46 protein-coding genes and 5 pseudogenes (1 of these 51 running past the window's edge) are annotated in these 57,671 nt (G+C 57.4%); 29 read left to right on the forward strand and 22 right to left on the reverse strand.

Annotation, left to right across the window (positions count from 1 at the left end; genetic code table 11):
- A partial coding sequence (locus BQ8482_RS38635; RefSeq protein ID WP_208867627.1) for a hypothetical protein occupies positions 1 to 269 on the forward strand: 269 nt, incomplete at its 5' end.
- Positions 266 to 682 carry a hypothetical protein gene (locus BQ8482_RS10875; protein WP_133254741.1) on the forward strand — a complete coding sequence of 139 codons (417 nt, stop codon included), beginning with the start codon at positions 266 to 268 and terminating at the stop codon, positions 680 to 682. The genes BQ8482_RS38635 and BQ8482_RS10875, both read left to right, overlap by 4 nt.
- 331 nt (positions 683 to 1,013) lie before the next feature.
- Here BQ8482_RS10875 and BQ8482_RS10885 read toward each other — a convergent pair whose 3' ends face one another.
- From BQ8482_RS10885 to BQ8482_RS40540, 9 genes and pseudogenes are all read right to left on the reverse strand, one after another.
- Positions 1,014 to 2,147 carry a serine hydrolase domain-containing protein gene (locus BQ8482_RS10885; protein ID WP_123147638.1) on the reverse strand — a complete coding sequence of 378 codons (1,134 nt, stop codon included), beginning with the start codon at positions 2,145 to 2,147 and terminating at the stop codon, positions 1,014 to 1,016.
- Positions 2,148 to 2,988: 841 nt separating this feature from the next.
- On the reverse strand, positions 2,989 to 3,987 hold the full coding sequence (locus BQ8482_RS10895; protein ID WP_123147639.1) for an alpha/beta fold hydrolase: 999 nt from the start codon (positions 3,985 to 3,987) through the stop codon (positions 2,989 to 2,991).
- A 298-nt stretch (positions 3,988 to 4,285) separates the two neighbouring features.
- Positions 4,286 to 5,287 carry an ABC transporter ATP-binding protein gene (locus BQ8482_RS10900; protein ID WP_123147640.1) on the reverse strand — a complete coding sequence of 334 codons (1,002 nt, stop codon included), beginning with the start codon at positions 5,285 to 5,287 and terminating at the stop codon, positions 4,286 to 4,288.
- Entirely contained in the window at positions 5,280 to 6,287 is a 1,008-nt protein-coding gene (locus tag BQ8482_RS10905; RefSeq protein ID WP_123147641.1) for an ABC transporter ATP-binding protein, read from the reverse strand. The genes BQ8482_RS10900 and BQ8482_RS10905 overlap by 8 nt, the downstream gene beginning before the upstream one ends.
- Positions 6,284 to 7,216 carry an ABC transporter permease gene (locus BQ8482_RS10910; protein WP_123147642.1) on the reverse strand — a complete coding sequence of 311 codons (933 nt, stop codon included), beginning with the start codon at positions 7,214 to 7,216 and terminating at the stop codon, positions 6,284 to 6,286. The genes BQ8482_RS10905 and BQ8482_RS10910 overlap by 4 nt, the downstream gene beginning before the upstream one ends.
- The gene (locus BQ8482_RS10915) at positions 7,213 to 8,214 is read right to left on the reverse strand and encodes an ABC transporter permease (RefSeq protein ID WP_208867629.1); all 1,002 of its coding nucleotides are present in this window, start codon (positions 8,212 to 8,214) and stop codon (positions 7,213 to 7,215) included. Before BQ8482_RS10915 ends, BQ8482_RS10910 begins: the two co-directional genes overlap by 4 nt.
- Entirely contained in the window at positions 8,214 to 9,872 is a 1,659-nt protein-coding gene (locus BQ8482_RS10920) for an ABC transporter substrate-binding protein (RefSeq protein WP_123147643.1), read from the reverse strand. Before BQ8482_RS10920 ends, BQ8482_RS10915 begins: the two co-directional genes overlap by 1 nt.
- A 304-nt stretch (positions 9,873 to 10,176) precedes the next feature.
- Positions 10,177 to 10,799 (reverse strand): annotated as a pseudogene (locus tag BQ8482_RS10925) (IS701 family transposase); the annotation flags it as partial.
- Between the two features lie 182 nt (positions 10,800 to 10,981).
- Complete coding sequence (locus BQ8482_RS40540) at positions 10,982 to 11,377, reverse strand: amidohydrolase family protein (RefSeq protein ID WP_123147644.1); 396 nt, start codon at positions 11,375 to 11,377, stop codon at positions 10,982 to 10,984.
- A gap of 311 nt (positions 11,378 to 11,688) precedes the next feature.
- Between BQ8482_RS40540 and BQ8482_RS10940 the strand changes: the two genes are divergently transcribed.
- From BQ8482_RS10940 to BQ8482_RS10965, 6 genes are all read left to right on the forward strand, one after another.
- Complete coding sequence (locus BQ8482_RS10940; protein ID WP_244602733.1) at positions 11,689 to 12,819, forward strand: quaternary amine ABC transporter ATP-binding protein; 1,131 nt, start codon at positions 11,689 to 11,691, stop codon at positions 12,817 to 12,819.
- A 1-nt stretch (position 12,820) separates the two neighbouring features.
- Positions 12,821 to 14,332, forward strand: coding sequence for an ABC transporter permease (locus BQ8482_RS10945; RefSeq protein ID WP_123147646.1), 1,512 nt, complete (start codon positions 12,821 to 12,823; stop codon positions 14,330 to 14,332).
- On the forward strand, positions 14,329 to 15,294 hold the full coding sequence (locus tag BQ8482_RS10950; protein ID WP_123147647.1) for a glycine betaine ABC transporter substrate-binding protein: 966 nt from the start codon (positions 14,329 to 14,331) through the stop codon (positions 15,292 to 15,294). Before BQ8482_RS10945 ends, BQ8482_RS10950 begins: the two co-directional genes overlap by 4 nt.
- A 29-nt stretch (positions 15,295 to 15,323) precedes the next feature.
- A complete protein-coding gene (locus BQ8482_RS10955; protein WP_123147648.1) occupies positions 15,324 to 16,505 on the forward strand; it encodes a M24 family metallopeptidase in 1,182 nt (393 codons plus the stop codon).
- A 236-nt stretch (positions 16,506 to 16,741) separates the two neighbouring features.
- Positions 16,742 to 17,212, forward strand: a complete 471-nt coding sequence (locus BQ8482_RS10960) for an Lrp/AsnC family transcriptional regulator (RefSeq protein ID WP_123147649.1) — start codon at positions 16,742 to 16,744, stop codon at positions 17,210 to 17,212.
- Positions 17,213 to 17,906: 694 nt separating this feature from the next.
- Positions 17,907 to 20,381 carry a GcvT family protein gene (locus tag BQ8482_RS10965; RefSeq protein ID WP_123147650.1) on the forward strand — a complete coding sequence of 825 codons (2,475 nt, stop codon included), beginning with the start codon at positions 17,907 to 17,909 and terminating at the stop codon, positions 20,379 to 20,381.
- Between the two features lie 614 nt (positions 20,382 to 20,995).
- Here BQ8482_RS10965 and BQ8482_RS10970 read toward each other — a convergent pair.
- Positions 20,996 to 22,177, reverse strand: coding sequence for a M20 family metallopeptidase (locus tag BQ8482_RS10970; RefSeq protein ID WP_123147651.1), 1,182 nt, complete (start codon positions 22,175 to 22,177; stop codon positions 20,996 to 20,998).
- A 263-nt stretch (positions 22,178 to 22,440) separates the two neighbouring features.
- Here BQ8482_RS10970 and eutB point away from each other — a divergent pair, with 263 nt between their 5' ends.
- Positions 22,441 to 23,427, forward strand: coding sequence for a hydroxyectoine utilization dehydratase EutB (eutB, locus tag BQ8482_RS10975; RefSeq protein ID WP_123147652.1), 987 nt, complete (start codon positions 22,441 to 22,443; stop codon positions 23,425 to 23,427).
- Complete coding sequence (eutC, locus tag BQ8482_RS10980) at positions 23,427 to 24,419, forward strand: ectoine utilization protein EutC (protein ID WP_123147653.1); 993 nt, start codon at positions 23,427 to 23,429, stop codon at positions 24,417 to 24,419. The genes eutB and eutC overlap by 1 nt, the downstream gene beginning before the upstream one ends.
- 489 nt (positions 24,420 to 24,908) lie before the next feature.
- Here eutC and BQ8482_RS10990 read toward each other — a convergent pair whose 3' ends face one another.
- On the reverse strand, positions 24,909 to 25,895 hold the full coding sequence (locus BQ8482_RS10990; RefSeq protein ID WP_123147655.1) for a GlxA family transcriptional regulator: 987 nt from the start codon (positions 25,893 to 25,895) through the stop codon (positions 24,909 to 24,911).
- Between the two features lie 246 nt (positions 25,896 to 26,141).
- Between BQ8482_RS10990 and BQ8482_RS10995 the strand changes: the two genes are divergently transcribed.
- From BQ8482_RS10995 to BQ8482_RS11035, 9 genes are all read left to right on the forward strand, one after another.
- Positions 26,142 to 27,005 carry a transporter substrate-binding domain-containing protein gene (locus BQ8482_RS10995; RefSeq protein ID WP_123147656.1) on the forward strand — a complete coding sequence of 288 codons (864 nt, stop codon included), beginning with the start codon at positions 26,142 to 26,144 and terminating at the stop codon, positions 27,003 to 27,005.
- A gap of 30 nt (positions 27,006 to 27,035) precedes the next feature.
- Complete coding sequence (doeB, locus tag BQ8482_RS11000) at positions 27,036 to 28,025, forward strand: N(2)-acetyl-L-2,4-diaminobutanoate deacetylase DoeB (RefSeq protein WP_123147657.1); 990 nt, start codon at positions 27,036 to 27,038, stop codon at positions 28,023 to 28,025.
- A gap of 36 nt (positions 28,026 to 28,061) precedes the next feature.
- A complete protein-coding gene (locus tag BQ8482_RS11005; RefSeq protein ID WP_244602734.1) occupies positions 28,062 to 28,841 on the forward strand; it encodes a maleate cis-trans isomerase family protein in 780 nt (259 codons plus the stop codon).
- Positions 28,842 to 28,878: 37 nt separating this feature from the next.
- Positions 28,879 to 30,060 carry a M24 family metallopeptidase gene (locus BQ8482_RS11010; protein ID WP_123147658.1) on the forward strand — a complete coding sequence of 394 codons (1,182 nt, stop codon included), beginning with the start codon at positions 28,879 to 28,881 and terminating at the stop codon, positions 30,058 to 30,060.
- Between the two features lie 16 nt (positions 30,061 to 30,076).
- Complete coding sequence (locus BQ8482_RS11015) at positions 30,077 to 31,168, forward strand: threonine aldolase family protein (RefSeq protein ID WP_123147659.1); 1,092 nt, start codon at positions 30,077 to 30,079, stop codon at positions 31,166 to 31,168.
- Complete coding sequence (gene ehuC, locus BQ8482_RS11020; RefSeq protein ID WP_123147660.1) at positions 31,165 to 31,830, forward strand: ectoine/hydroxyectoine ABC transporter permease subunit EhuC; 666 nt, start codon at positions 31,165 to 31,167, stop codon at positions 31,828 to 31,830. The genes BQ8482_RS11015 and ehuC overlap by 4 nt, the downstream gene beginning before the upstream one ends.
- Positions 31,831 to 32,499, forward strand: coding sequence for an ectoine/hydroxyectoine ABC transporter permease subunit EhuD (ehuD, locus tag BQ8482_RS11025; protein WP_123147661.1), 669 nt, complete (start codon positions 31,831 to 31,833; stop codon positions 32,497 to 32,499).
- Positions 32,500 to 33,318, forward strand: coding sequence for an ectoine/hydroxyectoine ABC transporter ATP-binding protein EhuA (gene ehuA / locus BQ8482_RS11030; RefSeq protein ID WP_280178814.1), 819 nt, complete (start codon positions 32,500 to 32,502; stop codon positions 33,316 to 33,318).
- Between the two features lie 113 nt (positions 33,319 to 33,431).
- Entirely contained in the window at positions 33,432 to 34,910 is a 1,479-nt protein-coding gene (locus BQ8482_RS11035; protein WP_123147662.1) for an aldehyde dehydrogenase, read from the forward strand.
- An 834-nt stretch (positions 34,911 to 35,744) separates the two neighbouring features.
- Here the strand turns inward: BQ8482_RS11035 and BQ8482_RS11045 are convergent.
- Positions 35,745 to 36,674: a LysR substrate-binding domain-containing protein gene (locus BQ8482_RS11045; protein ID WP_123147663.1), complete on the reverse strand. Its 930-nt coding sequence runs from the start codon at positions 36,672 to 36,674 to the stop codon at positions 35,745 to 35,747.
- Between the two features lie 159 nt (positions 36,675 to 36,833).
- On the opposite strand from BQ8482_RS11045, the gene phnA reads away from it, so the two are divergent.
- From phnA to BQ8482_RS11085, 8 genes are all read left to right on the forward strand, one after another.
- Complete coding sequence (gene phnA, locus BQ8482_RS11050; protein WP_244602735.1) at positions 36,834 to 38,108, forward strand: phosphonoacetate hydrolase; 1,275 nt, start codon at positions 36,834 to 36,836, stop codon at positions 38,106 to 38,108.
- Positions 38,109 to 39,377 (forward strand): alkaline phosphatase family protein, encoded by a 1,269-nt coding sequence (locus BQ8482_RS11055; protein ID WP_123147664.1) that lies wholly within the window; start codon positions 38,109 to 38,111, stop codon positions 39,375 to 39,377.
- 39 nt (positions 39,378 to 39,416) lie between these two features.
- Positions 39,417 to 41,009 carry an ABC transporter substrate-binding protein gene (locus tag BQ8482_RS11060; RefSeq protein WP_123147665.1) on the forward strand — a complete coding sequence of 531 codons (1,593 nt, stop codon included), beginning with the start codon at positions 39,417 to 39,419 and terminating at the stop codon, positions 41,007 to 41,009.
- A gap of 49 nt (positions 41,010 to 41,058) precedes the next feature.
- Positions 41,059 to 41,997: an ABC transporter permease gene (locus tag BQ8482_RS11065; protein WP_123147666.1), complete on the forward strand. Its 939-nt coding sequence runs from the start codon at positions 41,059 to 41,061 to the stop codon at positions 41,995 to 41,997.
- Positions 41,994 to 42,860, forward strand: coding sequence for an ABC transporter permease (locus tag BQ8482_RS11070; RefSeq protein ID WP_123147667.1), 867 nt, complete (start codon positions 41,994 to 41,996; stop codon positions 42,858 to 42,860). The genes BQ8482_RS11065 and BQ8482_RS11070 overlap by 4 nt, the downstream gene beginning before the upstream one ends.
- Positions 42,857 to 44,551, forward strand: a complete 1,695-nt coding sequence (locus BQ8482_RS11075) for an ABC transporter ATP-binding protein (RefSeq protein WP_123147668.1) — start codon at positions 42,857 to 42,859, stop codon at positions 44,549 to 44,551. The genes BQ8482_RS11070 and BQ8482_RS11075 overlap by 4 nt, the downstream gene beginning before the upstream one ends.
- Positions 44,532 to 45,305, forward strand: coding sequence for a class II aldolase/adducin family protein (locus BQ8482_RS11080; protein ID WP_123147669.1), 774 nt, complete (start codon positions 44,532 to 44,534; stop codon positions 45,303 to 45,305). The genes BQ8482_RS11075 and BQ8482_RS11080 overlap by 20 nt, the downstream gene beginning before the upstream one ends.
- A 145-nt stretch (positions 45,306 to 45,450) precedes the next feature.
- Positions 45,451 to 46,563 (forward strand): uroporphyrinogen decarboxylase/cobalamine-independent methonine synthase family protein, encoded by a 1,113-nt coding sequence (locus BQ8482_RS11085; RefSeq protein ID WP_123147670.1) that lies wholly within the window; start codon positions 45,451 to 45,453, stop codon positions 46,561 to 46,563.
- A 391-nt stretch (positions 46,564 to 46,954) separates the two neighbouring features.
- On the opposite strand, the gene BQ8482_RS11090 is transcribed toward BQ8482_RS11085, so the two are convergent.
- The 5 genes and pseudogenes from BQ8482_RS11090 to BQ8482_RS11115 form a co-directional block, all read right to left on the reverse strand.
- A complete protein-coding gene (locus BQ8482_RS11090; RefSeq protein WP_208867650.1) occupies positions 46,955 to 47,503 on the reverse strand; it encodes an alpha/beta fold hydrolase in 549 nt (182 codons plus the stop codon).
- A gap of 444 nt (positions 47,504 to 47,947) precedes the next feature.
- Positions 47,948 to 48,121: pseudogene (locus tag BQ8482_RS40310) on the reverse strand (helix-turn-helix domain-containing protein); the annotation flags it as partial.
- A gap of 106 nt (positions 48,122 to 48,227) precedes the next feature.
- Positions 48,228 to 48,932 (reverse strand): hypothetical protein, encoded by a 705-nt coding sequence (locus tag BQ8482_RS11100; RefSeq protein WP_244602737.1) that lies wholly within the window; start codon positions 48,930 to 48,932, stop codon positions 48,228 to 48,230.
- Positions 48,933 to 49,377: 445 nt separating this feature from the next.
- Positions 49,378 to 49,650, reverse strand: a complete 273-nt coding sequence (locus BQ8482_RS11110; protein ID WP_123147671.1) for a nitrate reductase — start codon at positions 49,648 to 49,650, stop codon at positions 49,378 to 49,380.
- An 83-nt stretch (positions 49,651 to 49,733) separates the two neighbouring features.
- A complete protein-coding gene (locus tag BQ8482_RS11115) occupies positions 49,734 to 50,732 on the reverse strand; it encodes a DUF4158 domain-containing protein (RefSeq protein WP_244602738.1) in 999 nt (332 codons plus the stop codon).
- Positions 50,733 to 51,038: 306 nt separating this feature from the next.
- Between BQ8482_RS11115 and BQ8482_RS11120 the strand changes: the two are divergent.
- Positions 51,039 to 51,422: pseudogene (locus tag BQ8482_RS11120) on the forward strand (transketolase C-terminal domain-containing protein); the annotation flags it as partial.
- A gap of 433 nt (positions 51,423 to 51,855) precedes the next feature.
- Here BQ8482_RS11120 and BQ8482_RS11125 read toward each other — a convergent pair.
- Positions 51,856 to 52,164 (reverse strand): hypothetical protein, encoded by a 309-nt coding sequence (locus BQ8482_RS11125; protein WP_165848513.1) that lies wholly within the window; start codon positions 52,162 to 52,164, stop codon positions 51,856 to 51,858.
- Positions 52,100 to 53,654 (reverse strand): annotated as a pseudogene (locus tag BQ8482_RS11130) (MFS transporter). The gene BQ8482_RS11125 and the pseudogene BQ8482_RS11130 overlap by 65 nt, the downstream one beginning before the upstream one ends.
- A gap of 425 nt (positions 53,655 to 54,079) precedes the next feature.
- On the opposite strand from BQ8482_RS11130, the gene BQ8482_RS11135 reads away from it, so the two are divergent.
- Positions 54,080 to 54,541 carry a Ros/MucR family transcriptional regulator gene (locus BQ8482_RS11135; protein ID WP_123147807.1) on the forward strand — a complete coding sequence of 154 codons (462 nt, stop codon included), beginning with the start codon at positions 54,080 to 54,082 and terminating at the stop codon, positions 54,539 to 54,541.
- 108 nt (positions 54,542 to 54,649) lie between these two features.
- Here the strand turns inward: BQ8482_RS11135 and BQ8482_RS39135 are convergent.
- The 3 genes and pseudogenes from BQ8482_RS39135 to BQ8482_RS11155 all read right to left on the reverse strand — a co-directional run.
- Positions 54,650 to 54,867: pseudogene (locus tag BQ8482_RS39135) on the reverse strand (DUF2285 domain-containing protein).
- Positions 54,868 to 55,725: 858 nt separating this feature from the next.
- A complete protein-coding gene (locus tag BQ8482_RS11150) occupies positions 55,726 to 56,898 on the reverse strand; it encodes an ATP-binding protein (RefSeq protein ID WP_123147674.1) in 1,173 nt (390 codons plus the stop codon).
- A 360-nt stretch (positions 56,899 to 57,258) separates the two neighbouring features.
- Positions 57,259 to 57,671, reverse strand: the 3' portion of a protein-coding gene (locus BQ8482_RS11155; protein ID WP_244602740.1) for a putative bifunctional diguanylate cyclase/phosphodiesterase. Its footprint extends 1,969 nt past the window's final position; the window shows 413 of its 2,382 coding nt (coding positions 1,970–2,382); its start codon lies beyond the right edge, outside the window; its stop codon occupies positions 57,259 to 57,261.

A 57,671-nucleotide genomic window follows, 5' to 3' on the forward strand; every position in this document is an offset into this window, starting at 1 on the left:
CCGGAATCATTGGAATACGCACCCAAACAGATGCAGCTTCCGGAGATCGGCGCAAAGAGTTGGTCATCAGCATCGATACGGCGCACGTTCGTAGCGCTGATCAACATTCGGCGCGAAATTTCGAGCTCGTCGTGGCCAGATGCGGACGCGGGGACGGGGCGAAAGGGGCGGTCGCTATTTCGTCACCGGCAGCACCGACCAGCAGGCAATCCGCGATCGTGCTCTTCACTCTCTCCAGGAAGTCGGATGTCGCGGCTTTGGGGATGTGACGGTGATCTCGGACGGGGCAGAAATCCTAAAGCGGCTGCCCCGTGCCATGCCGAAACCAACGACCCACATCATTGACTGGTTTCATATTGCCATGAAGATCCAGCCCATGCAGCAGATCGCCGATCACATCGTACGATCCCGATCAGGCCCCTTTGAAGCGCTTCCAACCATCGACAGGGACATCAGAGCCGTGAAGTGGCGTCTGTGGCATGGGCCGGTCGGTCTCGCGATCCGCGACCTGGAGCAACTTCTAGCAAGACTGAAGGAAGGCGCGTTCTCGATCGCACGGCTTCACGGCCTCGGGGAGCAGCTCCTGACCTATGTCCGTTCGAACCGCGGCGCGATCGTCAACTATGGAAAGCGCTCCGGGCCGGGCTTCGCGTCGCCACCACTCTCGCCGAGTCGGCGGTGAATTCAGTCGTTGGGAAACGTATGGTCAAGAAGCAGCAGATGCGCTGGTCGCTTCACGGTGCGCATATGCTCATGCAGGTCCGGGCGGCGGAGATCAATGGCGAACTTCGCAACCGGCTGCGGGCGGCGCCTTTCCGACACCCAGAACTGAACGCGCCTCCAATATTCAAGCCCAAACCGCCTCTTCTACGCGCCGCCTGACCCCAGAGAAATTACCGGTCTCACACCGGCAGCCTTAGCTGCCCGAAGGTTGGGCTAACGCGGGGAGGATGGCGTTATCCAGGGGAGAAAATTTCGTGAGTTGTGCCGAAGCGGGGGACGATACCAAATGATCATTTAGCAGCGAGATCGGCCATCATCTTCACCAGGGGGCCGCTGAAGTCGGGGTCGGAGGCGCTCTTGTTCTCCAGAACGCTGAAGTAGACGACGACGGTGCCGGTATCAGGGTTCGCGAGCATAAACTGCCCGCCGTAGCCGCCGTGGCCAAGCCAGGTGCCGTCAGTGAACGTTTGGCGGCTATAGCGCATCCAGTCACGCGGCTTCGGCCAGGCAGGTCCGGGATTGCGGCGCGTCTCTTCGATGAAGGCGGCATCGCCCACACGGCGCCCGTCGATGCCCTCGCCCTTGCGAGCGAACAGCAGGCCATAGCGCGCAAGGTCGCGGGCGGAGAGGCAGGCGCCGCCGCAGACCAGCGGCACACCCTCGCGGTCGCAGGTGATATGGAAGCATCCCTCGAGGCCCGCCGCCTCGACGATCTCGATCAGCCAGTCGCGCAACGCCAGGCCGCTGGCGCGCTCGATAATCCAGCCGAGCACATCGCTGTTAGGTGACTTATACAAGACCTCTCCGGTGCGATTCGCCAGGTCACCGCCGGTGATGCCGCAAATGAAGGAGCGGGTCGTCTCTTCTTTTTGACCCTCCCGCGGCAGCCGAAAGCCGGTGGCGGATTCCCAGTTGTAGATCGTCGCGTAGGGGTCGCTGAGATCCTCGCTGAAGTCGTTGGCGACATTCATGTCTGCGACCGCCTTGATGGTCGCCTCGGCGTAGCCCGTGCCGATCTCCGGCAGGTAAGTGCCTACTCGCTCGTCGAGATTGACTAGGCCCTCGGCCACCGCGCGGCCGAGCATCAGGTTGAGCGTCGTCTTGGTGATTGACATGATGGGATGCGGCCTGTCGGGCCCAAAGTCCGGCGCATAGGCTTCGTAAAGGATGCGATCATCGCGCACCACGACGAAGGCCGAGAAATGAGGCATGGCAAGATAGCGTGCGACCTCGGGCCGCTCGCCGATTGTCCAGTCGACCTCCTTCCTGAGCGGCAGGACTCTAGGGGCGCGCATCGAAAAGGCATAGCGCAGCGTGGTGTGGAGGTTGTGAAAGCCGTGGCGGCGGTGGTCAGGCAGGTTCCAGCGCGGCTTGTTATCGAACAAGATGACGAGGTCGGGATTGACGACAGAGGAGGGCGTCATATGCGGGCCTTTCCAAGTAGGGGTTGTTCATTTGACTCATGTAGAGTGTACGATGCATGTTCTTTCAGCGACCTGATAGCCGATCCAGCGCTGACGCCGAAATCTTGTAGGCTTCGGGCCGCAGAAAATTGCGGCCGTTTGAGGGCGTTTCAAGCAGACGGGCCGCAGTATGCTGCGTTGGTGGCGAATAGAACCCCAACATCAGAGCCTCTCCGCCGAGCGGCGCAGGCTGGCTCCCCTATCAGGCGTCGGTGGTCGCACTGCCACGCCCAGAAAGCTGAGGCGTGCCTCAACGGCAATCACAGTCGGAACGTCCATGCTCACGAGAATGAGAAGCGGCCGAAGACACTGGGCAGGACATGCACCGCGAGAATACGCGTCGTCCGCGCCCCCAAACTGCGCTCCGCGGCGACGTCCTCGCTGCTGCGCAGCGCCCCCTGGATGGCCAACCCTTTGTAAGTGGTCGAGAATACTATAAGATCTCCCACTACCACCTCAGCAAGCCCTCCAAAACGCTTGTTTCTATGGATCGGGCAAGGTCGTAGCTGCGGTTCTCTTGCTCGAGTGAATATGTCGTCACGTTATCTTCCTTGATACCAGGTGCGCAGTCGGAGAGCAGAATTGAGTTGCTGACACGACGGTCCCGCCATCTATTGGTTGGGCGCCAACGTAAGCTGAGCCGGCTTAGAAAAATGGCTTCGCGAACTCAGAGGGTGCAAAGCCTGTTATTTCGGGAGCACCAGAATACGCTCGGATGGCGCACAGGTTTCGGGAGATATGAAAGATAAGCAACCGTTCAATCCTTCATTGCAATGTAGCCGCTGAAGGCGAGCGTTATACTTTAAGCTCCTGGCCGAAAATGTGGGGTTGCGGGACGGGACTGAAGCTCCTCCTGCACCAGCCATGCAAAAATGTGGGGAATGAGTTGGCTCAAGTTGTGACCGAAGTGGGGAATGAGATCCAAAGTCGAATTCGGGATCTGAGCGTGCATCCATTCGACATCGCGCCGAGTCACCCAAAGATCCTCAAGACCATAAACGATTCGCGTAGGAACCGTTACAGAATCGACATCGAACCCCCATGGAGCTAACCACGATTGCATATCATCAACGTAAGCATCTTCCTCGGAATAGAGGGGTTCAGGCAACGCGAGTTGTTGAGCAATCTTGTCCCGGAATGGGGCGTGCAAGCGTGCGACACGGCGGTCGTTCTCAGTAAGAAATTGCTTCTCGATTTCCGGATCACGAAAATGGGGGTACCAACGCCTATAAAATGCACGCGACCCCTCGGGGCCTTTTCGCGCCTCAAGGATCTCCTGCCGCACAAGAGGCGAAAGCTTGTCCAGATGTTCGGACGCTCCCGAAACGAAGTCTGGTGCATTGGCGCCGCTACACAGAAGTCGCGAAATCCGCTTCGGCAGCAATGCCGCAGTGGCAAGCGCGTGCATTCCGCCCGCAGAATGGCCGTACACCGCTGCAGTATCGACTGATAGATGATCGAGGATGGCTTCCACAATCGGGACTATATCGCAAACCTTACGACCGGGCTGCGGGGTTGAGCCCCCGTAGCCTTGACGATCGAACGTAACGAGCCGGCAGAAGAGTGCGCCGTTGGCCACGTAGTTCGTAACGTGGCTAAGCCCCGTGCTAGGGGCCCCATGAATCGCAACGACGAGCGGACCGTCAGGCGGTCCAACCTCGTAGGCGCGGACGGTCCTGCCATGTTCCATTTGGACCTCGAAGACGCGTGGGGTCAGAAAGTTGTCGATGATCGATGGTTTCTCTGCTGCTTCTGCAGACTGTGATGCTCCGGATGCATCAGTATGATGTTGTTGGCTCATGATTGTTTCTACCTCTTGGTTGTTTAGAGCAGGCCGGCTATGCAGCTCAGAGATATCTGGCTACAGCCGGATGATGATAGTCTTGGAACGTTTCGGTGATATCGCATAGTTTTACTACGAACAGTGGTGGTCTTGGCCCAACAAATGACCAATTCTATGCTCACGCAGACGGGATTGACCTAGGCAGTTTGTTGGAGACTGAACGCATTCCGCAGCAGACGCGTCACCAGCAGAATGAAACTTTCTCCTAGCTGGAGATATACCTTTTGGCTGGCAGTCTAGCACCACTGGGCCGCGCTTATTTCGCCAGCCAGCAGGCTGACATGTGCCGCGGTCCCACTTCGATGGCCGGCGGCTCCTCTTGCTTACAGCGGTCGAAGGCGAGTGGACAACGTGGATGGAAACGACAGCCCTTCGGCACGCGTGCGGCGCTTGGAACCTCACCTTGCAGGGCCGGCAGCTCGGCGCGACCTACGTTGCCGCCAATTTGCGGGGTCGCGTTACGCAAGGCGACGGTATACGGATGGCGAGGGTTGAATGTGATCTCGTCGGCGCTACCGATCTCAACCAATTTTCCAAGATACAAGACCGCAATCCTGTCGGCGATCAACCAGGCGAGCGGCAGGTCGTGCGTGATGAACAGCAGCGCCATATTGTACTTGTCGCGTAGGTCAACCAGCACCTGAAGAATCTGTGCGCGTATCGAGACATCGAGCATCGACACAGGTTCGTCGGCAACGATGAGCTCCGGCCTGACGGCAAGTGCTCCGGCAATCACGACCCGCTGACGCTGCCCGCCAGACAGTTCATGCGGGAAGCGGGCGAAGAAATCGCCGGGAGGATTAAGCCCAGCGGACGCAAGTGCTTCGCTCACTCGCTGTGCGAGCTGTTTGCCATTCTCGACCAGCCGCAGGGAACGCAACGGCTCCGCCACGATATCGAACACGGTGTGTCGCGGGTTGAGTGCCTGGTACGCGTCCTGGAAGATCATCTGCACGCGATGCCGGTAAGGACGCAATGCCGAGGAGCCTCGCTCCGCGGTCATGTCGCGGCCTTCGAACAATAGCTTGCCGCCTGTCGGCTGGGCAAGCTTGGTGATGACGCGGCCCACCGTGGTCTTGCCGCTTCCCGATTCCCCGACCAGGGCGACGATCTCGCCCCGTCCGATGGTGAGGTCGATGCCGTCCACCGCGCGTACGGCGCCACCTGGTCGGCCCAAGGCACGGTCGAACAACCCGCCCTGGATAGGAAAATGGACCTGCAGGCTCTCAAGGCTCAGGATGTCGGTGGTGTCAGGCATGGACTGCAACCTTGTCTTCTTGCGAGGACCGGTGAAGGTGACAGGCGACCCGTCCCCGCCCGAACTTGTCGAGGCTGGGGACTTCGGTCGCACAAACCCCCATGGCCGACGGGCAACGTGGATGGAAGGCGCAGCCTGATGGCCGATTCACCAGGTTGGGCGGATCACCGGGAATGGGCCGGATCATCTTCTTGCCGCTCGCTGGGTTCGGGATCGAGTCGATCAGCAGGCGGGTGTAGGGATGTTTGGGCCGGGCGAAGATCTCAGCAACTGTTCCGTCCTCGACGATCCGGCCGGAATACATGATCATGACGCGGTCACAAGCCTCAGCCACCACGGAAAGATCGTGGGTGATCAAAATGAGGGCAAGGTTAAGTCGCGATCGCAACTCACCCAGCAGTTTGAGGATCTGAGCCTGGGTGATGACATCCAGTGCCGTGGTCGGCTCATCGCCAATGACGATCGACGGGCGACATGCCAGCGCCATGGCAATCATCACCCTTTGACGCATGCCCCCCGACAACTCGTGCGGATAGGCGGAACCGCGATCCGCCGGGATGCCGACGAGTTCGAGCAGTTCCCGTGCCCGCGCGGTCGCCTCGCCGCGCGACATGCCAAGCTTCAGCATACATGGCTCGGCGATCTGCTTGATGATGCGGTGAACAGGATTAAGCGCATTCATCGCGCCCTGGAAGACTACGGATGTTTCGCTCCAGCGATGTGGCCGCATCGCCGCATCGTCGTCGATCGGCAGTCGCTCTCCGCGATAGCGGACCTCGCCCTCGCTGACACGCGCGTTGGATGATAGCAGACCCGCAATCGCCATAGCAGTCGTGGTCTTGCCACTGCCCGATTCTCCGACGAGGCCAACGGCCTCTCCGGCCCGGAGCGCGAAGCTCACGCGGTCGATCGCACGCGATGAAACGCCCTTGAGCCCATAGTCAACAGAGAGCCCGCTAACTTCCAGAAGCGGACCCTTCTCCTGGGAGGAGTTTGTCATGGAATAACCCTCCGCCGTGGATTGAACGTGTCGTCGAGGGCATTGCCGATCAGGACGAAGCTAAGGGAAACTGTGAGCACGCAAAGACCGGGTGCGCCGAGATCCCACCAAGCTCCAGCACTGGCGGCTCCGGCGCGCTGCGCCAGCGAAAGCAAAGTGCCCCATGAAGGCTGCAACGGATCGCCAAGTCCGAGGAACGAGAGGGACGTTTCGACATAGATTGCGCCGGAGACGACGAGCGCACCATTGGCTGCGATTTGCGGCACGAGATTGGGGAGAATGTGCCGCACCATAATGCTGAAATTGCTGCTGCCCACAACACGTGCGCGATCAATGAATGTTCGCTCTTTAAGCGACAGGGTCTGACTGCGAACGATCCGCGCGACGAACGCCCAGCTTGTCATGCCGATAACGACAAGGATCACGAAAAGAGAAGGACGAAAGCCTAGAATGTCTCCACCGCGCCCCATCACCTCGAGAACCACGGGGGTGATGACCAGTGCCAGCACGAAGGACGGCATGACGAAAAAGAAATCCGTCAGGCGCATCAGCCAGACGTCAACCCTGCCACCGTAGTAGCCCGCGGTGATACCAACCGTAGTGCCGACGACGAGGCTGATGACGGTCGCCAGCAGCGCGATCGTGAGCGAGATCCGGGCACCATGCACGACCAGATTGAGCACGTCTCGCCCCACCTCATCGGTCCCCAGCAGATGCTCGCCTGACGGGGGTACGAGGAAATCGCCCGTTGCGTTGATTGCAGTCTGGAGCGGTCCCACCAGGGTATTTGGTACCGCAGCGAGCACAAGAAAGAAGACCAGGCATACGAGGCCCACCTGAGCCCCACCGTGGCCAAGAAATTGGCGCAGAAAGCCTTTTATCGCTCGCGCCCGGCGTCGCGGGGAATATTGAATGATACTTTCGCTCATTGTCTGACTCGCGGATCAAGAAGGCCGTAAGCAACATCTGCGGCCAGGTTTGCGACCACGACCGATGCACCTAGCAAGAGGAATATGCCCTGAAGGACTGGGTAGTCCCGCGCATTAAGCGCCTCCACCGTCAGTCCGCCGATCCCCGGCCAGGCGAATACGGCTTCGACGGTGATGGCACCCGCCACCATGTACCCAAGGTTGAGCGTCACAAGCGTCACGACCGGCAGCATGGCGTTTCGGAAGGCATGGCGCATCAGCATCTGGCGGCTGGTCAGCCCCTTGGCTCGGGCGGTCACCATGTAATCCTCGGTCACGACATCGCTCATGGCGGCACGAGCGACCACGACGTATTGGCCGATCAGGCCAAGCGCCAGCGCGGTGACCGGAAGCGCGAGATGCCGCAGGTAATCCAGCGACAAGTCAAGGGAACCGAGGGCAGCGCCAGCCGAATATGCACCATAGCCCGGAAACCAACCCAACTCCGTGCTGAAGATCACAACCAGGATCATGCCGAGCCAGAAAGCCGGCGTAGAATAGAGCGCTAGGGACGCGCCCGTGGCGATGTGGTCGACGGCTCCTCCTCTGCGCCAACCCGCATACAATCCAAGCATGACTCCGCACAGGATGGCAATGATCTGAGCTAGACCGACCAGGGCGATTGTGGCCGGCAAGCGCTCCAAAATCAGGTCAGCGACACGCCGGCCCCTAAACTTGAAGCTGTAGCCAAAATCGCCATGGAGAGTTGCCGACAAATAGTCGATCATCTGGTCCGGGAACAGCGGCCGGTCGAGGCCCCAGTTGTGGCGCTGCGCCTCCATCTGCTCGGCGGTCACGCTGATGCGCGCCCCGCCAAGCAGAAGCGATGCAGGGTCGCCAGGAATGACTCTAAACAGGATGAAGTTTAGCGTCGCCACCATCAGAAGCGTCATGGCCGCCCTGAAGAGGATGCGGCCGATGCGCCGACTCGCCCGGCCTGTGTCTATAGCGCTAGCCATCAGACCGGCTTCACCCGATCGAACGGATAGTAGGTCCACAGCGAGTTCTGCGTCCCCCAGCCCTCGAAGCAATCTTTGCGATGGGCGTCGAGCACGAAGGGGTAACACAGGATTATATAGGGCGCCTCGGTGTAAATGAGGCGCGCCGCCTGATCGACCAGCTCCTGGCTCTTCTTGAGGTCAGCGGTGACGTCGATTTCGGACAGGAGCTTCTCGAATTTGTCGTTCTTCCAGTACGCTCTGTTGTCCTGGCCGCTGCCACTACCCATGCTGAGCAAGTCGTGAGCCGAGGGAGATAGCCAACTCGCTTTTACAAGCAGATCCCAACCTCCGCCGCCCTTCGCCGGCGCTGCACTGCGGGCGCTGAGCGCGCCGGAATCGAACTGGGTCACCGATACGGGAATGCCAATTTGCCCGAGCCAGCCTTCGATGAATTGCACCTGCGCAATTGGCATCTCAAGGATACCCGAGGTAGATCCGGTAATCAGCTCTAGCTGGAAGCCCTTTCCTTCCTTGTCCTCCCGGATGCCGTCACCGTTAGTGTCCCTATAACCGGCTGCATCCAGCCGCCGCGCTGCCTCCTCCAGATCAAAGTGGCGCCTGATATCACTTAGGTCCGAGTAGTAGTCGGTCGCCGCCGGCATAACTATTCCCACGCCTAGGTCGGCGTGCCCTTGGTAGGCGCGATCGACGATGGCCTTCTGGTCTATCGCGTAGCCGATCGCATCGCGAAACGCCGGATCCTGCAGCGCCTTGGTGCTGCCTGCCCCCTCCCCGGATGCGGTGTTGAAGGCCAGATAATTCCGCTGCTCGACGCGCGCTTGATCGACCACAATTTCGGGATCCTTCGAGAGGTCGGCCCACTGGGCGGCCGTCAGGCTGACGCCATAATCGAGACTTCCGCTTTTTAGACCTTGAGCGATGGGATCGGCCGCTTGGAATAAGTTGAGGATCATGCCGGCCGTTGCCGGCTGCCCCGTGCGGAAGTGCTTGTTCGGAGTCATGCGCACGAACTGACCCTGCTGAAACTCGGAGATGATCATTGGCCCGGTGCCCACCAGAGGTGGATCGTTGCGGAAGGCGCTGCGTGCGTCAGCGTAACTGATATCCTTCCAGATGTGCTCGGGAACAATCATTGTCCAGTTGTCGAGTGGCCAGCGGGTGGGCTTCTTGGTCACGATTTGCAAAGTCTCATCGTCGAGGGCCGTGATCGACTCGACGTTTTGCAAGCCGTCGGTATTGTTCCAGCCGACGTTCAGCTCCTCGGGCTTTCCGATAGAGCCACGGAGATAGTTGTAGGTGAATGCGGCGTCTCTGGCCGTTGCAGGCTGGCCGTCCGACCACTTCAGGTTAGGCCATATCTTGAACGTCCAGGTAAGGTTGTCGTCTGCAACGGACCACTCTTTGGCAATCCCCTTCCGATCGGGATGACGTTGCGCGTCTACACCGACCAGAAAGTCATATGTGAAGACCGTCGGCAAGAACGAGCTCCAGGTTGCAAACGGGTTCATCGAGTCGGGGGCGAAGATTCCGCCGACGCGCACGATATGATCGTCGCACGATGAGGCCAACGCAGTTGAACTCATAATCCATGGCGCTGCCGATCCTAACAGCATCGCCTTGATGACCGCACGGCGGTTGAGTGACCCTTCGTCCATCTTGTATCTCCTCCCATTCTGATTTGCTTTCTCCGCATGCAGATGCGAAGCATTCCGGTACATCGCCTAAGCGATGACAGGGCCGTCCCCGATTTTCTTACTTTAAGGAATGTGTGGCGATCTCCGAATTGGCAAACATAGAATCTATATCGCGCCTATCTAGTTCTCTCTTACTGTCAGGTGAGTGCCTCGTGGTTGACTCTTGATCGGGCAACCCGTCAAGTACAGCCAGTTTAATGCCTGCAGGACGGCGATTTGTGCGTTGTCCACCCTTAATTCGATTAAAAAAAGCGTTATAAAGGTGCTATTTGCTTTTTTTCTCTGTTCTGCTGTTCGTCCGACGTTGAGTGCAACGGCTAAGTTCCTCCTTTGTCGTTACACCGACCCGTAGCCCCGCTGCTTTGAGGCGGCGGGGGAGGAAGGCGTAGGCGATCATGGTCATCAAGGCGTGTCGGTGTAATCCGGTCCAGAATCGACCTTCGAAGTGGCCGAGCTCCTCCTTGAGCTGCTGACGCGCCTGTTCACAGACCCATCTGGCTGCGATCGTGGCGGCAAGCATTTTGAGGCTGGCATCGGCTGGTAAGTTCGAAACATAGTATTTTTGCTCGCCAGTCGACCGGCGTTCGCCGACGAGCCAGACCTCGTCGCCCGGCATGCACTGCATACCGATTATCGAGCATGCGGTCCTTATGACCATCCGCAACGTGGACGCGGCGGGCTGCGAAGAGACATGTCAGCCGACCTTTGGTGCCGCACCGCCGCTGACCCTTTGCCATTTCCCTCTGGCCAACAACGCTTCAGCAGTGACCGGGGGCTGATTAGGGATGTGGTATTTGCGGGCTTTCCGGCCTTCGCGGCGGGGAAGATCAGGGCAACCCCCGCGGAATAGTCGTTCTGGCGTCGCGACAGCCCCACCGTCCATAGCAGATAGGCCCGCAAACCCGCCGCATAGGTGGTCATGAGAGAGACCCAGTTCCTCGTCCCCCCCCCCGGGTCTGCAGAAAGCCGAGCACCCTCATCGGCGCTCAGGACGCCCGTACGCGATCTGCTCTGGCAGATCGGGGCGAACCAGCGTCACGCCGTAAAAGAACGCAAGGCACACACCATCTCTATGACAGAGTGGGCATCCTGAATGGCGCAGCGGGGAGATAACGTCCCTCGCCGCGCGACCGCAGCACCTTGCCGTCTTGCATCGCCAGTTCGCCACGCACGAACGTCATCTGCGGCCAGCCCTGAACGGTCATCCCCTCGTAGGGGCTGTAGTCGTTCGCATGGTTGAAGTCGGAGTTCCGTACAACCCGGACCTCCCCGGGGTCCCAAACCACCAGATCGGCGTCGGCGCCGATGGCGATGCTGCCCTTGCGGGGCGCGAGGCCGAACAGGCGAGCGGGATTGCTGGCCGTGATGGCGACGAATTTCTCGAGGCTGATGCTACCTACGGGATGCAGACAGGGCCGTTCTGCGGGTCGGCCAGTGCCATCTTGGTGATGCGCCCGTCGCTGGATAGCGTCAAGATCTTCAGATCGATCGGGTCAAGTTTAGCAGCGGTTAACATCATCCACATCTCCTGACTCACAGGCCAGCGCCCACGGCTTCCAATTGGCGTTTGTGGCCCTAGTCCTGCTTGCTCGCTAGCGCCCCGTCGAGTACTTCAACGTCTAACCATTTCCCATATCCTCGCACCCAGACAGGCGAGGCCAAGCGGCGATTTTATGCGCCACCACGCGGGTTAGCAGCATAAATCTTGCGAAATACGCGCAAGAATGGCGCGCCTTGCTTAATATACTGACAACCAATAAGGGGAACAAAACGGAACATGAGTAATTCAGCTGATGCCATGGACAGCCGAAGACCCGCTTCGGCTTTTGAGAAAGGTCAGCTGCGAGTTGGCAACGAACCGGGCGTCGACCAGGGCGAGCCAGTGGTATCCTGTTCCAACGTGTGGAAGATTTTCGGCACCCGCGCGCCGGAGGCTATGGCGGCTATCTTGGATGAAGGCCTCGGTAAGGACGAGGTTCTCGCGCGCTTCGGGTGTGTCGTCGCGGTCAAAGACGTAAGTTTTTCGATCAAGAAGGGCGAAATCCTTGCAATCATGGGCCTCTCCGGCAGTGGCAAGTCGACGCTCGCCAGACATGTGAACCGTCTCATCGAAGCGACAACCGGGATAATTCGCCTCAATGGCGTTGACATTTCCAAGGTTACGAGTGCGGAGCTCCGCTCAATTCGCTCCAAGCAGGTCGGGATGGTCTTCCAGGATTTTGCCCTCCTGCCCCACCGGACAGTCAGGGACAACGTCGCCTTTGGCCTCGAACTGCAAGGCGTGTCAAAGCGTCAGCGCTGGGCAAACGCTCAGGCCGCAATCGAACAGATGGACCTCAAGGGGTGGGAAGACCGGGTTCCCTCCGAACTCTCTGGCGGTATGCGCCAGCGCGTGGGGATAGCGCGAGCTCTGGCTGCCGACCCATCAGTCTTGCTGATGGATGAGCCGTTTGGAGCACTTGATCCGCTGATCCGCCGGGACCTGCAGGACCAATTCCTGGCGCTCTCACGCGACCTCGGAAAAACCACTCTGTTCATCACGCACGACCTCGAGGAAGCCTTCCATCTGGGTGACCGTATCGCGATTATGAAAGACGGTGCGATCGTCCAACTCGGAACGGCGGCAGACATCATTACCTCGCCGGCTGATGCCTATGTTGCGGACTTTGTCCGCGGCATCTCGCGCGTTCCCATCCTTACCGCACGCCACGTGATGACCCCGGCAAATCCTACTCAGCCCCCCCACGCTGCAAACGCACCCGTCGCCGCACTGGAAACGCCTCTGGCGGAGTTGATCGCCACAGGCGCAAGAACCCACTCCGACATTGCAATCGTGGATCAATCCGGACGCACGGTCGGAATGGTGACAATAGAGACGATGCTGTCCGCAATGAAGGAAGTCCGCTGACATGACAAGGTCATACAGGGACCAGGACTGGTCGAGTTCAATCGCCGAATTCACGGGCGTCAATAGCGGCTACTACCAAGATAAATTTGCGGACATCTTTGAGGGAGGCCGCGCCAGACTCAGACCCAATTGGGCAGCCGCAATTATAGGTCCATTGTGGGCTGCCTCACGTGGTTTGTTCGGGGCGTTCCTCGTCGCAGGGCTGGTCGAGATTGCCTTGGTCATAGGCATTGTCTTCCTGAGCACCGGTGGCCTCAGCGTCGACAACATGGCGCGTGCACAGTCCCTTGAAAAACTGAGTGAAGCGCGCCTCGTCCAGGCGAATGACGAGCGCCAGAAGGGGCACGAGGCAGTGGCGAACCAGATGCAGGAGCTTTCGAAGTCGCTCGCTCAGTCAGCGACGAACGAAAGAGCAGTTGCCAACGACAAGGCTCGGGCCGCCACGATGCTAGTCGTCTCAACTATCGCAGGCTTGCTGGGTTTGCGGGCGATTTTTGCCGTGACAGGAGATTGGCTCTATTCGCGCCAGTACATGCGCTGGCGGCGGGACCGAGCCACGCCGTCAAGACGCAGCTATCAGCGTGTCATGGCCTGTGGGCTCTTGTTAGTCATTATCTACGTCGTCGCACTTTTCGGCGCCAAAGTACCACAACTCGCCAGTACGCTGGCAATCCAGTCGAACACCTCAGAGCTTGCAGGTATTACAGCAACTGCGCTCGACCAATTTTTTACCTCGATAACACAATCGGGCCGGTCGATCTTTGACGCGATCACAGGAAGCATCTCGGCACTAGTCGCCTCGGTGGAAAGCCTTCTCCAAGGACTTCCGTGGATTTGTACGGTCCTGGTCGTTGTCTTTGCTGCATGGCTGCTTGCGGGCTCTGGAACCGCCGCGTTCACCGCGGCAGGATTGGTTTACCTGGCTCTTTTCGGTTTTTGGCAGAAGAGCATGGTTACGATCGCGCTTTTGGGAACGGCGGCTGTGTTGGCGCTCAGCATAGGCATTCCATTGGGAATTCTCTGCGGCAAGAGCCCAAGGGCGTACCGCATATTCCGGCCTGTCCTCGACCTCATGCAGACGATGCCTGCATTCATCTATCTGGTGCCCATCATCGCGTTCTTTGGCATCGGTAAGACCCCGGGGGTCTTGGCCACGATTATCTTTGGAATGCCGCCGGTAGCGCGCCTCACAGCTCTGGGTCTTCAGCAGGTACCGCTTAGCATCAGGGAAGCGGCGGTCGCGTTCGGCGCGACCCCTTGGCAGAGTCTGGTGAAGGTCGAGTTGCCGCTCGCCATGCCGTCGATCATGGCAGGGATCAACCAGACGATCTTGATGTGTTTATCGATGGTCGTGATTGCTTCGCTCATTGGCGCCGGCGGCCTGGGCGAGGATGTTCTGCAGGCACTGCAATTCGCGTCCGTCGGACAAGGTTTCTTGGTGGGGGCGGCAGTACTGATCTGCGCCATCATCTTGGATAGGCTCATACAGGGGAAAAGGAGTAATAACCAATGAAGATCAAGCTTTCGATACTCGCGCTTGCCGTCGCAATGGGGTTGGCCGCGCCGGCAGCTGCCCAGGAGCAAATCAAGATCGCATCCTCCAACTGGCCGTCGCTTCAGGCGATGTCCAGTGTGCTGAAGGAAATAACCGAAAAATACTTCGGCGCGTCTGCCGAGGTGGTCAACAGTACTCTGCCCATCATCATGGCATCGATGGATAAAGGGGAAATCGATATTCTCCCAGAAATCTGGTCGCCGAACCACGACAGTCTGATCAACACTTATGTCAAGGAAAAGCAAACCGTCAAACTGGGCAGTATGACGTTCAAATCAATTTCCGGGATGTGCACCACCCGTCACACGCAGGAGAAATTCGGCGTGAAGTCGATCTATGATCTGTCACGTCCCGAGATCGCAGACGTATTCAAGTCGGCTGCAGGCGGCAAGCCCAAACTTTGGGTCGGTCCTGCCGGCTGGAGCTCTTCAAAAACCGAGCTTATCCGTGCCAGAGACTACGGATACGCCGACCTCTTTGAACTGACGACCGTCGAGGAAAGCCTTGCGATTGTCGACTTGGAACAGGCGATAAGAGCCGGCACGCCATGGATAGGCATCTGCTACACCCCTCACCCGACCTTCTCCCGCAAGGAGGTAGTGATGCTCGACGAGCCGCCGCATGACCCGGCGAAGTGGAAGGTTGTGCAGCCCGACCAGAACCCGAACTGGCTTGCGATGTCATCGTCGACGACCGCCTGGGCTCCCATCTCGGTCAACATCGCGTATGCCAAGGAGCTGGAAGCAAAGGATCCGAAACTGGTCGCACTCCTCAACAACATCACGCTTGATCCGGCTGAAATCGCTCAGTGGATCGATGCGGTTGGCACCAAGAAGATCGATCCCGACACCTTCGCGAAGGACTGGGTCTCAAAAAACGATGCAAAGATTCTCGGCTGGATGGCAGGCAAAGCCCAATAGGCACTAGAGTCAGAAAGTTGAGGAGTCACATGTCATATGTAATCCCATTCGACGCGGATGAGTACGAGGCGCGCCTTCTAAAGGTCAAGGAAAGGATGGAAGGTGCTGGAATAGACCTTCTACTCTGTACCGACCCCGCGAACATTAATTACCTAACGGGTCTTGATGCGCTCTCGTTCTATGTGCCCCAGGTCCTCCTGGTGCACAAAGACGAAGTTGCACCGCTCTGGTTCGGTCGCATGATGGACACATCGTCCCTCAAGGTTACCACCCGACTGCCCGAGAAGAATTTGTTGCCGTACCCAGAAACTATGCTGCATCAGCAGCACGTCCATCCCTTCCAGTTGCTAAGCCAGCACATCCAAACTCGCGGGTGGGCCAACCAAACAATAGGGGTCGAAATGGACGTCGACTACTACACTGCCCGATGCCATCAGACTCTTGTGGCGGGGTTGCCCAACGCCAAGGTCGTCGACAACCGTCGTCTCGTAAACTGGGTTCGGCTGGCTAAATCGCCAGCAGAACTCCGTTACATGCGGGAGGCCGGGAAAATCACCACCGTCGCCATGCAGGATGCTATCGACAACCTGCTGGCCGGAAAAAAGAGCTATGAGGTAGCAGCTGACATCCTCCATACATCGGTCATGGGGACCGATGGGCTCTACGGGGACTCTCCTGCGGCATTTCCATTTGTGATGGTTGGTGAGAATGCCCACGCCTGCCATCTGTACTGGACTGATCGGGACATGCCCGAGAACGAAATGGTGGTTGTGGAACTGGCGGGCGTCCGCAAACGGTATCACAGCCCGCTTGCTCGAACGATCCTTCTGGGTAAATTGACTGACGAGCCGCACCGACTTGCCGATATCATCATCGAAGGTGTCGATCGGGCACTTGAGGCTGCGAAACCGGGTGTGACGTGTGGCGAGGTCGAGAACATCTGGCAGGATGTCCTGCGAAAGAACAATCTTACAAAGGACAGCCGTGTTGGCTATCCAGTTGGGATTGCCTACCCGCCGGACTGGGGTGAGAAGACAGCCAACATCCAGAATGGTGATAAGACTGTCCTGGAAGCGGGGATGTGCTTCCACTTCCAGTCAGGCCTTTGGCTAGAAAAGCAGGGTATTGCGCTCTCGGAGACGTTTGCAGTCGCCGAAAACGGAGGTGAACGCCTGGCCCAAGTCCCACATCGCCTGTTTTATCAACATTGAAAATGCCGGCCGCACCGTCGTGCGCTTTACAACGGTGCGCCCCCAGTCCAGACGTGAGATTTGCATGGTTTCCAAGCCCCCGCCGGAACGTCTAGGTGTGGAAATCGGCAGTGGGCATCAGACAACCCCCAGGCGACGAATGCGGTGGTCCGCTATTATCTGGAGGTGTTGGCAGACAGTACAGGCTCCGGTTAAAACTGGCCGGGTTCACTGTTCAGTTTCGTCGGAGGCAACCTGTGAGCACTGAAGACATCGACGATTACGACAGGAAGATCCTCGAGATCATCCAGGTCGACGCCGAACTCCCGGCCTCGACGATCGCCGAAGTGGTGAACCTGTCGGCGTCGGCGGTCCAGCGCCGAATCAAACGTCTGAAAGACTTAGGGGTTATCGTCGCAACCGTCGCTGTGGTTGACGGCAAAAAGGTCGGCCGCCCACTGGTATTCCTGGCCGCCGTAGAGGTTGAGCGAGAGCGCAAGGACCTTCTTAACCAGCTTAAGAAATGGCTGCTGGGCGAGAGCTATGTACAGCAGGCGTTCTACACAACGGGTGCTTCCGACCTCACCGTGATCATTACGGCGAAAGATGTCGAGGAATATGATCACATCACCCAGATGATGGTGGAGATGAACCCGAACATAAAACGCATAAACACGAGCGTCTGTCTGCAGATTTACAAACGCGGAAGCGTTATCCCAACTGACTGAGTGAAGCCTGCGCCCTTAGCCGGCAAGCACAAATCCGAGTCGCCCATTGCACACTACCAATCTCCTGGGGCAAATTCGCTCGCACTGATCCTGATCGCAATTTGTATGCAACCATGCGGGCTACCTGCTTGTCTTGGTTGGCCGTGTCGACAAACGGCTTGAACCCCAGCGCCGCCGGCCATTTCGCGCGAAACCGGAGGTGAAAAACGTTCCCTTGGGGCCGATGAGGTATTCAGAACCGTCGGGATCATCCTAGGTTCTGGATCCCGCTGATCCAAACGATTTTCGCTTGTGGTGTCCTCGGAAGGCTGATGATGCCGTGCTTGTACCTGCCGATGCGCATGGCATCGACACGGCAAACCGATGAGATCATTACCCCTTCTGGGTCGATTTCCGCAGCGTACAACGGGTCAGGGAATCTCGATCTTGCCAACACTCGTCGCAAGGATTTCAAGTTAACCCACCACGCGATCTAGCCCCCTACCCAGTCTTTAGAACATCTTCTTACATAGTGAGACGGCATCTTAGGGATCGAACACGCCTATTAGCCGCAAAAGTTGGGGACCACTCGCGGCGAAATCGGGCATTCGATGGAAAAAACGCAGAATATGCACGCCGAACACAGATAACTTTGACTAAGTATTGCAGAGAGCGCGGCGGCTTAACACGCCCCTTCCTTTATCGATAGGGTTTCATGACACATTCCCCATTCGTGCGCCCACGCGCTTTGGCAGCCCGTCATCACGAGATAGTCATTCTGGGAGGCGGCATAGCGGGCACCAGCGTTGCGTATCATCTTGCGAAGTTGGGCAAGAAGGATGTCGCGCTCTTGGAGCGGAACACTCTCACTTCGGGCACGACTTGGCATGCGGCCGGCTTGATCATGCAGACACGTGGCACACATTCATTGACCGAAATCGCAAAATACAATGCCGAGCTTTACGATGCCCTTGAGGCCGAAACAGGCCAAGCCACCGGTTTCAAACGCAACGGCACGCTCGGCGTTGCACGGACGAAGGATCGTCTCCACGAAACCGCCCGCAACGCGTCGGTCGCTAAGAGCTTTGGACTTGAAGCCCATATGATCTCCCCGGCGGAGGCGAAGGCGCTTTATCCTGCAATCGACGCTTCGATCATCGAGGGCGCAGTGTTCATCCCCCGGGATGGGCAGACAAACCCCATCGACACCTGCATGGCATTGGCAGCAGGTGCAAAGCAGAATGGGGTCCGCATTTTCGAGAACCAAGAGGTAAGAGACCTTTGGCGGACGCCGAAAGGTCTCTACCAGCTCCAGACCGACCATGGGGTCATAGAGGCGGAAACGCTGGTACTAGCCTGCGGGCTCTGGACGCGTGATTTGGCAGCACGGTTAGGTGCACGCGTCCCGTTGTACGCCGCCGAGCATTTCTACGTGGTCACGGAACCTATGGACTTCATCCGTCCTACGCTCCCGGTCCTGCGGGACACTGATGGTCACGTATACTTAAAGGAGGACGCAGGAAAGCTCCTTATCGGCGCCTTCGAGCCTTGGGGAAAGCCCCTCGCGATGGAGAGCCTGCCCAAGGAGACGGCTTTCATCGAACTTTTGGAAGATTGGGACCATTTCGAACTGCCCATGACCAAGGCTATTGAAATAGTTCCCGGGCTTGCCGATGCGGGAATAGCTAAGTTCTTCAATGGCCCGGAAAGCTTTACTCCAGACCTGCTATTCATGATCGGCGAGGTCCCGGGACTGAACAACCTTTTTGTGTCTGCCGGTTACAACTCCGAAGGCATCGAGTATGGGGCGGGCGCCGGCCGCGCCCTGGCTGAATGGATCGTTGCCAAGTCCCCGCAGATGGACATCAGCTTCGTGGATGTGGCCCGCTTCCACCCCTTCCAGATCAACAAGCGTTACCTGCACGATCGCACGGCAGAAGTACTCGGCTTGCATTACAAGATGCACTGGCCGAGCCATCAACCAGAAACTTCGCGCGGGGTTCGCAAAAGCGCTCTCCATGATCGCTGGGCGAAACTTGGCGCGAGCTTTGGCGAGGGCATGGGCTGGGAGCGTCCAATGTGGTTCGCCGGAGAAGGCCAGCCAACAGATAACGTTTACTCGTACGACGAACCAAACTGGTTCAGACATACTGCCGAGGAGTGCCGCGCTGCACGTGCTGACGCGGTGTTGTTCGACCAAAGTTCCTTCGGCAAGCACCTCATCCAGGGACGGGACGCGTGCCGGTTTCTCCAGTGGCTGTGCGCGGGCAATGTCGACGTCCCGGTCGGCAAACTCGTCTATACGCACATGCTCAACAAGAACGGTGGTATCGAGACCGACATTACCGTCAACCGGCTTTCGGAAACTGAATACCTCATCATATCCTCGGCCACTGTGCATCCGCGCGACACAGCTTGGATCCGCAAGCATATCGACGCGGAGTGGAACGTTACGCTGACGGATGTGACTTCAGCCTATGCGGTGCTATCCCTGCAGGGCCCAAAATCCCGTGACATCCTCTCCAAGGTGACCGACGCCGATCTCTCCAACGAATCGTTCCCTTTTGCCACCAGCCAAGTAATCGATGTCGGCTACGCGCGGGTCATCGCCAACCGCCTGACATATATCGGAGAGCTTGGCTGGGAACTTCATGTTCCTACGGAAATGGCTCAACACGTTTTCGATATCTTATGGGAAGCCGGGGGTGAGAATGGTCTGCGTCCAGCCGGCTACCATGCCTTGGAGCATCTTCGCTCAGAACGAGCTTATCGTGAGTATGAGCTTGACCTCACGCCAGTCGACACCCTGCTCGAAGCCGGACTCGGATTCACAATTGATTGGTCGAAGCCGTGCGGCTTCCAGGGCAAGGACGTCTTGGACGCACAGAAGGCGGCCGGCACACCATGCAAGCGGCTGCTTTCATTTAAGCTGACGGATCCCAGCCCCGTGCTCTTCCGCGAAGAGCTTATCCGACGCAACGGCGATATCGTCGGCTACGTTTCGTCCGGCGTAAAGAGTTTCACGCTCGGGTCTTCGATAGGACTTGGCTATGTCAAACACGCTGACGGTGTAAGCCGAGAATGGATCGACGCGGGAAACTGGCAGATCGAAATCGCTGGCAAGCTGTATGACGCGGACGCTTCGCTCCAGGCCTTTTTCGACCCTAAGGGCTTGAGAACAAAAGTCTGAACAGGCTTTCACGCCCCTTCCATCACGTGAATTTCGCACAGATGCTAGATTTAAGCAGGACTGACGCGTGAAAAGCAAAAACTTGGAATTTTACGGGACCGTTTAGCATTATTGCCGGCATGCACCGCTCGCTCCCGCCGCAAATAAATATAAAGCTGCGCTCGGTTCGGCTTTGCACTATTTAAATTTCCAATCTGAACTAAATCAATTCGCCAAGCCGGTCGCATCAGAAAGCCTAACTCGTGACAGTCCGCATGTCTGTGGCACGCCACCTAGGATGAATTTAACTGTAGCAATAGCTTATTGCCTGCCGACATGTGGTGACTGATCCGCAAGGCCAATGCGATTCGAGATTTGAAAGTTCATTCGCTGAACCGGATCCAATCACTCACGATGCTGATGCCCTCTTGGCGTGGGCGATTCCAAGAGGGGTCGTAGAGAACGCCAAAAAGCTCAAATTTTTGAGTTGGATGCACAGCGTTTGAACTTGGGTATTGATCTCGAACGCGGCAGTCGCGCCATAGACGGCCAGGCTTGTGCACGAAATCTGGGCGGCTATACAACAGAGCGGGTCGGTTAACGTCGAAGCCCTCGAGAGCGGCGAGATCGATAGATCATTTGCGGAGCAACAGCTGACAGTATCGAATAGCCAGTTCAGTTGTCGGTATGAGCAAGTCGTCGGAAGCTCCGAAGGTTGGCGTGTGAAGGCCCGTTTCATAACCGGGTTCCTGACTGCCGAACCAAAAGTATATGGATGGAACGCGGCTGGAATAGTAGCCGAAATCGTCGCTTCCTGAGAGAGCTGGTGGCTCGACGAATTTGGACTCTCCAACCGTTTCAAGAACAAGATCTCGGAACAGCGCGACCATGCCGGCGTCGTTGATAACGGGCGGATCGCCAAGATGGGAGGTAAACACCGCCTCACCTCGATGTGTTGCCGCAATGCCCTCGGCGACCTCGCGAACGCGACGCACGAGATGGGCACGCCGCACCAGGCTAGTGGTGCGTATCGTTCCTGTGAGCAGAACAGACGAACAGATGATATTGCGAGCCTCGCCTCCGTGAACGGTCCCGATGGTAACAATGACCCCGTCATCGCCGGGAAACTCGCGCGATGCCACTTTTTGAACCTCGTTGATGAACGCGGCCGCTATGGCGATGGCATCCACTCCCTCATGAGGCATGGCCCCATGAGCCATCAACCCCTTGAAAGTGACGTCAAACTGGTCAGCTGATTTCGTGGCCGCACCTGGCCGTGCGCCGTAGACACCCGAGGGAATGCTCGGCATGATGTGCATTCCGACGGCCGCATCGAAACCATCGAGGAGCTTTTCCTTTAATACCGACAGACCACCTACCGGTTCCATTTCTTCTGCAGGTTGGAAGAAAACTCGCACTCTGCCGGAAAAATCTGTCCGCATCCGATGGAGAGCAAGCGCTGCTCCCAATGCGATCGAAGTATGCATGTCATGCCCACAGGCATGCATTCTACCAGGGAGCACTGACTGGTACGACAAATCATCACGTTGCTCCTGGATTGGCAGCGCATCAATGTCCCCACGCAATGCCACAGAACGGCAAGGGCCCTCAGCCAATCCTTCAATGTCGATATAGAGGCCGGTTTGATGAAATGCCTTGGACCCCGTTAGACCAAACGCCTCCAAGGCGTCGCGAATTCTCGCTTGGGTCTTCCACTCATTGTTCGAGAGTTCGGGCTCCCGGTGCATCGCGTGACGCATTTCGATCACCGCGTGGCGCTCTTCGGATGAGAGCAGGTTGTTGGTCAAAGCTGTCATTCCATTGGCCTCTGCGCGTAAACGGCATCATTCCGGTCCTATGTTTAGACAAATGGGACACTGTAAGGCCGCATGATCGCCGAACTTTACGCGCGATCTCGGCGTCAAACCCTAGCTTCTCAGTGAAATCCATCGTTGCAGGGTGATATGATACCTGTCGGTCGTATGGGCCAGTCGAGACTGTCCAGCTCGCAGGCAAGTACACCAGTTCACCACCAGCCGCGCTCCAACAGGTCCTTTGCAACGTAAGGAGTATCATACCCTTGATACAACTGCCCGACATAAACGAGGCGCGCCGGCGCATCAGCGATGTGATTGTGAACACCCCCCTGGTTCGCTCCCCAGGGCTTTCCAGCGGGACAGGGGTCGAAGTCTTCCTGAAAATGGAGCACCGACAGAAGACAGGAAGCTTCAAGCTCCGCGGTGCGACGAACGCCATCAGCCACCTTACCGAAGCTGAAAAGATACGCGGCGTCGTGACGGCTTCGACGGGGAATCATGGACGCGCAGTATCGTATGCTGCCACTGCTGCGAAGGTGCGTGCGACGATATGCGTGTCAAGCCTCGTTCATGAAAACAAGATCGCAGAGATTCGAAGGCTAGGCGCAGATCTGCGTATCATAGGCAACTCCTACGACCAAGCCGAACAAGAGGCCGAGCGTCTCGCGGAACACGATCGCATGGTGATGATTCATGCATCAGACAACCCGAGGATTATTGCGGGTCAAGGCACAATCGGTCTCGAGCTTCTCGAAGCATTGCCTAATGTTGCGACGGTTCTCGTGGCCCTCGGTAGCGGAGGGCTCTCCGCTGGCGTCGGGCTTGCAATCTCGAGCTTACGTCCAAGTGCCCGGATACTTGGTGTATCAATGGATCGCGGCGCCGCCATGAAGGCAAGCCTTGAGGCGGGCCATCCGGTTGAGGTTGAGGAATTGCCAAGTTTGGCAGACGCCCTCTGTGGCGGAATAGGCTTGCAAAACAAACTAACCTTCAAGGCATGCCAGAGCCTGCTTGATGACGTTATCCTTGTCAGTGAGGCAGAAATCGCCGCAGGCATCCGATATGCCTACGATCATGAGCATGAAGTGGTCGAGGGTGCGGGAGCCGTAGGCATTTCTGCTCTTCTTGCCGGCAAGGTCACCGCACTAAAGGGCCCCGTCGCGATCATCATCTCAGGCGGCAATATCGATATGCCCCTTCATCGCCGGGTCATGGCCGGCGATCCCACCATTTTCCAGCAGGTCGGCTAATGCAAGAAGTCACGATCCTTACAGAGCAAGTCTTGAGAGGCCTCGTGCCACTGGACCAAAACGCTGTGCAATGCATCGAAGATGCCTTTCACGCGCTTGCCACTAAGCGGGTGGTTATGCCGCCAATCTTGCGACTGGACATACCTGAACATCATGGCGAGGTCGACGTCAAAACGGCTTATGTGAGCGGCCTTGAAAGCTTCGCAGTGAAGATCGGACCTGGCTTTTTTGATAACCCTCGTATCGGACTGCCCAGCACAAGCGGGCTGATGGTGGTTCTTTCCAGCACGACGGGCCTGGTGCAGGCAGTGTTGCTTGACAATGGATACCTGACGGATATCCGGACCGCAGCAGCCGGAGCCGTGGCCGCAAAGCACCTCGCTCGCGACGATGCCTCCATTGCTGCAATTCTTGGAGCCGGCGTCCAGGCGAAACTCCAGTTGCAGGCGCTCGCTCTCGTTCGGCCTATTCGAGAAGCCCGACTGTGGGCGCGCAATATCACAAAGGCAGCAAGCGTCGCAGCAGAGCTTTCGAGTCGGTTAGGTTTCCCTGTTACTGCATATGACGACCCTCGGGTCGCCATTGCCGGATCCGACGTCATCGTGACAACGACTCCGGCGACTCAACCAATCCTGCTTGCCGAGTGGCTCGAACCCGGGCAGCATCTCACTGCCATGGGATCCGATGCAGAACATAAGAATGAAATTGCTCCTGGGGCAATCGCACGCGCCGATGTGTACGTGGCAGACAGCCTGGCACAAACTCGGAAGTTGGGCGAACTCCGTTGCGCGCTTGTAGACAATGTTGTCCCAAAAGGTCAACGCCATGTGGAACTTGGGCAACTCATAGCGCGGTCAGAGGTTGGAAGGACCACAAAAGCTCAGATTACGGTCGCGGATCTGACCGGCACGGGCATTCAAGATACCGCAATTGCAACGCTCGCCTTTCACAGAGCGAAAGCTATAGGTGCGGGTATGGCCCTGTGGAACTGACGCTTTCCGGTCAGCATGGGAAGTGAATGCGAGCCGTTTAACACGCCTCGTAGGTGGCATGTGGCATCCAGTTTGGCGGCATTCGTGGTGGCGTTCTGGGGTGGCTTCACATGTTCGGAAAGCGCTTGCGCAGGTCGATCCACGATCTCGCATTGAAGTGCTTCAGGTAGTTCCTTGAGCCCGCGGCGCGAACCTTCCAATGCTGGCCTGCTTGATTCCGCCGAAGGGTGCCGCTCGCGATGACACGCGTCCCGTGTTGATGCCCACGATGCCACCAGGCCGTACATGCCCAGGACCAACTGCAAGGCTAAACGCTTCATTCAAACGAGCTTGCGCGGATGGCCTACGAGCTACAACAGCTGTCAAGAACGCACCGCCGACCTGCTTCATTGGCCTCACTGATACAATTGCCCTCACAGCAGCTTAGGATCAAAAAACGCCCATCAGTCGCCTCGGATTGGAGAGAGGCAACCTATTGAGGCTCCACATCTACCTGGTTGAAATTGGTTCGCGAAGAGTCCCGGGCGTGACCCCGAAATTCTCTCGAAAAGCTCTTGTGAAATGAGATGCGTTTTCAAATCCAACCTCTATAGCAATATCCAGCAGTGGCGTGTGAGTAGCGATTATGAGTTGCTTTGCCCTCTCGAGCCGCAGCCGTTTGTAGACCAACGCCGGAGAACTTTTGATCGTGTTTGTGAACAGGCGCTCCAGCTGTCTCCGCGATAAACCGACCTCGGCCGCGAGTTCGGAAATGGAAAGCGTTCTATCTATATTGCCATCCATCACAATTAAAGCCGCCTGGACCCGTGGATCGCTGCTTCCAATAGACTCCGGTCTTCGCGGCTGTACATGAATTGCCGGACGTGCTTTGTCGATCTGGAGAACCTCCAAGGCGTTCCGTTCAGCCCTGTGACTAATGTGCCGCCTGACTATCGAGGCAGCCATGTCGGCAGCGCTGCTGCCACCGGCACAGGATCCTCTGGTACGGTCGAGATTGAATATGCGATCCGATCGGACTTGGTGATCCGGAAAACGCTGACGGAATTCTTTGAAGTGCAGCCAACTCACGCAAGTTCGGTGATGCCGCATCAGCCCTGCTTCAGCTAAAATGAACGTGCCCGTGCAGACGCCAATTAGAGGAACCTTCTTGCTCGCAGCATGCTTGAGATAATTAACTGTCACGCTATCGATTGGGGACTCATGCCTTAATAGACCTCCAATCACGACAATATAGTCGAAATTGCTGGGGTCCGTGAAATCCGACGTAGGGGTTACCCGAATACCGCAGCTTGAATCGATCGTATTCCGACAACTCGCCAAGACCTGCCAATCCGCCAACACTCGACCCGATTTGTCGCCGTCGTCGCTAGCCAAACGTAAAGTGTCAACGAACAAAGCAAAAGCGGTAAGCGTGAACGAGCGTGCGAGTATGAAGCCCACCCTCAGCGGTCTGGCTTTTGCGGTTTCTACCAACACCTGGTTTAGCCTCCTCTAGATATGATTGTGTCTGGCTGCGGGTCCGCGCAAACTGAGAATGGGTAAGCTTGCCTCGCGATCAACCTCGGACAGGCCGTTGAACAGAGAAAAAAAGCAAGTAGCACCTTTCGTGCGCGCTTTTTCATCGCATTGAAGGCGGAAAACGCACGATCGCCGCTCTTCAGCCCGTTAAACTGATTGTGCTTGACGGGTTATCCGATCAAGACTCAACCACGAGGCACTCACATGACAGCAACAGGGAAGTTGGGAGTAAAGCATTTCGCACTCGCAGTCGTTCTGACAGCAATCACGCTTGGTGCTACGGGACTAGCTGTTGCCGATGATCTGCTTACGCGTACGCGCGCTGGCGCGCCTCTTAGAATTGGCTTTTCAAATGAACGACCTTGGGCATTTCCTGATGAAAGCGGTAAAGCCGCAGGCCTGATGAATGTCGTCGCAATCAACACTCTCAAGGCAATGGGCATCACGAATATCGAGCCGGTTATTGTAGAGTGGAATTCCTTAATTCCCGGCTTGCAGGCAGGGCGATATGACATGATCACCGGAGGGATGTACGTCCTGAAGACCCGCTGCGATAGCATCGTCTTCTCGGACCCAGTCATAAGGATGGGCGATGTCTTTGGTGTCCCCAAGGGTAACCCAAAGAAGATCGAGACATTCGAAGACATCAAGAATCAAAACTCCGTCTTGGTCACCACCGCAGGTAACAACACCGTCGAAGTTGCCAAAAAGGTTGGGATCTCAGACGATAAAATAATGCAAGTGCCCGGCCCCACAGAAATGCTAGCCGCTGTGCTAAGTAACCGGGCGGACGCGGCTGGAACAAATTATTTCAGCATAAAGGCGCTCGTCGACCAGAGTGATGGAAAGCTCGAAATCACAGATCTCAACAAAATGCCTGAGTGGACCTTGAATTGGGCTGCAATGGGCTTTCGCGAAGAGGACAAAAGTTTTATCGAGGAATACAATAAATTTCAAAAGAAATATATAGGATCTGCCGAAATGATTAGTTCGGTCGCTGAATACGGTTACACCAAGGACAATCTCCCGGGTAATGTATCGACGGATTGGTTGTGCAAGAACCGGTGAAGTAACCAATCTATTGTGGGTCTACCGACGATGGCGAAGAATCCAATTACCTCAACGGTTGATTTCCAGAAGGATGGAGTTCAGCATGGATTCCTGAATTTGCCTTACTCGTGTGACCAGTCCGCCTGGGGATCGATTAGAATTCCAGTGACTGTAGCCAAAAATGGAGAGGGCCCGACGGTCCTCTTCACGGGTGCGAACCACGGGGACGAATACGAGGGCCCTATTGCCCTTTTCGATCTGGCACGCAACATAAAAGCAGCCGAGCTTTACGGTCGCGTCATCATTGTACCGGGAATGAATTATCCGGCATTCCGAAACGGCACAAGAACGTCACCCATCGATGGTGGGAACTTGAACCGAATGTTTCCCGGCGATCCGTCGGGCTCGGTGACGTCGAAGATAGCGGACTATTTTTATCGTACACTTCTGCCACTTGCGGACTTCGTAGTGGACTTCCACTCCGGCGGTAAGACGTTGGAGTTTATTCCGTTCTGTTGCGCTCACGTTCTGGACAACAAAGAACAGGAAGAAAAATGTGTCGCCGCCATGCGAGCCTTCAACGCGCCATATTCGGTCATGCTGATGGAAATTGACCCGGAGAATATGTACGACACAGCCGCGGAACGAATGGGAAAGGTAGTCATCGGGACGGAGCTATCTGGCGGGGGAACGTCGACGGTCTACACAAATGAGATCGCGAAAAGGGGCATTAGAAATATCCTGAAGCACGCCGGAATAGTAAAGGGCGACCTGGAGCAGGCGTCCTCGACGGAGCTTAACGTGCCAGACCCGAGCTGTTTCCTATTTTGCGAGAATTCTGGTCTTTTGGAACCGTGTGTCGACCTGGGTGACGTCGTTGTTGCAGGTCAGATTGTTGCCCGAGTTCACCCAATCGGCCGCACAGGTGCCCAACCGGAGGAATACCATGCCGCGATTGGCGGAGTATTTTCCGGCCGACATTTCCCCGGCCTAATTTCGGCAGGAGATTTTCTAGGGTTGGTAACGGTTCCTCTGTGAACCGTACTTGGTCAACGTAGACAGAAGGCATTTCTTATGGCTGAAAAACATGAAACCGTGCGACGGTTCGGTCGTTCGAATGCTGCCACATTCGATGACGGGCCGGGGAAGTACAGAATAGGACTTGTCGCGTTGTCCAACGACTATGTGACTGAACGAGATTTCATGAATATGCGACCCGATGACGACGTCGTCATCTACACGAGTCGGCTTGCGAATGCTCCTGACTGCTCTTTGACGTCGTTGCGCGAAATGGCGCCACGCATCACCGAAGCCACTTCGCTTCTTGTTCCGGAAGGCCGCCTCGATGTCGTTGCTTATTCCTGCACCTCGGGAACGGCCGTTATGGGCTACGAGAGGGTTCAGGAACTTGTTCATGCTGGTCGTCCGGACGTAGCCTTCAGCACTCCGCTTACTGCGTCACTAGCAGGGCTCGGTCGCTTTTCGGTACGACGTGTCGCCGTTCTTACTCCTTATACCGACGAAGTGAATGACGTGATCGCCAGCAATATTGAGGCGTCCGGAATCGAAATAGCGGAGTTCAACAGCTTCAATCTGTCCGACAACGAGTTGATGGCGAGAATTACCCCGGATAGTATCGTTCGGTCTGCGTTGGAGCTTGATACATCGACCGCCGATGCCTTGTTCATTTCTTGCACTGCGATCAGGGCGGTTGAGGTAATAGAGATTATCGAAGCAAAAATAAAGAAACCGGTGATCACGGCGGTGCAAGCGCTGTTTTGGCAATCCTTGCGACTTGCAGGTTATGACAAGCCTGTTCCAGGATACGGGAGATTATTGAGACTATCCCAGTAACTGGATATCGAGTTCCTTTAAATAGTGTGGAATTAACATGTTTTACGACAAGCCGTTCAGCCCAGCTGAGTATGAGAGCCGAATATCAAAAGTGAAGCGGCGCATGGAAGCGGGCGGTTTCGACCTCCTCATCTGTCAAGACCCTGCAAGCATGAACTGGCTCTCCGGTTTTGATGGATGGTCCTTCTACACGCCACAGGCTGTTCTGATATGTTTAAGCGAAACCGCCCCAATTTGGTTCGGTCGCGCCCAGGATGCTAAATCGGCGCAGATTACCACGGACATTCCAACTTGCAACATCATCGGCTATTCTGAACCGTTAGTCCATCACGCGTCGAAGCACCCATTCGACGAACTCTGCGGCCTCATCCAGACGCGAGGCTGGGCATCCGCACGCATTGGCGTCGAGATGGACGCCCACTATTATACAGCCAGGGCTCATCAGCACTTGGTAGCCGGCCTTCCAAATGCACGATTTGCGGATAGCAAGGAGTTGGTCAATTGGGCAAGGCTGGTGAAGTCCGAGGCCGAATTGGTGTACATGCGGGAAGCTGGGCGGAACGTCTCGAGCACGATGAAGAAGGCCATTGCCAATGTCAAACCTGGCAGGAAGCAATATGAAATCGTCGCCGACGTGTATCACTCTCAGATCACCGGCCTCGATGGCAAGTACGGGGACTACACAAGCATTTGTCCGCTTATGCAGGTTGGCGAGGGCACGAGTACTCCCCATTTGACCTGGAGTGGCGAGGCTCTCCCAACCTCAGGCCTGGTTGTGATGGAGCTAGCGGCAGCGCGCCGACACTATCACACGCCTTTGACCCGCACGCTCCATCTTGGCGCTCCCCCCAGCCACATGGCCCGGCTCGCGGCCACGATCGTCGAGGGAGGCGACGCCGCACTTAGCGCGGCGAGACCTGGGGTAACTTGCGGCGAAGTTGAGAGAGTTTGGCAGGCCGTCCTCCGACGGGATGGCTTTGAGAAATTAAGCCGCGTTGGATATTCGATTGGGCTGAACTATCCCCCCGATTGGGGTGAGCGAACCGCAAGCCTGCGCGATGGTGACACGACGGTCCTTGAAGAGGGCATGTGTTTTCATTTTCAATCAGGCGTGTGGCTGGCAGAATATGGTGTCGCGGTATCGGAGCCTTTTGTTGTGACAGACAGGGGCGGAGAACAGCTGTCTAATGTCGATCGTGAATTGATTGTAATCGACTAAAGGTAACATAGCTCAAATGCGTCTATTTGCATCCGACAACGTGACCGGCGCCTGCCCAGCGGTCGTAGAAGCGGTCCTCTCCGCCAACGCCGGCATCGCGGCCTCCTACGGAGAAGACCACTGGTCGACTGCTTTGAAGGCTAAATTCTCTGAGGTTTTTGAGAGAGAGGTCGAAGTATTCCCGGTCCTTTCCGGAACAGCCTCAAATGCACTCGCCCTGGCAGCCCTTACGCCGGTTTACGGCAAAGTTTACTGCCATGAGTTATCTCATATCAATACTGATGAATGTGGGGCGCCTGAGCTACTCACCGGCGGTGCAAAACTCATTCCACTGCGTGGCGCCAATGGTCGGATCGTGCCGGATGACCTTGCCCAGGCAATTCGCGGACGTGGAAATGTTCACGTTCCTCAACCCGCCGTCGTCAGCATCACGCAGGCATGCGAAACCGGCACAGTTTACCGGCCCAGTGAAATTCTCGAAATTGCGGCGATCGCCCGTGATCACCACCTAAAGGTTCACATGGATGGCGCACGCTTTGCAAATGCACTTTCAACCTTGGGTGTCACTCCTGCGAAAATGACATGGCAGGCCGGCGTCGATGTTCTGTCATTTGGCGGGACAAAAAATGGGTGCTTCGTTGCCGAGGCCGTAATCTTCTTCAATCCTGAGATGGCTGAACACTTTGAGTTTTTACGCAAGAGGTCAGGACAGTTAATTTCAAAGATGCGTTTCGTTTCGTCACAACTACTGGCTTATATTGCCGATGACCTTTGGCTTCAAAATGCAATGGTTGCAAATGAAACGGCTCAAAAACTGAGCCGCGGAATGGCGGCTCTCCCCGAAATTGAACTGGCCTATCCTACGGAGTCTAACGAGGTCTTCGTGCGGTTACCAGATTACCTCATTGGCGGCCTAAGGGCAAAGCACCGTTACATCAACGAAGACGAGCTTGATGGGAAAGCCGTTCGCTTTGTAACATCATGGGTCACTACAGACGAGGAAGTTCAGAGCCTTCTCGACGATATCAGTCAATGCATCCTGGAAGCCAAGTGTGAGAGTCAGAGCACAAACACACTAAGTTCTCAACAGGGCGCCCCCCCGCGATGACATTTGTGGAATTCATCATAACCTATTATCCGCGCTTCCTCAGCGGTACAATAGTTACGATCGAGCAGTTCGTTTTGGCGTCAGCGTTGTGCATTGTCTTAGCGCTTTTTGCTGGACTGATGAAGCTCTCACCTAGAACGTCGGTGCGCGCCTGCGCAACCGTGTATATTGAAATATTCCGGGGAACGTCGCTATTAGTGCAATTATACTGGATTTTCTTCGTGTTACCACTATTTGGCATAACGCTTGACAAGTTTACGGCAGGAGTTGTGGCCGTCGGTCTTAATGTGGGAGCCTATGGCGCAGAACTCGTTCGTGGTGGTGTGCTTTCCGTCCCAACAGGACAATGGGAGGCGGCGGTTTCTATTAATATGTCGCCTGGAAAACGGATGTCTCGAATCATACTTCCTCAGGCTTTGGTAAACATGTTGCCAGCATGGGGTAACTTGCTGATTGAACTGCTCAAAGGAACGGCTCTGGTGGCCACTATTGCTGTGGCCGATCTGACGTTTGAAGCGCGTCAGATCAATTATTCGACGTTTATGTCGGCCCAAAGTTTTGGTTCCGCGTTGATAATTTATTACATCTTGGCAAGATGTCTTTTGACTCCTCTTATGCGGCGGCTAGAGAAGATTATGGCGCGTCAGATAGGAAGGGAATAAATGACCAACTGGCGCTGGGATTTTGTATGGGAAATCCTCCCGAGATTAATCTCGGCAACCGGAAACACTCTGCTCGCCGCTGGCGGAGGCTACGCCATAGCGCTTGTACTCGGGCTGGCATTGGCAGTTGCACAGAGGTCGCGGCACAATCTATTTAAAAACATCCTGCGCGAATTGATCGAATTTGTCCGTTCGACGCCTCTCGTGCTCCAAATATTCTTTATTTTCTATGTCGGCCCCCAATTTGGGGTGTGGCTGTCACCATGGACGGCGGGGATGGTCGCGATTGGCCTCCACTACGCGGCGTACCTGTCCGAAGTGTATCGTGGAGGCATTGAGAGCGTACCCAAGGGCCAGTGGGAGGCGGCCACTGCGATAAACCTGACTACGACTCAAACGTACTGGCGGATCGTCCTTCCTCAGGCATTACCTCCGTCCCTGGCAGGTATGGGGAACTACCTCGTCGGGATATTCAAAGACACGCCCATGCTTTCAGTCATTGGCGTTGGTGAATTGATGCATACAGCGAACGCGATCGGATCCGAAAGTTACCGCTTTTTGGAACCCTACACCCTGGTCGGCGTGATCTTCCTTGCCATATCGCTACCCACCGCGGCCCTGATCCGTTTACTGGAGGGTTGGGTGCGTCGCACATTAGGGATGAGTTGAATGAGTGAGGACATGACGGCATTTCCACTGCGGCTTGAAGGCGAAAACGCGCCAATGGTCCGATTTATGAACGTGTCCAAGAGCTACGGCGAACTCACTGTGCTCGACCAGCTAAATTTGGACGTTGAGCCGGGTGAGATGATGACGATCATCGGCCCTTCCGGTTCAGGAAAAACGACCGTTCTGCGAATGTTAATGACGCTTGAGACTATCAATAAAGGCGTCATTTATGTCGATGGGGAACCCCTCACGCACATGGTGAAGAATGGCGTTCTTGTTCCCGCAAACAAAGTGCACTTTCGAAGGATGCGCGCCAAGATTGGCATGTGTTTTCAGCACTTCAATCTGTTCCCTCATATGACAGCGCTACAGAACTGCATGGAAGGGCCAGTGCAGGTCCTCGGACTCACAAAGGAAAGCGCGCGTCAGCGAGCCGAGGAATTGCTGGAAATGGTAGGCATGTCGGACAAGCGAGATCATCATCCGTCCCGCCTTTCTGGCGGTCAGCAGCAGCGTGTCGCAATTGCTCGAGCCCTTGCCATGCGGCCAAAGGTGATGCTGTTCGATGAGGTAACGTCAGCACTTGATCCAGAAGTCATAAACGAAGTTACTGGCGTTATCCGCAAGCTCGTAGGAGAGCATCATCTAACGATGATGATGGTAACGCACCAAATGGGATTCGCTAGGGACATATCTGACAGGGTATGCTTCTTCTACGGTGGGAAGATTGAAGAACAAGGTGCACCTACCGATCTCTTTGGCAGCCCAAAGAAGCAGAGAACTAAGCAGTTTCTGAGCGCGGTCAAAGAAGCAGTATGACAGCTTGCTGAGGCGTCGTTTCGACAGAGCTCATGTGCTGACAATCACAATTGGAAGGTAGAAGTGATGCATTATGTTCTACAGGTATGCACTAATGTATCTGGTGCGAAGTCATGAGTAACTGTCTGACTGTGGAGGAATACAGAGCAATAGCGGGATCAATTCAGCTACCAACGCAAGTTTTCATAGACGGAACGTTTCGACCGGCTATCTCGGGAAAGACCTTCGAATCCATAAACCCAGCGACGGGCAAGGTGCTTGCTAATATTGCCGCTTGTGACAAGAATGATGTGGATCTCGCAGTGGCTAAGGCTCGCGAGGCCTTCAAGGATGGCCGCTGGTGCAAGATGCTGCCTGCAGACCGTAAGGCTGTGCTGCTGCGTTTGGTTGAGCTTTTGGGGCGCAATGCGCGCGAACTGGCTGTGATGGAGTCAATCGACAGCGGTAAGACGATCTACGATTGCGAGACCGTTGACCTTCCCGAAGCCATTAACTGCATAAAATGGCATGCCGAGGCGATAGACAAGATTTACGATCAGGTGTCACCCGCATCAGATGGTCACATTGCGATGATCGTGCGTGAGCCCATCGGCGTCGTCGGCCTTGTCTTGCCCTGGAACTTCCCACTGCTAATGCTGGCGTGGAAAATTGGGCCGGCGCTGGCGGCGGGCTGTTCCGTTGTCGTCAAACCCGCGGAGGACACATCGCTTACAACCCTTCGTGTCGCCGAGCTGGCGCATGAAGCAGGGGTTCCTAAAGGAGTGCTAAATGTCGTTACGGGCTCCGGATCTGATGTTGGCCAGCCGCTAGGCCTGCACGCGGACGTCGATATGGTGTCCTTTACCGGTTCTACCGAAACGGGCCGACGGTTCTTACGCTATGCCGCCGACAGCAATCTCAAGGAAATTGTTCTGGAAATGGGCGGCAAAAACCCCTGTATAGTGATGGATGATGCCGAGAACTTGGAAAGCGTTGCTGCCCATGTGGTGAACGGTGCTTTTTGGAACATGGGAGAGAACTGTTCTGCTATATCCCGGCTCATAGTTCACAAAGACGTAAAAGCCCCCTTGCTGGAGCGCATCGTGGCATGTGCTCGCGAATGGCCGCTAGGCGACCCGCTTGACCCGGAGAACCGTATTGGTGCCCTCGTCTCGAAAGCGCATTTCGACAAGGTTTGTTCCTATCTTGATGGGGGCGAGAAGTTGTACATCGGCGGTTCGACCGTCGACGGCATATATGTAGAACCCACCGTAATGGATGTGTCCAGCAATCAGGCAAGAGCCGCCCGCGACGAGATTTTCGGACCGATCCTATCAGTCATAACTGTCGAAAGCCTTGATGAAGCGATCCAAATCGCCAACGATACTGATTATGGTCTAGCAGCGTCAATCTTCACCGGAAATGCAAAAAGAGCGCTCCATGGTGCACGAAGTTTAAAGGCTGGGACCGTGACCGTTAACAGCTTCGGAGAAGGAGACGCCTCTACTCCATTCGGGGGATACAAGCAATCTGGCTTTGGAGGACGCGACAAATCGATCCATGCACACGATCAATATACTCAGCTCAAAACCATTTGGTTGGATTTGTCGTGAGGGGTTGATGCATTGAGGCGGCAGCCCGCTGATGCCGCCGGATGATGACCATCGGCTGGAGGAGTGTCTCGTCCTTCCCAATACGTTCAACGCTGGTAAGCCAGCAAGGTCGTCATACCCGATCTCTACAAGGGAGGTTGGCATTTCCGGCGTTATCCAACATCCGCCGGCTTGAGGGATGCGAAGGTCATTGTCGCTATCAACAAGGACGAGGAGGCACGGACTTCCAAGTTGCGACACAGCCTGATCGGCGCTCTTTCCGTCAAAGTCCGGCCGGATGGCTCTCCGCTTCTTATCTGAGCGGGGTGGCCGATGGATGAAGGTGTGCTGGGCTCAAACCGTCGACCCTCGTTCAAAATTCTAAATGAATCTCCAACTGTTTGACCATCTTCGCCGCGCTAATATCTTTTAGCCGATTATGCCAGTTATGCCGGGTTGGCAAGAGCACGATGCTCGCAGCAGCGCGCGAGGCATGGGGGCGCCAAGGCTACACGGTTTACGGCGCGGCCTTGTCGGGCAGACGGCCGAGGGGTTGCCCGCGAAACCAGTCCCGTTCGATACCGCCGACCTGAACGTCATCAACCCTTGGGACATCTCGCAATGATGGTCGGGGCGAATCGGCCGACCATCTCTCCACCAAACTCGGCATGCTAACGCCGTTCTCAGGAGTGCCATCCACACACGCACCCCTCTACGCAGCGCTCAAAGCTAGAAAAATCAGCCGAAGCCAACCCCAGGGCCGGATTGTGAGGTTCTGTATCCGTTCGCAAATGCCGGATAATCAGAGCACTTTCGTGTCGTGAGGCCGCGGCCGAAGACCTACGAACGAGGTCGTTAGAGAGCGTTGATGTGTGATGGCGTAGAAGGAGAAATGACCGGCGGTGTTTTTGGTGGCATGGACGCGAGCCAAGAAACGAAAAATGATTTCGGCGAACCAGTTGAAGCGCTTTCCTCATAAAGAGCCATGTAGTCAGCGCCCCTTACCCGCACGTTCGGTTCTAATTCCACGAGATCGCCGCGCAATAGAAGATCTTCGATGACAAGCAGTGGAGCTACAATCGCGCCCTGGCCGGCAAGAGCGGCCTCCAGGGCGATATAAAAGTGTGGGAAAGATGCGGCGCCTGAGGCGAGCCTCAACGGCGCGGAAGCCGCAAGCAGCCATGTCTCCAATTCTCCCGGCCGGGTGTCAGCCTTCAAGAGAGGTATTTCCTCAATGGCTAAGAACCCGGGCGCGCGGCCACCTGCAAGTCGTGGATGACAAACAAGCGTCAGTTCTTCGCGAAGAAAAACAACCGACTTTAGGGAAGGCGGCACAGGCCCGCCGCGCCTTATGGCCACGTCGAAGGGAATATCGTGCCAGTTCTCCGGCGTATGTGTTTGACGCACTCGGACCCCCGTCGTCTTATGCGCGGAATGAAACTCCGGGAGCCGCGGAATAAGCCACCGCATCGAGAACGTGGCGGGAGCGATCACACGCAGCTGCGCCTCACTTGTTTCCTCAAACAGTGTGCTGAGAGACTGCGAAATCAGATTGATCGCCATCCCGACGCTGTCCGACAGTCGCACTGCCGCTGGCAAGGGAGCCATATGGCGCCTGTTTTCGGCAAAGAGCGCCTCTCCGACCCATGTCTCAAGTGCCTTGATGTGCTTGCTGACCGCACTGTGCGTGACGAACAGTTCCTTCGCCGCCGCTGTGACACTTCCAGTTCGAACAACGGATTCAAGCGCTATTAATGATTTCAAAGGCGGAAGGCGTTGCTGCATTCTGTTCCTTTTTCTCACACGATGACAGAAGTAAAATCGATTTACTTGCTTACGTTCATCGGAATATATACCCAACAAAGCACTGATGTTATTCGATTCATGAAAATAAGATATAATAATAGCTATGAATCATGACAGTTTTATAACAGGAGTCCGATTTTGCTGCGCAAAAATACTTCGGGTGAATACGATCAAGCATCAACTCTGATCAACGGCCGAGATTATTGCTGGCCGCGGCGGCCAACCGTGGTGGTGTGTTTCGACGGTTGCGATCCCGCCTATGTTGAAGCTGCGAGTGCAGCCGGAGCCATTCCAACCCTGGACGCGATGCGCCGTAATGGTTTCGCCACGGTCGCGCTCGCGGCGATGCCCACCTTTACCAATCCCAACAATATCTCGATCGTGTGCGGTGCCCCCCCATCGGTTCATGGCGTGTCTGGAAACTACTATCTCGACCGAGAAACCGGCCGTGAAGTCATGATGGTGGACGCGACCCCGATGCGTGCCGATACAATTCTCGGACGCTTTTCCGAGGAGGGAGCCAACGTCGTAGCGATCACTGCCAAAGACAAGCTGCGCAAGGCGCTCGCGCGCAACCTCAAGGGAATCGCCTTTTCGGCCGAAAAGGCCGCTGAATGCACGATGGCCGAGAACGGCATTGAAGACGTGCCTGGCCTGGTCGGACGAAAGGCCCCCGAGCAATATTCCGCCGATCTGTCGCTTTATGTTCTCGATGCCGGCATCAAGCTGATCGCCGAACAGAAACCCGATCTTATCTATCTGTCCCTATCTGATTATGTGCAGCATAAGCATGCGCCAGCGACACCGCAGGCCGACGCTTTCATGGCGGCGGTGGATCAGCGTCTTTCAGTTCTTTTCGATCTGGGTGCTGTTGTTGGCATCGTCGCCGATCACGGCATGAACGACATGTCCTCACCCTCAGGTGGACCGAACGTTCTCTATCTCGGCGATAAGTTGGAGGAGGAATTTGGTGAAGGCAGTGCCAAGGTCATCTGCCCGATTACCGATCCCTTCGTTCGTCATCACGGCGCACTGGGTGGTTTTGTACGCATTCATCTGAGGAAGCCAGATTTGGAGCCCGAGCGGGTCGCTGCCTTGCTCCGGACCCTTCCCGGCATCGAAGATGCGCTCACGCGCGAGGACGCATGCGCCCGCTTTGAATTGCCGGCGGACAAAGAAGGTGATGTCGCGGTGATCGCCTGCAAAGGTGTAGCGCTTGGTGCGCGCGCTGTGGATCATGATCTGTCGGCCCTTGAGGGTGAAAACCTGCGTTCTCATGGCGGGCTCGCCGAACAAAGGGTACCATTCATCCTATCTCATCCGCTGCGGTCCGAATATGCGGCGCGCGCAAGAAGCTCGACGTTGCGCAACTTCGACATCTTCGAGTTTGCACTCAACGGCGTGGAGGCGTGAATGCGACGCGTTGCTGCTGTCATTCTCGACGGATTGAGGCGCGACTTCGTTCGTCCTGAGGCAACCCCTAACCTTGCGCGACTGAAAGAACGTTCCACCTGGTTTACCGCGCACCGCAGTGCCGTGCCATCGGTCACGCGAGTATGCTCATCAAGCTTCGCGACCGGTAGCTACCCGGCCCGGCATGGCCTTGAAGGCAATTCTCTGGCGCTGCTGGAGAATGATCGTTTGGTTATCCACGATGCAGGTCATCCCGATTTCTTGCAACACCGCCGGCGAGTGACCGGAAAATCATTGATCGTGCCTACATTGGCCGAGCGTATCGCGGAATTCGGCGGCGCGGTAACATTCTCCAACGTCTCGCCTGGCGCGGCTTACGCCCATGATCCGGATGGTCATGGCTTCGTCTATCATCGCACCGGCTCCTATGGGCCGGGACGCGATCCAGTTCCGGAGGACGCCGCCCTCAACATCGGCATCGACGTTGCCGGAGATCGCGCCATGACTCAGCGCTTCATCAAGGAGGCACTGACGGATCGGCGCCCGGCGCTTTCACTGTTGTGGCTTGGTCATCCCGACACCACGCAGCATGAGGTACCGCTCGGCTCCCCGGAGCATCTTCAGGTACTTCGAGACGCCGATGACCATGTTGGGCTTATCATTGATCGCGTCAATCTGCTCCGGGCTGACAAGGAAGATGTGCTTCTGATCGTCGGCTCGGATCACGGCCATCAGACGGTACATGCGGTGGTCGATGTCGAGGACGAGGTCGCCAGGCTTGGTTTCGCCGATCCGCTCGCGGCTGGCGATTTGGTCGTCGTGCCGAACGGCACCGCCGTGCTGATCTATGCCAGTCCGGCCGGCCGGCGCCACGTTCCGGCCCTTGCCGAACGCCTCCGGGACCAGACATGGGCCGGCCCGGTGTTTGCGGGCGAAGCACTGGGCGACATCGGCCAAAGCGATGCGCGCGGTCTGGCGGTCTTCGTGTCCATGGCCTCCGACGACCAGCCGAACGAATTCGGCGTTCCCGGGCGCAGCTTCGCCGCCAAGCCACTGGCCGGTAAGCCCGACAGGCTGGGCTGCGGCCAGCATGGCGGCCTGGGTGCCTATGAGCAATCCCCCTTTCTGATGATCGACGGCGTAGGCTTTGCTCCGGGCGCGGTCCGTTCCAGCTCCTGCTCGCTCGTCGACATCGCCCCGACCATCCTCGCTCATCTCGCCCTCCCAACTGAGGGCTGCGATGGCCTGCCGCTTCAGACAACCACTTGATTATCCACTTATTTTGAAACCGATTCACGAGGGACGACAATGACCACTGACAACCTGCTTGCGAAAACTCCGGCCGCCGCGGCGCTGTCGCGCCGCCATGTCCTCCAACTCGGTGCCGGCCTTGGTATCGGAGCGGCCAGCGGTCTGCTGCTCGGGCCCAAAGGCGCCCTGGCTCAATCGCCGCACAAAGGCGGCGTCGCCCGCATCGCCACAGAGATCAGCGATGCGACAGCCAGCCTCGACCCGATCAAGATCCTGACCAATACGGACATTGCCCGGGCCTTCCAGATCTATAATACGCTGGTGCGTATCGACGAGAAGCTCCAGGTTCAGCCAGCGCTCGCAGAATCCTTCGAAATGGCCAAGCCGGACGCCACCGAGTGGGTGTTCAAGCTGCGTCGCGACGTTACCTTCCACAACGGCAAGACCTTCACGTCTTCCGATGTCGTCTGGAACATCAACCGGCACATCGACAAGAAAAGCGAGTCGCGCGCGAAATCTCTGCTCTCGGGCGTCAGGGAAGTGAAGGCTGACGGGCCCGAGACCGTCCGCTTCGTTCTCAATGCGCCGAACGTCGATTTTCCCGTGGTCCTCGGCATGCCCTTTGTGGTGATGGCGCCGGAAGGCCAGACGGACTTTTCCATGCCGATCGGCACCGGCCCCTTCCAGATGAAGGAATATACGCCGGGCGGCACATCCTCGGCCGTTCGCTACGACGGCTACTGGAACGCCGACGCAGTCTTCCTGGACGGCATTGAGGTCGTGGCCATTGCCGAACCGGCTAACCGCCTGAACGCCGTTCTCGCTGGTGACCTCGATTTCATCATGAGCACGGACGTCGCTTCGCTGCCCTTGCTCGACCGTTCCACTGTTGCGGAAAAGGTATTCGTCCGTGCCGGTCAGATCGTCGCGATCGCCATGATGTGCAAGCAGGCCCCCACCAACAACAACGATCTTCGGCTTGCGCTCAAATATCTGCAGGATCGCGAGCGCGTGCGCACCAGCGTGTACAAGGGTTTCGCTCAGATCGCCAACGATCATCCGGTTTCGCCGATCGATCCGGTCTATTTCGCCGATCTGCCGATCCGGCCCTATGACGTCGATAAGGCGAGATTCCATCTCAAGAAGGCGGGAATGGAAAACGCTTCACTCGAAGTCTATGTCGCGCCAGGCGTCGGCCCGGGTCTGATCGACCAGATGCTGCTTTTCCAGCAGACCGCAGCTCCCGCGGGTCTCAAGATCAAGGTCAATCAGGTGCCGGGAGCAGGCTATTGGGGCAGCGTCGCCGGGAAGCATCCGCTGACCAGCACCCATTCCAACATGCGCCCCCGTGCCGATCTTTTCTGGACACCCTACATGTCATCGAAGGCGGGCGCGGCAAGCGATACCGGCTTTGTCGACAGCCGTATCGATAACCTGCTCGACGCGGCGCGTGCGGAAGTCGACGTTGCCAAACGCAAGCAGCATTGGTGCGATCTGCAGACGATCATCCACGAAGAAGGCGGCTACATGGAAGCGGCCTTCCCCGACTATCTGCACGCCAAATCCCGGCGGCTGCAGGGTGTCGTCGCGCATCCCATGGGCGGGCTCAGCAATTTCCTGAGCGGTGAAGGATGGTGGTTCAACGACTGAGCCTGACCCTCGGGTTCCAGTCCATCGAGGAGTAGCGGTTTTGCTGCAAATGATCGTAAGACGCATCATCTTTGGTGCTTTGACGCTGTTGTTGGTCGCGACGATAATATTTGTCGCGACCGAGCTCCTGCCGGGCGATGCCGCGTTGCACATTCTGGGAAGAGACGCCACAGCGGAAAACCTCGCCGCCATGCGCGAACGGCTGGGGCTCGGACAGCCGTCTTATCTGCGCTACCTCGATTGGCTCGGCCACCTCGTCATCGGCGATCTCGGGACCTCGTTTGGCACCAACATGCCGGTCGCACCGCTCGTCGCCGATCGCCTTTGGAACACAATGCGGCTCGCCGCATTCGCCGCCCTTCTCTGCATGCCGCTGGGTTTCCTGCTGGGCGTTCGCTCGGCAATTCATGCCGGATCGGTGTTCGATCGATCGACGGGGATTGTCGCGCTCGTCGTTGCATCCTTGCCGGAATTCTTTCTCGGTCTGAGCTTAGTGTTCCTGTTCGCCGTGCAATTAGGCCTATTTCCCGCTATCGCCGTCGTGCGCCCGGGGCAGGATGCCGTTGCCTTCCTGCGCTCCGCCTTCCTCCCCGCACTGACGCTGGCTCTTTCCATGATCCCGCATCTCGTGCGCATGACGCGCGCGGCAATCATGGCCGAACTGACCAGCAGCTATGTCGAGACCAGCGTTCTGAAGGGCGTTTCGCGCTCGGCGATCATCTGGGGGCATGTGCTCCCCAACGTACTCGGATCGCTGATCTCCACGTCCGCGCTGATCCTTGCCTATCTCATCGCCGGCGTCGTCGTGGTCGAAACCGCCTTCGCATTTCCTGGCATCGGCCGCCTGATGGTCGACGCCGTTGCCAACAAGGACATGCCGCTCATTCAAGCCAGCGCGCTGGTGATGTCGGCGGTCTATGTCGTGACCAACTTGCTGGCCGACCTGTTTGCAGTGCTCGCCAGCCCCCGGATCGCGGAGGCCCGATGACCGATATCCGTCTCAATCTCCCGCTCGAAAGGCCCTTTACCGCAGCCATTCCGGTGCGATCCTGGGTCGGCATCGGCATCCTGGCCGTTCTGGCGCTACTCGTCTGCGCCGCACCGCTTCTGACATCGTTCGGCGAAGGTCAGATCATATCCGACGAGAGTTTTGCCTTTCCCGCCAATGCCGGCTGGCTCGGAACCGACCATCTGGGCCGGGACCTGTGGTCGCGGCTCCTCTACGGCGGCCGCTTTACGCTTCTGATCGCATTGGTGACGACGGTCATCACCTTCCTCGCCGGCGCCGGCATCGGCTTCTTCTCGGGGCTGGCGGGTGGTCTCGTGGATGACATCATAGGCCGCACCGTCGACGCGGTGCTTTCCATCCCCTCGATCATCCTGGCGCTTCTGGTGATCAACGCGCTCGGCACGTCGATCCCTACCGTCGTCGGCATCGTGGCGCTCATCGAAGCCTGCCGCGTCTTCCGGCTGGCGCGGGCGCTCGCGCTACAGATCGGCGCGCTGGACTATGTCGACGCCGCGCGGGCGCGGGGCGAGAGCCTCCTCTGGCTGGCGGTCCGGGAAGTTCTGCCGAATGCGACCGGCATGCTGGCGGCCGAGTTCGGCCTGCGCTTCACCTACATCATCCTGTTCATCTCCGCCCTTTCCTTCATCGGCCTTGGCGTTCAGCCGCCCACGGCCGACTGGGGCGTCATGGTGCGGGAAAATTCACAGGGCCTGCTCTATGGCTCGCCGGCCGCCCTGCTGCCGGCCGCCGCGATCGCCGTCGTGACCATCAGCATCAATCTCATCATCGATGGTTTCGTCGAGCGAGATCAGGGCAACCGCACGCCGGAGATGCTACCATGACCGCACTGATCGAAGTTCACGGCCTCAAGGTCGAGGTCGGGCGCGCGGAGGGGACCACGGTTCCGGTTCTTTCCGGCATCGACCTGGCGATCGCATCCGGCGAGGTGGTGGCGGCGATCGGCGCTTCCGGATCCGGCAAATCGACCCTGGGCCTGGCTCTCGCCGGCTATACCCGCCCCGGTGCCCGGGTCACCGCCGGCCGCATCCTTTTCGAGGGCAGGGACCTGCTGACCCTGCCGGGGCGAGAATTGCGCAAAATGCGCGGCGGAGAGATCGCGTTCGTGCCGCAAAGCGCGGCCGCGGGTTTCAATCCGGCATTAACGATCACACAACAGGTGGCCGAGCCTGCCATCGCCTCGGGCCTGAACGTCCGCGAGGCGAGGCAGCTGGCACAAAGGCTTTACGGCGAACTGGGATTGCCTGATCCTAGGGGGTTTGGTGATCACTACCCGCATCAGGTCAGCGGCGGCCAATTGCAGCGCGCCGCGGCCGCAATGGCTTTCGCTGGCCGGCCGAAGCTGATCGTCTTCGATGAGCCCACGACCGCGCTCGACGTTACCACGCAGGTGGGCGTGCTCGCCGCGTTTCGCGATCATATCCGCCGAAGCAATGTCGCCGCATTCTATATTTCGCATGACCTTGCTGTGGTAGCGCAATTGGCCGACCGCATAGTGGTGCTCGAACAGGGACGAATTGTCGATGAAGGCAGTGTCTCCGCCATCCTCGGCGGTCGATCGCGCGCGGCGAGCACGCCGAAAAAGGCGGCGCCAACCGCAGTACCGGCAGAGCCGTTACTGGCGGTTCGGAACCTGACGGTTCGCTATCCCAGGCAAATCAGGCACGCCATCGCGGACCTCACTTTCGATATCGGGCAAGGCGAAATCGTCGGCGTCGTCGGCGAATCCGGCTCGGGAAAGTCGACGCTGGGAAGGGTCCTCTCGGGCCTCGTGACGCCCCAGTCCGGGGAGATCACGTTCGGCGGCCTGGCAGTGTCCGCCGACGTCAGGCGGCGGCCGCGCGATCTCCAGCGGCGCATCCAGATCGCGTTTCAATCGGCCGATGTCGCGCTCAATCCCCGCCAAAGGATCCGCGATATCCTCGGCCGACCCATGACGCTTTTTCGGAAACTGGACGGCCGCGGGCGTGACAGCGAGATCGCCGCTCTTCTCGAGCTGGTGGAATTGCCATCCGACCTCGCCGGGCGTTTTCCCTGCCAGCTCTCCGGCGGCCAAAAGCAACGCGTCAATCTCGCGCGCGCATTGGCGGCCGAGCCCGACCTGCTCATCTGCGACGAAGTCACCTCGGCGCTCGACGAACCCTTGCGCGAGGCCATCATCGATCTCCTTCGGCGGCTCAACGAAAAGCGGCGGCTGGCGATGCTGTTCGTCACCCACGATCTGTCGACCATTGCCGATTTCGCCGACAGGCTTGTCGTCCTCCAGCAGGGCCGCATCGTCGAGACGGGACCGGCGCGGCATCTGATCGAACGGCCGCAACATCCCTATTCCGCGGAACTGGTTCACTCGATCCCGCAGCCCGATTCCGGCTGGCTCGATGTCGCGCTCGTTCGACGGGCCGCCAATCTTCGAGCGACCGCTGATGGCAGAACAGACGCTTTGTCGGCTCAGACGCGAACCCACGGAAAGATTATCACCATACCGGGAGAAAATTATGAGCGCATCGATGGGTGAAGTCGGCAACGACACGGACATTTCTGAAGAAGAGCAAACCTTGCGGGTCGATCTCGCAGCGGCGTATCGCCTTGCAGATCATTTTGGATGGGGCGATCTTACCTCAGCTCATTTCTCCGCAGCCATCCCCGGCGAGAAGAATGTGTTTCTCGTCAACCCTTACCCGAGCTATTTTCACCAGCTTTGCGCTAGCCATCTGATCAAACTGAATATGGATGGTAAGCAAGTTGGAGGACCGCCAAGCAATGTGAATCCTGCTGGCTTCACCATTCACAGTGCCGTGCACATGGCCCGCCCTGACGCGGGTTGCGTGATGCATGTTCACACCGTCGCGGGCATGGCTTTGAGTGCTCTCGACTGCGGGTTACTGCCATTGACGCAGCACGCATTGATATTCAACGAATCTATCGGATACCACGATTACGAGGGTATAGCCGATGATTTGGCCGAACGGGAACGGCTTGTCGCCGATCTTGCGAACCACAAAGCAGTAATCCTGAGAAACCACGGATTCTTGGTAGTAGGCCGAACAATTCCGGAAGCTTTCAAGACCATGTTCTACCTTGAGAAGGCAGCCACTGCACAATTGATGGCGATGGCAGCCTGCGCCAGTGGCGCGAAGATGGTTCAACCGAAGCCCGAAGTTTGCAAAAAAACCGCAGCGCAATATCGAGAGTTCGGGGTGTTCGGGACCGACGATTGGCCGGGGCATCTCAAGACGTTGGATGCCCAGGATCCATCCTTCAGAAATTAATCGAGGAACGCGTTGCTATCAACGTGGCTTGAAGCGGCGATTGCGAGGCGCTCGTCGCCGCTAACAACGTCGGTTTGTCTCACGAATCCCTAACTGCCGACGAAATGCGCCAGTACGGCTAACGTCAACCCATAACTGAAACGGAATGACATTCATGATTTTGCATCCTCTTTCAACCCAGATCGTTGGCAGCTATGCGAAGCCGCAATGGCTTGCACGGCACCAAAAAATGCGAGCACTCGATGGAAGCTGGTGGCGCCCGGAGCCTGAAGTACTGCAGGAAGCAAAGCGTGACGCTGTGCGGCTCGCGATCTACGAGCAAGAACGGGCAGGAATCGATATCGTCACCGATGGCGAAGCGCAGCGTGCGGCTTGGGATCGGGATTTCTTCGGTGCTTTGTCTGGGGTCGATATTGAGCATACGGAGGTTGCGGTTGTCGCCGCAGAAGAGCATCACCATCATCATCGCGACGAGACTGGCTGGGAAGAGTATAGCGAGATTGGTCGCGTCAAGCCTATCGTGACTGGTCCATTGCAGTTTCAGAGATCAGTTGCGACCAATGAAGTTCTCTTCGCGAAAAGCGTAGCACGGCAACCGTTGAAGGTTGCGATGGCCGGTCCGCTCTCCTTATCGCAGCAGTTGGTTGACCGGCATTACGGAGATGAAGAGGCGTTGATTTTGGCACTCGCGGCTGCCTTGAATATGGAGATGCGTGCGCTCCAGGCCGCTGGTGCCGATATCCTTCAAATCGACGAGGGCTCATGGCATTTTGACGTTGACCTTGCGCGGCGAGTTGGCCAGCGCGCAATTGCCCGCATGGTGGAAGGCATAACAGTGCCGACGATCGTCCACGTCTGCTACGGCTATTCGATCGTATATAAGGAAAAGTCGCCAAGCGCGCTATACCCGGAAGTCTTGCAGCTCCTGAGTGATTGCCCCGTTACTGGGATTAGCCTTGAATACGAGCAGCCTTCTCACACTCCCGATATCTTGAGCCATTGCGGAAACAAGCATGTCTTGATTGGTCTGCTTAATCTTGGCGACCATGAGGTAGAGAGCGCGGATCACGTCGCGAGCCGCCTACGTGCTGCTTTTGACGTAGTCCCCGCGGAGCGACTGCACCCCTGCTCTGACTGCGGCATGTGGTTCCTGCCTCGGGACGTAGCTTATGGGAAAATCAAAGCTCTAGTAGAGGGCACCCGTAAGGCTCGAAATCATGTCGAGAAAACCTTTACCAACGTAGGCGCGCTTGCGTAATAAAAAGTTGCTTAGCGCGCCAAAACGGTCCTCACGCTTTCACTTGCTGATGCGGGTCAGCCGTTAGCCGTACCGTCAGTCCGCGGCTATGCCGCTCACAGCGGCGTACCGCGGTCATTACGGGGTACTGTCGGGACTATGGTCCTAACCGTGCCCGACGATGTTCTTCAACTCGACTGCACCGCGGGGGGGGCGCGCCAGCTTCAGATCGCCAACATCACAGCCGCGTCCGAAGTTTTGGCAGCACGCGAGAACGGCGAAGAGCAAAAATCTCGGCGCGTATACTTCTCAGATAGACGCCGATCTTTAGTTCCTAGCGACGCCATCACGATGGATAACTTCGGCGACACCCAGATCACTCAAAGAAGCGCTCCCGATGGGCATCCTAACATTATGCCGCCTTCGAGTACGACAGGCCCGTAAGAACACTTCGCGCGAACAACTCTGGCTCCTCAGCCATCATGAAGTGACCTGTGCCAGGGATATTGATCCGAATTGTGCAACCCGCGTTGACCCAGTCGGGCACGTCCCAGCCGACTGCAGATTTTTCTCCTGCGATGAGGTAGATTGGTATGCCTAATGTCAGGACCTCTTTGATTCCCAATAAATAGCTGTCTGAGCTTGTTGCTGTGACAACGGCTTTTGCTTGTGCCTGAATGGTAGTGGCCGGTTGGTTATCAAGCCAACCTTTGGCAAGGGCGGTGGTCCACGGCGTTGTGGCAACGCCAGCGGATGAAAACCACTCGCCCGGGTCAGCACGATAGCCATTCATTATCGCTGCCACCTCTACCTCTTCTATTACAGCTAACGCACCGGTCCAGAAGGCGTCTTTAAGCGTAAAATTTCCTTCTACGCTTGTATAAGAAGCTATGAGATCCGGCCTTAATTGGCACACAAGAGCAGATACGGCACCGCCAACAGAGTGGCCAACGAGATGAATTTCTCTACGTCTAGATTGTTGATGTACCGTACGACGTGATCAGCTTGATCGTTCAACGCGAGGCCACTAACATCGACTTGACGGTATTCACCATACCCAATTAATTCTGGGGCGTGGACGCTTCTCCCGCCAAACGCGGACAAAATTCGCTTGTCTTGAAGGTTTCCAAAGAGCCCATGGACAAGGACAATTGGCGCATTCTGATGCAACATATAATTCCTAGGAATGCCCGCCGCGCGGCCGGAGTTCAAGCTTAATCTCGCGTCGTTCTGCAATAAAATAATCGCTCTAAACTTACCAGCGATTTTACGCGCAACCGCAGCCTGCGGTCCGGAAGGTGTCTTCGCGTGAGAGGTGAGCCACGTCCCGCAAACCCTGACAAGAGGATGCTTTCCAGAATACTGCCGACCTTGCCCGGCCTTTGATGCTGGTGTCCAGCTCAGCCTAAGGTTCATAGCGGACGCGCATGATGGTCTGTCGACTGGTTATGAACTTCCTGGCGACAGCCGAAACACTCATCCCCGCTGCGAGATTGTCGCGCACATCCTGCTTCTGTTTGTCGTTGAGAGTCGACGGGCACCCGAGAGCCTTGCCTTCTGTCTTGGCACGCTTGAGGCCACCGAGCTTGCAGCGGCGCTCGACACCATCGTCAGGTCCAATGCGCCGTTCGCCAGGCACTGCCGCGGAACGCCTGTCCCGGCGCGCGATGGGTTCAGCCTGTCAGTTACGCGTCGACATCGCCTATCGCGGCCGTACCGGCGACGGCATGTTGCGGCATCCGTCCTTCAAAATGTCGCTGGCATTCAGTGAGGCGCGCGCCGGCGAGCTCTAGGAGCGCGTAGGCTATCTCGTCCTCGGTCCAGCCGGATTCCGCTGCGCGCTCAACCAATTCCTGGAGGGCCGGTTCCAAGGTGATCTGGCATTGCAGGCCGCGGTCCGGATGGTCGGCCGGGCAGCTTGGTTCCACGATCATAACGCTCGATCGCTTCATTGCAGGCCATGGGCTCTCGCCCCTCTCCTTTTGCCACGCGAGGCGCGCCAGCTCACGTGTTGTTCGTGCGCGGCTCGGCAACCGCTTCATCTTGTCAACCAGCCGCTCCAGCGATCCCGCGCGTTCCAACTCCGTAAAGAAATGATGCGGCGTGACGCTACCGAGCCGGTGCATCTCGGCCAGCTTCCACACATACGGATAGTCGACCATGAAATCGGATCGAGGCGAGGCCTTGGACGGTTCAGCCTTGGTCAGGATGCCGCCCCCCACGAGCCGATCAGCCTTCTCGATGATTTGGCGCACCCTTGTTGTCGACAAGCCATGTTCCTGCGCCAGGTCGGCGAAGCTCTTGCCCTTCAGAAAGCCTTCGACCAGGGCGACGTTCCTATCGACGGTCGGGCTAAACCCCCAACAGGCGCGCAGTTTTTCCAGCATCATCCCGTTTGTTCATCCGGTTGTTCGCGCCCCTGCAAACCCTAACCGGCCAAATCGGCGCTTGGAAGACCCACCAGCGGTGTGGTCAACGCCTGACGTGACCGGGTTCTCGTATTCGGTGAAGGTGGTGCGGTTGAGGCCCAGGCCAGCCGTGATACCGAGCCTGTCGGTGGGATGCGCCCGGACCTTCAGATCGATGCCCTGGCCGTGACCTCCCCGACATTCTGCAGGTACTGAACCGGCTGCATGCCGACAAACATCTGGTAGTCTGTCGTGACATCGTAGTAGGCCGCCAGCGACGCCTCCAGCGTACCGTCCAGGACCGGTACTTGATCCCGAGCTCACCGTCGGGCGCGTAGCGCAGCCGCAATCGGCCGTTCCGATCGTCGTCCCGCCCAGCTTCGATGACATCATACTGCATGGATCGATTCCTTCATGCCGGGACGGCTCAATTCGGATCCTCGCCAGCGCCGATGACATCTTCTCTCGTCACCTCGGCAATCTCCTTGTGAAAGCGGATCATTTCGACCTTCTCGCTCGGCCGCATGATGCCGATCACGGTCTCAATGGCGGGACAATTCTCGTCCCGACAGGCAAGTTCGGTGATCGACACGACAACAGCATCGTCGAGGCTATACAGCTCGCGCACCCCTGCCTTGATCTGCCGGGTCTTCTCGGGAAGTGCCCGGCGCGGCGCAAACGGGTTGGCGAGACGATTCATCTTCTTTTTGTGGCTCCGCGACCCGGAAGGTTCCGTCACCTCCGGCTTGGAGGCAGCGGAATCTGACGATCATGCTTGAGGACTTATGCGTTCAGCGCGGTGACCGGACCGGGTTCGGCTCGGCATTTCATGAAGCCGTCCTCGACGATCTCTTTCGGCAGATTGCGGCCGATGAAGACGAGACGGCTCACGCGCGGCTCATTGTCCTTCCAGGGGCGCTGGTGATCGCCCTCGAGCAGCATGTGGACGGCCTGAACGACGAAGCGGTCGTCGTCATCCTTGAATGAGAGGATGCCCTTCATGCGCAGGATGTCCATGCCGAAACGCTGAGTGATCATCTGCGTCCAGGGCAGGAATTTTCTCGGATCGAGCGGCTGCTCGGTCACGAGAGAGAAACTCGTCACATGGTCGTCATGCTCGTGCTCGTGATCGCCATCCAGAAAATCAGGCTCGGCGCTCCGCGCGGCCAGATAAACCATCAAGCGAGCAATGTGATCGCGACGCGTTTCTTCACGGCGTGCATAGAGTGCAAACTTTCCAGCGTCGGCGCCAATCTGCTCAGCAACGTACTTTAGCATTGCGCGAGGCGGAGTTTCGTCGGTCGCCAACACCCTGCCTGGATATCGCATCAGGCAGAGCTGGACGGCAAATCCGAGCTGATTGTGTTCTCGTCTGCGAAGTCCAATCTCAAGCCTGTCAGCCGACGACAACGAATAGTGTCGGATGAGGCCGTCCTCATCGGTTGGTATATCGAAAAGCCTCTGTCGATCCTGAACCTTGAGAAGCCTCCGTTTTACCCATCGCCCAACTCCATCCACGACTAATCTGCCGGGAGCGTTGTCGAGTCGGACCGGCGAAGAAATCAAAACAGGGTGCCCTGCGATGGCAATCCACAGGGATCGGATGCTGCACAGCCGCACTACAGTAGAGTTCATGATCCGTTCGCCCTTAGCGTACGATTTCGCACTGCTCTTGTTCCGACCCCTCTTAGGGACTAGCGGAACATGGACACGCAATAAATTGCCTGCGGCCAGCAGGCTATTGAAACCGCGATAGTCCTGCTTGCCGTGGTGTTCACGCACGACGTTTCAGGCGGGCAGTCCATATCTCCATATTCACCGGATGTCCGAATTCGATCATGAACGCGTGTGCGGAATGAACAACATGACGTAATAGCGGGAGCGGTGGCCGCCTAAGATGTGGCGGCCATGTTCGAACATCTAGCCGGCTGGCTGTCCTCCGATAGAATGAAGACCGGGCTCACGATCGACACCGGGCCCAGGCATCGAAAAGAGGACAGCCATGAAGTAGTATCTCGGTCTCGACGTATCCATGAAGAGACGGCAATATCAATCCGGCAGGACGGCAAGAGAATTTGGTGGGGCAGCAAGGTTCCAGCCGTGCTCGACGAGTACGACGACACATTCCAGTTGGGCAAGGCACGCCTGTTGCGCGAGGGTGCGGATGTGCTGTTCATTTCCAGCGGCCTAATGATCTGCGCGCGCTGGAGGCGGCGAAGGCGTTTGAAGCAGACAGGATCGGCTGCGCCGTACTGCAGTTCCGACGATCAAGCCTTTGGACACGGAGGTGATACCGCGCGCGCTCCCGGACGGTCGGTGGTGCTCGCGGAGAACCACTTCATCATTGGTGGCGTGGGTGAAGGCGTTGCCGCCCTGCTGATGCGCGAGGGAGTGGTCCCAGTCTTTCGCCAGATCCCCCTGCCCGATGAGTTCCTCGAGGCTGGGGCGCTGCCGACGCTTCATGGTTGCTAAGGGATGTCGACTTCCGAACTCGTGCGCCGCGTCCGCAATTGAAACGAATGAGAAGCAAAGCCGCTTGCCATGCAACGTGGACTACCCCGCTGAAGCGCCTTGTCAAAAAAACGTTCCGAAGCCTGGGCTCTGCGTCGGGCATTTAGCTATGCTGCGCTCATTGCCCAAAGCTTCTTTGGATTCCCTCATAATAGCCTGGCCTTTTAGGAAGGCCTTCTCTGTCCCTTTACTGTTTGTTGAGTATATTGCGTCACGCTCATGAGCGGACATGATGGTATCTCGTACATGGCCAAGGCCCCCGGCGACCGACCCAGCGCCGGGGCCTTTTTACAGCTGCCGTTTCGGGCAGCCGACGAGGCATCGTCCGTCGCTGTCTGCAAAGGGGCGGAAATGGGGCCCTGAACCGGTTCCGTATAACAGAGCATCGGCACTCCTAGCGTTTCGACGAGACAAGCAGCATCATCGGGTCTTTCCGTTCTTCCTTCAGCTCCGGGACTTCCATGATCTGTTCCATCGACGGTGCGAACTCATTGACGGCTTCTATGGCAAATCTGGCACTGACCAGCGCGTTAAGGGTGGTTCCGATCCTGCGATGATACTTCACCACACCGTTGGCAAACCACTCGGTGCGACGCGGCGGACGTCTTGGATCAGCGATCGTTGACGCTTGCATGGGATCAACGCCGAAAAAAGAAGCTTGTCGATTGATCCCGCTTGCGGATCGCTCCGGTCGGCCGCTCAATTGAAAGCTTGGTGCGAGGTGGAACCTCTCCCACATGCAATTCGAGGAGACGCTGATCCAGTTCCTTGTCCGCCGCTGTGAGGCGATGGTTCAGGCGAAGGTAATCCATCCAGGTCGGCGTGCGGAATGTCTCTGTCCAATGCAACGGCTCCTGCAGATTCGCGCTGGAGGTTCCAGTGCCGAGCACCGACGCGGCTCTGCACTCGGCGTCGTTCCCGCATCTGGTCCAGGAAAGCTTCGACGTTGTTCTCCGGAATTGAGTACTCGATTTTCACGACAATCGGGCCGCTTCTCCACTTCAAGTCCAAGGCGAGCTCTGGCGTTTCGAAGGCAGAAGGGTCTAGGTCAGACTCTTTCCATTGCGAATGGGGAGCAGGAACCCGGTAGCGGCAACCAACAGGAGAGCGCCAGCGGAACTTTCCAGCGCCAATGTGAGCGAATAGTTCTCAGCCACCATACCCCACAGCCAGCTGCCGGCGGCGATGCCGCCTGCCGAAAGGGCAGAGTAAATCGAGAGCGTGCGACCAACGACCCACCGAGGGCTCGACAACTGCACGCTTACGTCAAGCCCCGTCCAGGTGACGACCCAGCCCGCGCCGCCGAGCGCCAAAGCCATAGTCGCCACAACCAGTGAAGGAGTGAAAGCAAGAGCCAGACAGCACGCCGCGCAGGCTATGCACGCCAGTGTTGTCAGTCGCTCCTGTGACAGCGACCGCCTCAGCACGTTGTTGCAGATGCCGGCGCACAAAGCGCCCGCCCCAAAGCCGGCCATCAGGATACCATAAGCGATCGGTCCTCCCCCAAGCTGATCGCGGTCGACCAGAGGCAGCAGCGCCAGTATCGAGATGCTGGCCAAACCGAAAAGCGCTCCCCGCGCAATTGCCGCCTTGATCTCCCCCGACAATGCCGTGAAGCGCGCTCCGTCATGAATGGCCGTGGTCATCGGCTCACGTGGAAGGGGTGAAGAGCCAACACTCCATTTGCAGCACCGTATGGCCCACAGCATCGAGAGGTAGGTCAGCGTCGCCAGAGCGAATGCCGTCAGAGGTCCTGAGGAGGCAACGACGATGCCGGCGAGCGCCGGGCCGATGCTTCGCACCGCGTTGTAGCCGACCGAGATCAGCGTCACCGCGGCCGGAACCTCGCGTTTTCGCAGGATGTCGCCGACCGACGCGTGCCAGGCAGGGTCGGTGAAAGCGGCGCCGCATCCGGCCAAACAGCTGAATGCGAGGATCATCCATGGATTGTAAAATCCCAGCCCCACAAGAGTAGTCAGCATCGTCGACGACAACGCTATCACGCACCAGCCGAGCGTCATCACATTGCGGCGGCTGAAATTGTCGGCAATGGCCCCGGCGAAGATCGACAGAATGAATACGGGCAGCGTCGTGGAAGCCTGCACCAGGGCGCCATCACGTCCGAAGTGGAGATATGGTTGCCATCAGCCAACTGATCGCCACCGTCTGCATCAGCCAGCCCAAGCTGGACACCTGTGCGGCAAGCCAGATCGAGCGAAAGGTCGGGTTCTCCAGTGGAGCAAACGTCGCCGACGAAACTGAAGCCGCGTCCGCGCGCGCCACCCTGCTCATTGGGCCGAGCCTCTCTTTTCGTGTAAAGGTCGCGTTGAAGTTTTCTCCTTGGCGCACTTGCCTATGGAGAGTGGCAGGATCAGGGCATTACAGACGCGTAGCTGAAGTTATTTTCGATGCCTCCTACCGGGCCGAAACCGAAACCCTTCTGCTAGAAAATGGCTGTTCATCCAATAGCCGAACCGCCTTAGCGGGCCAATCATGGTTCTGCCGGAACCTCTGAGCGGTGTTGAGAGAGCACTGCCGTGACTTTCATTGCTTTCCGGGACTGCCTTGATTATGAAGCGGAACTTCGCCCACTGCTTTCATTCAATCAGGAGCATTCCGTGACGGAAGAAGCCGAGAACAATACTGATGCCCTCATCGAGCTCACCGCTGACATCGTATCGGCCTATGTCTCGAAGAATCCAGTCCCCCTAGGCGAGCTTCCGGCCCTGATCGGGCAGGTGCACGCCGCGCTGAAGGGCACAGTCGGCGGCTCCCCAGAGAAGCCTGAAGCCCTCAAGCCTGCAGTGCCCATCAAGAAGTCGGTCACGCCCGACTACATCATCAGCCTGGAGGACGGAAAAAAGTTCAAGTCTCTGAAGCGGCATCTCTCTACCCGCTATGGTCTGACGCCCGACGAATACCGCGCCAAGTGGGGCCTACCGGCAGACTATCCGATGGTCGCCCCGAATTATGCCGCCGCGCGCTCGGCTTTGGCCAAGACTATTGGCCTCGGTAGAAAGCCTAACGAACCCGAACAGCCTGCACCTGCAAAAAGGACCCGCAAAAAGGCAGTGGCCTGATTGTCCGCACATTCGTTTTGGCACGCGGCGTTTGAAAAGACGGAAGAATTCCGCCTTTTCGCCAAACAGTTTACCCGGACTCCTCGCAGGCGTGCAGCGCAGGTCCGCTCAATGGGGCGCGCCACCTGCAAAAAGGTACTTGTAGCCGTTCGTCGTCATCCATCGGGCGCGCGCCAGATGGCTTTCCCACACTCGGTACGCGCGCTCGGGCTCTTTTCGGGATCAATTTTGAGCACGATTTCGGCCACGTCGCGCCAATCCACGTCTTCTGCCAGTAGCCGAATGTACAAGATCAGCCGCTCCTCATCGTATCCGATCAAGGGCATATGGGTTCAAACGTGCGCTGACAGTTCGCCACCATACCGACTCACTACGATCGTTCCTAGACGAAGGTCCGCGCGACGTCCCAGGGTCTCAGTCGCCAATGGCTAGAGAGGCCCATTGCCTCACTCACTATTTAGCGTCGTTTGCCGCCGCGTTCTCTTCAACGCCATCAATGCTCATTGCGGCCCGGGCTTGCTGGGCATGGCGGCGGCTGCGATCGTACCTGCTGCGCTGGCCATTGTCCGCACACAGTTTCGAGCAATTCTGAGCGATCAATGGCGATCAGGATCTGCGGTGCGATCTGGTCCAGAGCTTCGGCTGTCGGACCCGTGCTGGGCGGTGTGCTGCTCGACACTTCTGTTGGGGCGCTGTCTCCCTCATCAATGAGGCCCCTGAACATTAAAGGGGCACGGATATACGGTAGAAAAATCAACCGGCAGCCTTGATTAACGTCTGCGATGTCTGACCCTGGCCATCCATGTCGGAGTGCTCTCGCTGAGGTTAAAGGCAGCCTCTTCGGCCTCGTACCGGGTCAGCCCGGTGAGCGGCCGACCGTATCTCTCGGCGGGAAGCCCTGTCAGGCTATCGATCACAGACCACAGCCCTGATTCCGACCGCAGAATCTTGTAGCGCCTCATCGAGCCCTCTCGCTTGCTAGAAACACAGAGAACTCCCGCTTTACCGGAAAGTTCCGCAGTGCAGCATCAAAATGTTGCGACGCACTATGAGGGATCCAGTTCATATGACGGGCGGCCGGTGGATCCGGGGGTAACCGGGGTCCTTTTCGCGCGCTGCCCGGGTGCCGGGTGCTGGTCGCCGGTCCGGCCGGCCTTGATAGGGCAGCTCTGGGATGCGACGCCTCACGCAGCTCGGCGTTCCGGGACCAGCGGCGCGGCCAGCTCGTGTATGCGCGCATTGGGACAAACCCACCGGGCGATATCGCAAAGATGCTGGTGATGCGTCAGATAAATTACCTGACCCACTTTCGCCATATCGGCGAATAGCCGGAAGGCTTCCTCGGCACGGAAGTCGTCGAAGGTCTCCATGATGTCGTCGGCGATGAAGGGAACAGGGGTGCGAAATTGGGCGAACTCATGGTAGCCGGCAACCCTCAGCGCGAGATAGAGTTGGAAGCGCGTTCCCTTTGACATTTCCTGAGCCCGCTTGGAACTCCCATCAGCCCCGATGCCAATAAGGACTTCGGTGTCCTTGTCGGGCTGGGTCGCCAGACCACGATAGGCACCGCGGCTGATCACCCGAAAAGCCGCCGAGGCGCGAAGCATCATCGAACTGCGATGCTTGTCGCGATAGAGGCGCAAGGCTTGCTCGGCCGCGACGATGCCGGCCCTGAGGCGGAAGTAGCTGAACGCCTTATTCTCGATTTCCAGGAGAACGGTGCGCCGTTGCTCTTCAAGAGCAGCCACGGCACTATCGCCGTCGACGGCATCCACCTCGTCGGACGCTTTGCTGTATGCCGTAAACAGCTCTCGTACGCGCCGATCCTGATCCTCGAACCGGGCGCTGAGTTCGACCTGCTCGGCTTCCAGCGCAGGCCGATCCGCGGCGTCAAGCATCTCTTCGACATCGCCCATGTCCTGGATTGATAGCGCCTCTCGGATTTCATGTTCGATGGCATTGCAACGCCGTCGCAAGTCCCTCCTTTGCTCGATCATGCGCAGCTTTTTCTCTACGTCCTGCAAGGAAGATACACCGAGCAGGTGCGTCATTTCAGATTTGCGGCGCTCGCAAATCGCGATTTCAGCCTCCAGGTCCCGGATTTTGAGACTCTGATCCTCGAGAGCAAGCCGCTTGGATTCCCTTTCTGCCTTTTTCGACCGAGCCTCTTCCACTCTGGCGGACATCAGCGCCCAGAGTCTCAGGGCACTCTCTGCTGGTCGCTCCAATCCGAGTTCTGCAGCCATGATGGCAAGTTCGCGCAAGAAGGTAGCCTGATCTTCTTCCATCTTGGCGATGCGATCTGCCAGACCGGCTTGACGTTGAGCAGCCGGGCCGAGTTCGGCAAGCCTGTCCATGACCTTCTTAACGGTCGCGAGGCTGGGGATAGTCCCTCCAGCGCCGAGCCAGCAGCTCCTGCAAACCTCAGCCCATGACGCGTCCCATTGGCCATTCGGATCAACATCGAGATACCGTGCTAATCGAATTTTTCAATTTTTCCGCCAACGCAGCCATCTGTTGCGGTTCCCGGCCCGATATGGATCGAGATTACCGCCAAACACCCGAGCGCTCCTCCTACTAACACCAAAGGAGCGTATGGCAGATGCCGCCAAATGGCGGCGAGGGAGCTCCCACGAGCCAAAGCCAGGTGCATAGAGCGAACGGGCTTCCGGGCTCCAGTCGGAGGCGAGATCCTCACGGCACGGGGCTGACAGAAGCTACGCAGCCGCCGCTTTGCTCCTACGATTGCCGAGGGAGTCCGTTATTTCGGCTAGCGATTTTGGTGGGCTGAATAGATATCCTTGAACCTCGTCGCAACCTGTAGCGCGAACAATTTCCAGCTGATCCTCAGTCTCTATTCCTTCAGCCGTGGTCTTCATGCCCAAAGCATGGGCCAAACTGACAATCGCGTGCACGATCGCCATATGATCCTGATTTGTGGAGATTTGTTCCACGAAAGAACGGTCTATTTTGATCTTGTCCACGGTATACTTTCTGAGATAGCCGAGTGAGGAATAGCCGGTGCCAAAATCGTCGAGTGATATGCGGACACCCAGCGCACGCAAGTCCCGCAGCGCACAGGACGACCTTTGGCTGTCCTCAAGCAACAACGTTTCTGTCACTTCCAGTT

Origin of the sequence: Mesorhizobium delmotii (assembly GCF_900149755.1) — a bacterium.
GTDB classification, from domain to species: Bacteria; Pseudomonadota; Alphaproteobacteria; order Rhizobiales; family Rhizobiaceae; genus Mesorhizobium; species Mesorhizobium delmotii.

What these genes read in the sequence shown, in the direction of transcription:
- BQ8482_RS10940 (WP_244602733.1), top strand. Translation starts at nt 11,689, where the DNA reads ATGAGTAATTCAGCTGATGCCATGGACAGCCGAAGACCCGCTTCGGCT.
- BQ8482_RS10920 (WP_123147643.1), bottom strand. Translation starts at nt 9,872, where the DNA reads ATGGACGAAGGGTCACTCAACCGCCGTGCGGTCATCAAGGCGATGCTG.
- BQ8482_RS10895 (WP_123147639.1), bottom strand. Translation starts at nt 3,987, where the DNA reads ATGAGCCAACAACATCATACTGATGCATCCGGAGCATCACAGTCTGCA.
- BQ8482_RS11015 (WP_123147659.1), top strand. Translation starts at nt 30,077, where the DNA reads ATGCGTCTATTTGCATCCGACAACGTGACCGGCGCCTGCCCAGCGGTC.
- BQ8482_RS10915 (WP_208867629.1), bottom strand. Translation starts at nt 8,214, where the DNA reads ATGGCTAGCGCTATAGACACAGGCCGGGCGAGTCGGCGCATCGGCCGC.
- BQ8482_RS11065 (WP_123147666.1), top strand. Translation starts at nt 41,059, where the DNA reads ATGATCGTAAGACGCATCATCTTTGGTGCTTTGACGCTGTTGTTGGTC.
- BQ8482_RS11075 (WP_123147668.1), top strand. Translation starts at nt 42,857, where the DNA reads ATGACCGCACTGATCGAAGTTCACGGCCTCAAGGTCGAGGTCGGGCGC.
- doeB (WP_123147657.1), top strand. Translation starts at nt 27,036, where the DNA reads ATGGCGAAGAATCCAATTACCTCAACGGTTGATTTCCAGAAGGATGGA.
- BQ8482_RS10965 (WP_123147650.1), top strand. Translation starts at nt 17,907, where the DNA reads ATGACACATTCCCCATTCGTGCGCCCACGCGCTTTGGCAGCCCGTCAT.
- BQ8482_RS11150 (WP_123147674.1), bottom strand. Translation starts at nt 56,898, where the DNA reads ATGGACAGGCTTGCCGAACTCGGCCCGGCTGCTCAACGTCAAGCCGGT.
- BQ8482_RS11100 (WP_244602737.1), bottom strand. Translation starts at nt 48,932, where the DNA reads ATGATGCTGGAAAAACTGCGCGCCTGTTGGGGGTTTAGCCCGACCGTC.
- BQ8482_RS11055 (WP_123147664.1), top strand. Translation starts at nt 38,109, where the DNA reads ATGCGACGCGTTGCTGCTGTCATTCTCGACGGATTGAGGCGCGACTTC.
- BQ8482_RS11085 (WP_123147670.1), top strand. Translation starts at nt 45,451, where the DNA reads ATGACATTCATGATTTTGCATCCTCTTTCAACCCAGATCGTTGGCAGC.
- BQ8482_RS10995 (WP_123147656.1), top strand. Translation starts at nt 26,142, where the DNA reads ATGACAGCAACAGGGAAGTTGGGAGTAAAGCATTTCGCACTCGCAGTC.
- BQ8482_RS11060 (WP_123147665.1), top strand. Translation starts at nt 39,417, where the DNA reads ATGACCACTGACAACCTGCTTGCGAAAACTCCGGCCGCCGCGGCGCTG.
- BQ8482_RS10945 (WP_123147646.1), top strand. Translation starts at nt 12,821, where the DNA reads ATGACAAGGTCATACAGGGACCAGGACTGGTCGAGTTCAATCGCCGAA.
- BQ8482_RS11110 (WP_123147671.1), bottom strand. Translation starts at nt 49,650, where the DNA reads ATGAATCGTCTCGCCAACCCGTTTGCGCCGCGCCGGGCACTTCCCGAG.
- ehuC (WP_123147660.1), top strand. Translation starts at nt 31,165, where the DNA reads ATGACATTTGTGGAATTCATCATAACCTATTATCCGCGCTTCCTCAGC.
- BQ8482_RS10910 (WP_123147642.1), bottom strand. Translation starts at nt 7,216, where the DNA reads ATGAGCGAAAGTATCATTCAATATTCCCCGCGACGCCGGGCGCGAGCG.
- BQ8482_RS10900 (WP_123147640.1), bottom strand. Translation starts at nt 5,287, where the DNA reads ATGCCTGACACCACCGACATCCTGAGCCTTGAGAGCCTGCAGGTCCAT.
- eutC (WP_123147653.1), top strand. Translation starts at nt 23,427, where the DNA reads ATGCAAGAAGTCACGATCCTTACAGAGCAAGTCTTGAGAGGCCTCGTG.
- BQ8482_RS10950 (WP_123147647.1), top strand. Translation starts at nt 14,329, where the DNA reads ATGAAGATCAAGCTTTCGATACTCGCGCTTGCCGTCGCAATGGGGTTG.
- BQ8482_RS10905 (WP_123147641.1), bottom strand. Translation starts at nt 6,287, where the DNA reads ATGACAAACTCCTCCCAGGAGAAGGGTCCGCTTCTGGAAGTTAGCGGG.
- BQ8482_RS11045 (WP_123147663.1), bottom strand. Translation starts at nt 36,674, where the DNA reads ATGCAGCAACGCCTTCCGCCTTTGAAATCATTAATAGCGCTTGAATCC.
- BQ8482_RS11070 (WP_123147667.1), top strand. Translation starts at nt 41,994, where the DNA reads ATGACCGATATCCGTCTCAATCTCCCGCTCGAAAGGCCCTTTACCGCA.
- BQ8482_RS11080 (WP_123147669.1), top strand. Translation starts at nt 44,532, where the DNA reads ATGAGCGCATCGATGGGTGAAGTCGGCAACGACACGGACATTTCTGAA.
- BQ8482_RS11035 (WP_123147662.1), top strand. Translation starts at nt 33,432, where the DNA reads ATGAGTAACTGTCTGACTGTGGAGGAATACAGAGCAATAGCGGGATCA.
- ehuD (WP_123147661.1), top strand. Translation starts at nt 31,831, where the DNA reads ATGACCAACTGGCGCTGGGATTTTGTATGGGAAATCCTCCCGAGATTA.
- BQ8482_RS10970 (WP_123147651.1), bottom strand. Translation starts at nt 22,177, where the DNA reads ATGACAGCTTTGACCAACAACCTGCTCTCATCCGAAGAGCGCCACGCG.
- ehuA (WP_280178814.1), top strand. Translation starts at nt 32,500, where the DNA reads ATGAGTGAGGACATGACGGCATTTCCACTGCGGCTTGAAGGCGAAAAC.
- BQ8482_RS11010 (WP_123147658.1), top strand. Translation starts at nt 28,879, where the DNA reads ATGTTTTACGACAAGCCGTTCAGCCCAGCTGAGTATGAGAGCCGAATA.
- BQ8482_RS10955 (WP_123147648.1), top strand. Translation starts at nt 15,324, where the DNA reads ATGTCATATGTAATCCCATTCGACGCGGATGAGTACGAGGCGCGCCTT.
- BQ8482_RS11005 (WP_244602734.1), top strand. Translation starts at nt 28,062, where the DNA reads ATGGCTGAAAAACATGAAACCGTGCGACGGTTCGGTCGTTCGAATGCT.
- BQ8482_RS10885 (WP_123147638.1), bottom strand. Translation starts at nt 2,147, where the DNA reads ATGACGCCCTCCTCTGTCGTCAATCCCGACCTCGTCATCTTGTTCGAT.